41 protein-coding genes, 2 tRNA genes and 1 pseudogene (1 of these 44 running past the window's edge) are annotated in these 57,671 nt (G+C 52.1%); 16 read left to right on the plus strand and 28 right to left on the minus strand.

Annotation, left to right across the window (positions count from 1 at the left end; translation table 11 throughout):
• The first annotated feature begins 248 nt into the window (after positions 1–248).
• Together AB1611_15870 and AB1611_15875 are read left to right on the plus strand one after the other, a co-directional pair.
• On the plus strand, positions 249–671 hold the full coding sequence (locus tag AB1611_15870; GenBank protein MEW6381068.1) for a hypothetical protein: 423 nt from the start codon (positions 249–251) through the stop codon (positions 669–671).
• A 57-nt stretch (positions 672–728) separates the two neighbouring features.
• Positions 729–1,436, plus strand: a complete 708-nt coding sequence (locus AB1611_15875) for an IS1595 family transposase (GenBank protein ID MEW6381069.1) — start codon at positions 729–731, stop codon at positions 1,434–1,436.
• A gap of 146 nt (positions 1,437–1,582) precedes the next feature.
• On the opposite strand, the gene rodA is transcribed toward AB1611_15875, so the two are convergent.
• From rodA to AB1611_15900, 5 genes are all read right to left on the minus strand, one after another.
• The gene (rodA, locus tag AB1611_15880; protein ID MEW6381070.1) at positions 1,583–2,680 is read right to left on the minus strand and encodes a rod shape-determining protein RodA; all 1,098 of its coding nucleotides are present in this window, start codon (positions 2,678–2,680) and stop codon (positions 1,583–1,585) included.
• Entirely contained in the window at positions 2,673–4,679 is a 2,007-nt protein-coding gene (gene mrdA, locus AB1611_15885) for a penicillin-binding protein 2 (protein ID MEW6381071.1), read from the minus strand. The genes rodA and mrdA overlap by 8 nt, the downstream gene beginning before the upstream one ends.
• Positions 4,657–5,175 (minus strand): rod shape-determining protein MreD, encoded by a 519-nt coding sequence (gene mreD / locus AB1611_15890; protein MEW6381072.1) that lies wholly within the window; start codon positions 5,173–5,175, stop codon positions 4,657–4,659. Before mreD ends, mrdA begins: the two co-directional genes overlap by 23 nt.
• Positions 5,176–5,257: 82 nt before the next feature.
• The gene (gene mreC / locus AB1611_15895; GenBank protein ID MEW6381073.1) at positions 5,258–6,082 is read right to left on the minus strand and encodes a rod shape-determining protein MreC; all 825 of its coding nucleotides are present in this window, start codon (positions 6,080–6,082) and stop codon (positions 5,258–5,260) included.
• Between the two features lie 107 nt (positions 6,083–6,189).
• On the minus strand, positions 6,190–7,212 hold the full coding sequence (locus AB1611_15900; protein ID MEW6381074.1) for a rod shape-determining protein: 1,023 nt from the start codon (positions 7,210–7,212) through the stop codon (positions 6,190–6,192).
• 406 nt (positions 7,213–7,618) lie between these two features.
• On the opposite strand from AB1611_15900, the gene AB1611_15905 reads away from it, so the two are divergent.
• The 3 genes from AB1611_15905 (at position 7,619) to AB1611_15915 (ending at position 12,558) form a co-directional block, all read left to right on the plus strand.
• Positions 7,619–9,532 (plus strand): peptidylprolyl isomerase, encoded by a 1,914-nt coding sequence (locus tag AB1611_15905; protein MEW6381075.1) that lies wholly within the window; start codon positions 7,619–7,621, stop codon positions 9,530–9,532.
• 130 nt (positions 9,533–9,662) lie between these two features.
• Complete coding sequence (gene gltA / locus AB1611_15910; protein ID MEW6381076.1) at positions 9,663–11,918, plus strand: NADPH-dependent glutamate synthase; 2,256 nt, start codon at positions 9,663–9,665, stop codon at positions 11,916–11,918.
• Positions 11,919–12,357: 439 nt separating this feature from the next.
• On the plus strand, positions 12,358–12,558 hold the full coding sequence (locus tag AB1611_15915; protein ID MEW6381077.1) for a hypothetical protein: 201 nt from the start codon (positions 12,358–12,360) through the stop codon (positions 12,556–12,558).
• A 41-nt stretch (positions 12,559–12,599) separates the two neighbouring features.
• Here AB1611_15915 and AB1611_15920 read toward each other — a convergent pair whose 3' ends face one another.
• Positions 12,600–15,557, minus strand: coding sequence for a hypothetical protein (locus tag AB1611_15920; protein MEW6381078.1), 2,958 nt, complete (start codon positions 15,555–15,557; stop codon positions 12,600–12,602).
• Between the two features lie 1,411 nt (positions 15,558–16,968).
• On the opposite strand from AB1611_15920, the gene AB1611_15925 reads away from it, so the two are divergent.
• Positions 16,969–17,589, plus strand: a complete 621-nt coding sequence (locus AB1611_15925) for a hypothetical protein (protein ID MEW6381079.1) — start codon at positions 16,969–16,971, stop codon at positions 17,587–17,589.
• A 19-nt stretch (positions 17,590–17,608) separates the two neighbouring features.
• Here AB1611_15925 and AB1611_15930 read toward each other — a convergent pair.
• The 3 genes from AB1611_15930 to AB1611_15940 form a co-directional block, all read right to left on the minus strand.
• Positions 17,609–17,681 (minus strand) — tRNA-Phe (locus tag AB1611_15930).
• Positions 17,682–17,841: 160 nt separating this feature from the next.
• Complete coding sequence (locus tag AB1611_15935) at positions 17,842–19,515, minus strand: capsule assembly Wzi family protein (GenBank protein MEW6381080.1); 1,674 nt, start codon at positions 19,513–19,515, stop codon at positions 17,842–17,844.
• A 38-nt stretch (positions 19,516–19,553) separates the two neighbouring features.
• Complete coding sequence (locus AB1611_15940; GenBank protein MEW6381081.1) at positions 19,554–21,509, minus strand: SLBB domain-containing protein; 1,956 nt, start codon at positions 21,507–21,509, stop codon at positions 19,554–19,556.
• 100 nt (positions 21,510–21,609) lie between these two features.
• Here AB1611_15940 and cutA point away from each other — a divergent pair, with 100 nt between their 5' ends.
• Positions 21,610–21,930 carry a divalent-cation tolerance protein CutA gene (cutA, locus tag AB1611_15945; GenBank protein ID MEW6381082.1) on the plus strand — a complete coding sequence of 107 codons (321 nt, stop codon included), beginning with the start codon at positions 21,610–21,612 and terminating at the stop codon, positions 21,928–21,930.
• A gap of 83 nt (positions 21,931–22,013) precedes the next feature.
• On the opposite strand, the gene AB1611_15950 is transcribed toward cutA, so the two are convergent.
• From AB1611_15950 to AB1611_16035, 18 genes and pseudogenes are all read right to left on the minus strand, one after another.
• Positions 22,014–23,771 carry a DUF255 domain-containing protein gene (locus AB1611_15950; protein ID MEW6381083.1) on the minus strand — a complete coding sequence of 586 codons (1,758 nt, stop codon included), beginning with the start codon at positions 23,769–23,771 and terminating at the stop codon, positions 22,014–22,016.
• 11 nt (positions 23,772–23,782) lie between these two features.
• A complete protein-coding gene (gene hemB / locus AB1611_15955) occupies positions 23,783–24,769 on the minus strand; it encodes a porphobilinogen synthase (protein ID MEW6381084.1) in 987 nt (328 codons plus the stop codon).
• A 231-nt stretch (positions 24,770–25,000) separates the two neighbouring features.
• Positions 25,001–26,539, minus strand: a complete 1,539-nt coding sequence (gene cobA / locus AB1611_15960) for a uroporphyrinogen-III C-methyltransferase (protein ID MEW6381085.1) — start codon at positions 26,537–26,539, stop codon at positions 25,001–25,003.
• 33 nt (positions 26,540–26,572) lie between these two features.
• Entirely contained in the window at positions 26,573–27,034 is a 462-nt protein-coding gene (locus tag AB1611_15965; protein MEW6381086.1) for a carboxypeptidase-like regulatory domain-containing protein, read from the minus strand.
• A gap of 54 nt (positions 27,035–27,088) precedes the next feature.
• Entirely contained in the window at positions 27,089–28,027 is a 939-nt protein-coding gene (gene hemC, locus AB1611_15970) for a hydroxymethylbilane synthase (GenBank protein ID MEW6381087.1), read from the minus strand.
• 35 nt (positions 28,028–28,062) lie between these two features.
• Positions 28,063–29,340 (minus strand): glutamyl-tRNA reductase, encoded by a 1,278-nt coding sequence (hemA, locus tag AB1611_15975; GenBank protein MEW6381088.1) that lies wholly within the window; start codon positions 29,338–29,340, stop codon positions 28,063–28,065.
• A 53-nt stretch (positions 29,341–29,393) separates the two neighbouring features.
• Positions 29,394–30,209: a c-type cytochrome biogenesis protein CcsB gene (gene ccsB, locus AB1611_15980; GenBank protein MEW6381089.1), complete on the minus strand. Its 816-nt coding sequence runs from the start codon at positions 30,207–30,209 to the stop codon at positions 29,394–29,396.
• Complete coding sequence (locus AB1611_15985; protein ID MEW6381090.1) at positions 30,206–30,835, minus strand: bifunctional precorrin-2 dehydrogenase/sirohydrochlorin ferrochelatase; 630 nt, start codon at positions 30,833–30,835, stop codon at positions 30,206–30,208. The genes ccsB and AB1611_15985 overlap by 4 nt, the downstream gene beginning before the upstream one ends.
• Positions 30,836–30,872: 37 nt before the next feature.
• Positions 30,873–31,691: an RnfABCDGE type electron transport complex subunit B gene (rnfB, locus tag AB1611_15990; protein MEW6381091.1), complete on the minus strand. Its 819-nt coding sequence runs from the start codon at positions 31,689–31,691 to the stop codon at positions 30,873–30,875.
• A gap of 46 nt (positions 31,692–31,737) precedes the next feature.
• On the minus strand, positions 31,738–32,316 hold the full coding sequence (gene rsxA, locus AB1611_15995; GenBank protein MEW6381092.1) for an electron transport complex subunit RsxA: 579 nt from the start codon (positions 32,314–32,316) through the stop codon (positions 31,738–31,740).
• 16 nt (positions 32,317–32,332) lie between these two features.
• Positions 32,333–32,929 carry an electron transport complex subunit E gene (locus AB1611_16000; protein ID MEW6381093.1) on the minus strand — a complete coding sequence of 199 codons (597 nt, stop codon included), beginning with the start codon at positions 32,927–32,929 and terminating at the stop codon, positions 32,333–32,335.
• 37 nt (positions 32,930–32,966) lie between these two features.
• Positions 32,967–33,551, minus strand: a complete 585-nt coding sequence (locus tag AB1611_16005; protein MEW6381094.1) for an RnfABCDGE type electron transport complex subunit G — start codon at positions 33,549–33,551, stop codon at positions 32,967–32,969.
• Positions 33,544–34,572, minus strand: a complete 1,029-nt coding sequence (locus AB1611_16010; protein MEW6381095.1) for an RnfABCDGE type electron transport complex subunit D — start codon at positions 34,570–34,572, stop codon at positions 33,544–33,546. Before AB1611_16010 ends, AB1611_16005 begins: the two co-directional genes overlap by 8 nt.
• Before the next feature lie 15 nt (positions 34,573–34,587).
• Positions 34,588–35,937: an electron transport complex subunit RsxC gene (gene rsxC / locus AB1611_16015; protein MEW6381096.1), complete on the minus strand. Its 1,350-nt coding sequence runs from the start codon at positions 35,935–35,937 to the stop codon at positions 34,588–34,590.
• A complete protein-coding gene (locus AB1611_16020) occupies positions 35,934–36,380 on the minus strand; it encodes a cytidine/deoxycytidylate deaminase family protein (protein MEW6381097.1) in 447 nt (148 codons plus the stop codon). Before AB1611_16020 ends, rsxC begins: the two co-directional genes overlap by 4 nt.
• Positions 36,381–36,391: 11 nt before the next feature.
• Positions 36,392–37,672 carry a serine hydroxymethyltransferase gene (gene glyA, locus AB1611_16025; GenBank protein MEW6381098.1) on the minus strand — a complete coding sequence of 427 codons (1,281 nt, stop codon included), beginning with the start codon at positions 37,670–37,672 and terminating at the stop codon, positions 36,392–36,394.
• Positions 37,673–37,723: 51 nt separating this feature from the next.
• Positions 37,724–38,143, minus strand: a pseudogene (gene rpiB / locus AB1611_16030) (ribose 5-phosphate isomerase B).
• 161 nt (positions 38,144–38,304) lie between these two features.
• Positions 38,305–38,823: a cytochrome c3 family protein gene (locus AB1611_16035; protein MEW6381099.1), complete on the minus strand. Its 519-nt coding sequence runs from the start codon at positions 38,821–38,823 to the stop codon at positions 38,305–38,307.
• A 255-nt stretch (positions 38,824–39,078) separates the two neighbouring features.
• On the opposite strand from AB1611_16035, the gene AB1611_16040 reads away from it, so the two are divergent.
• The 9 genes from AB1611_16040 (at position 39,079) to AB1611_16080 (ending at position 57,355) form a co-directional block, all read left to right on the plus strand.
• Positions 39,079–40,818 (plus strand): peptidyl-prolyl cis-trans isomerase, encoded by a 1,740-nt coding sequence (locus AB1611_16040; protein ID MEW6381100.1) that lies wholly within the window; start codon positions 39,079–39,081, stop codon positions 40,816–40,818.
• On the plus strand, positions 40,808–45,124 hold the full coding sequence (locus AB1611_16045) for a cytochrome c3 family protein (protein ID MEW6381101.1): 4,317 nt from the start codon (positions 40,808–40,810) through the stop codon (positions 45,122–45,124). Before AB1611_16040 ends, AB1611_16045 begins: the two co-directional genes overlap by 11 nt.
• Before the next feature lie 330 nt (positions 45,125–45,454).
• Entirely contained in the window at positions 45,455–49,000 is a 3,546-nt protein-coding gene (locus tag AB1611_16050) for a cytochrome c3 family protein (GenBank protein MEW6381102.1), read from the plus strand.
• Positions 49,001–49,090: 90 nt separating this feature from the next.
• On the plus strand, positions 49,091–50,644 hold the full coding sequence (locus tag AB1611_16055) for a cytochrome c3 family protein (protein MEW6381103.1): 1,554 nt from the start codon (positions 49,091–49,093) through the stop codon (positions 50,642–50,644).
• A 186-nt stretch (positions 50,645–50,830) separates the two neighbouring features.
• Complete coding sequence (locus tag AB1611_16060) at positions 50,831–54,280, plus strand: biotin/lipoyl-containing protein (GenBank protein ID MEW6381104.1); 3,450 nt, start codon at positions 50,831–50,833, stop codon at positions 54,278–54,280.
• 195 nt (positions 54,281–54,475) lie between these two features.
• Entirely contained in the window at positions 54,476–55,000 is a 525-nt protein-coding gene (locus AB1611_16065) for a hypothetical protein (protein ID MEW6381105.1), read from the plus strand.
• Positions 55,001–55,068: 68 nt separating this feature from the next.
• Entirely contained in the window at positions 55,069–56,346 is a 1,278-nt protein-coding gene (locus AB1611_16070) for a radical SAM protein (GenBank protein MEW6381106.1), read from the plus strand.
• A gap of 166 nt (positions 56,347–56,512) precedes the next feature.
• Positions 56,513–56,598 (plus strand) — tRNA-Leu (locus AB1611_16075).
• A gap of 463 nt (positions 56,599–57,061) precedes the next feature.
• Positions 57,062–57,355 carry an integration host factor subunit alpha gene (locus AB1611_16080; protein MEW6381107.1) on the plus strand — a complete coding sequence of 98 codons (294 nt, stop codon included), beginning with the start codon at positions 57,062–57,064 and terminating at the stop codon, positions 57,353–57,355.
• A gap of 216 nt (positions 57,356–57,571) precedes the next feature.
• Here AB1611_16080 and AB1611_16085 read toward each other — a convergent pair whose 3' ends face one another.
• Positions 57,572–57,671, minus strand: partial view of a hypothetical protein gene (locus AB1611_16085; GenBank protein MEW6381108.1) — the 3' portion only. Its footprint extends 398 nt past the window's final position; 100 of the gene's 498 nt are visible here — the last part of the coding sequence; its start codon lies beyond the right edge, outside the window; its stop codon occupies positions 57,572–57,574.

Consider the following 57,671-nt stretch of genomic DNA (forward strand, 5'->3'; position numbering starts at 1 on the left):
CTGCTGATCCGTTACCATCCAAGCCCCCCTTTCTTAGCTATTGGCTTGGATAGTTTAACTCTTTTCTGCCCTCCCCGTGGGGAATTTTAATTGTCGCCGGTGGGGAATTTTAATTGTCGTCCATCAGCCCTCAATGGTAAAATAATTTCCATAGCCAGCGGTAAAGAAAATTCCACAGGTGGGAGATGAATCTGGTACAATTTCTCCTTGAATTTTTTAGCAAAGTATCAAGGAGGAATAGAAGAATAATGGTAGGAGTGGCTATGTACACAACCATTAAGACACTATGGGAATTGAGGAAGAGTAAGAGTGAAATTGCCCGGATAACCGGACATGATAGGAAGACAGTAAGTAAAGTAATCAAGAATATAGAAAGTGGGCATGAGGAACCGGCAAGGAAGGAGCAGCAGAGCATCATAGACCCTTATAAAGAGAAGATAGTACAGATGCTGGAGGAGGGGTTAAGTGGAGTAAGGGTACACGAGGAGATATCAGCCCGAGGGTTTAGCGGCAGCTATGAGGCAGTGAAGAAGTATATTTCAAAGCTCAAGAGGAGCGAGGATATTTTTGTACGGGTTCACACACCGGCGGGGCAGGAGGCGCAGGTAGATTTCGGCTACGTGGGCAAGATCAATGCGTTGGCCAGAAGGAGTTTGTTGTCCACGGTGTAAAATCGACACGATTTTGGATAGATTGGGAGGAGTATCCCAAATTGCAGTATCGTTGCCGTGAGTGTAAGCACTGGTGGACCGATTTGTCAGAGACGATATTTTGAGGGCACTCGCCTTCCTCTCTCACATTGGCTTGTAGCTTTGGATTTGTTCCGGCAGGGCAAGAGTGCTCTGGCAGTGGCCCAAGAGCTTGCTGTCAATCGCCATACAGCAGAGAGAATGCACCGGCTCTTGCAGGATGAGTTGTGGATAAATCGTCCTGGAGAGAAGCTTTCAGGGATAAGCGAATCGGATGAAGTATATATCATCTGCGGTGCTAAGGGAATCAAACAAAAAGATCGTGCTCCCCGTAAGAGAGGGCTCAAAAAGCGTGGACGAGGCACAGCGCAAACTGATAAGCCCCCTGTGATTGGGGTGGTGGAGCGAGACAGTGGGGAAATTCGCTTGGAGGTCTGCCCTAATGCAAATAAAGAGACTTGCCATGAAGTGATAGAAAAACATGGAGAGCCCGGCTCTACCCTGAACCCAGATGATTGGGGAGGGTACAATGGGCTTGAAGACAAAGGTATTAAGCACAAGACTGTTTGCCACAGCCAAGGGGAATATGCCAGAGATGATGATGGCGACGGAATCAACGAAGTACATGAAAACACTATGGAAGCTATCTGGTCACTCCTCCGCCAGTGTGGCTCCGATCATACCGAGGAGTCAGAAAGATGTACCTGTACTTGTATGTCAACTCCTTTGAATTCTTCCACAACATGAAACGACGAGTCTCCGATGTCCTTTATTCATTACTCCAAACTCTCTTGGCTCCTCACGGTATCTAGGCATGAGCGTTAATTTTCACAATTATGCAAACTTTTTCTTCCCTGCCAGCCACTTTTTCTTCCTGTGAAACGCAAGCCCAGCTAGCTGAACCGTCGCATGCGGATATTCAGCAGGAGTCCGACGGCTGCCATATTGGTAACCAGGGATGTTCCTCCATAGCTTAAAAATGGGAGTGGTATTCCGGTGACCGGCATAAGGCCGACGACCATACCGACATTGGTGATTACGTGGAAGGCGAACATGCTGATAACGCCCATGGCCATGATTGTGCCGAGCTGGTCCTTGGCATGGAGAGCGCAATCGATCCCTTTGAGGATGAGGAACAAAAAGAGTCCGATTACCACGATACAGCCGAGAAATCCCCATTCTTCCGCCAGCACGGAAAAAATGAAGTCTGTATGGTGCTGGGGAATGAACCGCAACTGGCTCTGGGTTCCGGCCAGGAACCCCCGCCCCAGCCCGCCTCCGGAGCCCACGGCAATTTTGGATTGCAGCACCTGATAGCCGATTCCCAGGGGATCGAGATTCGGTTTGGCGAAGCTCAGGATACGATTGACCTGGTAAGGTTTCAGATGTCGCCAGACAATCGGTATGGCCCCCAGACCGGAGCCCACCAGCAGGAACATCCACCGTAAGGGGACTTCGGCGACCAGAAGCATGATCATGAAAATCGGTAAAAGCATCAGGGCAGAGCCCAGGTCCGGCTGCTTGACAACCAGCACGAGGGGGATGCCGAGCAGGACAAGAAGGATGATCATCTCCCGCAGTCTGATGTCTTCGCTGTGATGACGGGACAGATAGCCGGACAGGATCAGAATCAGAATGATTTTGCTGAACTCCGAAGGCTGGATTGAAATACCCATAACGCTGATCCAGCGGTTGACACCAGCCCGGCTTCCTGCCCCTCCCGCCAGAAGATAGATTAAAAGGATGTTATCCACAATATAGAAAAATATCCCGTAGCGGATGATCTGGTGATAATCGATGCTGATGATTACCAAAAGGCCGGCCAGGGCAAGTATCGCCTGATAGATCTGCCGCTGGTACAGGCCCCGTAAGGCAGGATTGGGAGCGCTATGGGTGGCGCTGAAGATCAGGACTATCCCGCAGGTGACCAAAAGACAAACCGCTGTCAGCAAAGACCAGTCAAAATTAGTCAGCAACCGGCGATCAAACATTTCCCGAAACTCCCGCTTTCTTCTGTCCCGGAGCTCCTGCTTTTTCTTGTTCTGAAGCTCCTGGTTTTTCCCGTCTCGCAGCTCCTGCTTTTCCCTGTTCCGGAGCTTCCGCTTTTTCCTGCACTGAAGATTCTGCCTTATCCTGTCCCGGAATTCCTGCCTTTTCCTGTTGTATTCCGGACCGTTCCTGCTTCAATTGAAAGTACTTGAGAAAGACCTCTTTCGCCAGAGGCGCACAGGCAGCCCCCCCCTTGCCCCCATGTTCGACGAAGACAGCCAGGGCAATTTCAGGCTGTTCGAATGGAGCAAAGCCGCAAAACCAGGCATGATCTTTAAGCTCGTCCGGCACATCATCATCTTTTGCGGAGTTATCCCGCAGACTGATCATCTGGGCAGTCCCCGTCTTTCCAGCCACCTTGATGTCAGGGAGCGCGGCCCTGGCACCGGTGCCATACTCGTTAACCACGCCAAACAATCCCAACCGGACCACATCCAGCGATTTTTGGGAAATATTCAATTTCCGTATGACCAGCGGTGGAACTTTCTGGATAACTTCTCCCTGGGTGTTGAGGACCGAGAGTACCAGTTGAGGACAGTACAGGGTCCCTCCATTGGCTACGGTAGCCATAAGATTGGCTGCCTGGAGAGGAGTAACCGAGATGAACCCCTGGCCAATGGCCATGGACAGGGTATCCCCCGGATACCATTTCGTCTTGAGGGCTTTGAGCTTCCAGGCCGGGGTGGGAATAAACCCGGATTCTTCATTCTCAAGGAGAATGCCGCTCGTCTGCCCAAGGCCGAAGAGCTGGGCATAGTGGGCAATATTTTCCGCACCGATCTTGGCTCCTGCCTGGTAAAAAAAGACATTGCACGATCGGACTATTGCCTGGTGCAGGGAAATCCGGCCATGCCCTTCTTTTTTCCAGCACTTCCAGTTCCACCGCCCGATGCTTACACTTCCGCCGCAATAGAAGGCCGATGATTCATTCAGCGCCCCTGTTTCCAGACCGGCAAGGGATACGATAACCTTGAAAACGGAGCCGGGTGGATATTGGCTTTGAATGGCCCTGTTCTGCAAGGGATACAAAGGGTTATGAATGAGGTCGGACCACTCCTTCTGGCTGATGCCGGAGGCAAAGGAGTTGGGATTGAACGAGGGGCGACTGGCCATGACCAGGACCTCACCCGTTCGCGTGTCCAGGGCTACGATTGCTCCGGCTTTATCCGCCAGAAGCTCCTCGGCCAGCTTTTGCAGCTCAAGATCAATGGTCAGCACCAGGTTATCTCCCGCCTTCGGGGCCTCGTATCCGAGAACCTGCATCTCTCTTCCCCAGGCATCCACTTCGATCTGTTTTCCCCCATCCTGCCCGATAAGGAAGCGGTTACAGACTTTCTCCAAACCGAACTGGCCGATTTGATCCCCTGCATGGATATCTTTATAGATCTCCTGATGCAACTGGCGTTCGGATATCTCACCTACATAGCCAAGTACGTGGGCGGCCAGCTCATTTTCCGGGTAACTTCGGACCGTACCAACAGTCACGTTTACTCCGGGAAGGTTGAGCTTGTATTCCTCTATGGCGGCCAGTTCGAAAAAGGTAAGATCTTTTTTCAGGATGATCTCCTTATATGGCCCCCACCGGGGAGCGGCCTGAATTTTTTCCCGCAGTTTGGCCACAGGCATATTCAGTATCCGGCTCAGGGAATCGATTTCCTTATCCAGGTCCCCGGTATCTTCCAGAGTGATCGTGGCCTGATAGGATGGCCGGGTTGCACTTAAGATCCGCCGGTTCCGGTCATAGATAATGCCGCGGGGAGCAGTGATTCTGACCAGACGGATCCGGTTATTCTGGGAAAGCGCCAGGTACTTCTCTCCCTGGATGATCTGCATAAACAGGATACGGATGGTAATGGTGAAAAAGGCTACCAGAATGAATCCTGTCACCAGTATGACTCTCCGGAAAAGGTGCTCGTTCTTATCCTGGGTTAATTCGGTCATCCTCGAAAATCCACCTTTTATGAAGCAGGTTTATCGTCCAGAAAAGGATCGGGGCAAGGATCATATTATAAACAGCCTCCGGGAGAACCAGCTCCAGAATAGTCTCATGGATACCCCGGCTCAGATGAAAGACCTGCAGGACCACAAGAAAAAAGATACCCTCTAGCAGGGAGAAAAAAAAGACCATCAGCATCTGAACCACCGGGTTCTTGGTATTCAGCCTTCTTTCCGCTTTTTTGCAGAGATATCCGAACAGGGTCTTCGTCAGAGCGTTGCTTCCCAGGATACCGGCGGAAAGAACATCCTGCAGGAATCCCAGTAAAAAACCCAGGCAGGTGCCCACTTCCTCCTCCCATCGCAGGCTGATGTAACAGACAACAATCAGGACCAGGTCTGGTTTGATGCCGGAAATGACCAGAATATTGAGGGCGGTACTCTGGAAAAATACCGAAGCCAGGATAAGGACGAAGAAAAACAGGAAATTTTTCAGTGTCATACTTTCAAATCTCTGAGACCGCCTTATAATTCAGGAAAGGGCCGCTCTCCCCCTCGAAACGGCGGGGTGAGCATTCAGGGAGCTAGAATTTAGGGGTCCTCTTGATAATCAAGACCTCTTCGAGTCTTGAAATCTTTGCCTCCGGAATCACCTCAACATACTGGAAGAGGTCATAATTATTTTTTTGAACCTTGCTGACTACGCCGACCACCACTCCTTTCGGGAAAACACCTCCGATGCCGGAAGTAATGACCCGGTCTCCCCGCCTGATATCCAGATCCTTGCCGACATATTTGAGGATGCAGTAGTCCTTGCCACTGCCGGCAGCGATCCCTTCGGCGCGGTTTCTTTGAATCAGAACCGCCACGCTGCTATGGATATCGTTAATCAGTAATACTTTCGCGGTATGGTTGGTAACTTCCTGAACCTTGCCGACGATTCCGCCATAGGTGACAACCGGCATGTTTACCGCCACTCCATCCATACTGCCCTTATCCAGCAAAACGCTTTTGCACCAGTTGGTGGAGTCCTTACCGATAATCTGGGCGGAGAAGGTAGGCTCCTCGATTTCTTTGCGAAAATCGAGGAGCCGCCGCAGGCGCTGATTGGCCTGTACGGCTTCGATATATTGATTATTCAAACTTTTCAGGAACTCGATCTGCTGCCTGAGCTCCTTGTTTTCCTGCCGGACGCCTATCAGGGCAATATAGTCATACCAGATATATTTTACCCCCCGGACCATGGACACGGATACTTTATGGATTGAGGAAAACAGGGTGATGGTTGACCGGAGCAGAGAATTGGCTCTCTTGCCCTGAAAGCCCTGAAAGGTGATTAGGAAAAATGAAATCAAGAGGAAAAAAATCAGGAGAGAAAAGGAACGATGCTTATCCAGATTTAAATCCATGACCCAAAGATTCTCTTCTTTCCCGGACCCTTTAAGCGCCGGATCAATTTTCAAGATGATGATGCAGTCTCTTCAAGACGATTATGGACTTTTTCAGTTTACGAGCATTATAGGGAAATCTTCTTCAGCAGATCGAATTCGTCAAGGATTTTTCCAGCCCCCAGTACCACACAGGAGAGGGGATCTTCTGAATAAATTATCGGTAATTTTGTTTCTTCCCGCAGCAGGCAATCAAGCCCGGTCAACAGGGATCCTCCGCCAGCCAGAACGATTCCCCGATCAACGATATCAGCCGCCAATTCCGGAGGTGTGCGCTCCAGGGCCATTTTAACAATATCCACGATCGCTGAAATCGGCTCAGCCAGACAACTGCGGATTTCATCATCATTGATAACCAGCGTCTTGGGAACCCCCACCACCAGATCACGGCCCTTGACCTCCGTAGTCTTGGGCTCCGGCAGGGGATAAGCGGAACCGATGGCAATTTTTATCTGCTCGGCCGTGCTTTCACCTATCATAAGATTATATCGTCTTTTAATATGCTGAGCAATACACTCATCCATCTCATCCCCGCCGACCCGCACCGATCCCGTGTAAACAATGCCGGAAAGCGAGATCACCGCAACCTCGGTAGTCCCCCCTCCGATGTCGACCACCATATTGCCCGATGGCTCCTGAATCGGCAGACCTGCACCAATGGCCGCAGCCATGGGCTCCTCGATAATATAAATTTCCCTGGCGCCAGCCTGGAGAGCGGAGTCCCGGACAGCCCGCTTTTCCACCTGGGTGATGCCCGATGGAACACAAATGATCACTCGTGGACGGACGAGCGTTTTCCGATTATGCACTTTCCGAATGAAGTAGCGCAGCATGGCCTCGGCCATTTCGAAACTGGCGATAACTCCGTCTTTCATGGGGCGAATGGCTTCGATCCCTCCTGGTGTCCGGCCCAGCATCCTTTTGGCTTCCTTGCCGACAGCGATGACATTCTTGGTGTTCTTTTGAATAGCCACGACCGAGGGTTCGCTTAAAACCACACCTTTGCCCTTTACATACACACAGGTGTTTGCCGTACCAAGATCAACCGCCAGATCATTCGAAAACAGCCCAAACAGCGAGTCAAATATCATAATCTCTAGCTCCTCTTTATAGGACTCCTCTTACTACGAATGGCTGAAACATTTCATATTCTCTCCTACAGTCGCTTAAGCGATTAACCCCATTGATTAGAGAACTACTCCGGATAACATCAGGTGTGATATACATGGACATGAAAGCTAATTTTAGACGCCCCCCTGCTGATAAAAGGAATGTTTGTTTCAGTATATAAAAGTTCCCGATTTAAAAACAGTTACTAAGTTATTGTTTTGAGCTATCAAAAAATTTTTCTCATTCTAACAAAAACATTTCACCGAAGCAAGAGAAAAGAATGCCCCTTGAAAATATGCAGGACATGAGATATAATTAATTTATTTAATTTTTGGAAGAACTTAGATGACCTCTCAAGGCTCATGATCTGGAAGGAGAAAAAATTAAATGCTTAGTCTCATGCGAAAGAATGTAAAATCCTTTATGGTAAAAGCAATCATTATGCTCATAGTGCTGGCTTTCATCGGGACCATCTTCCTTGTCTGGGGGGTAGGCAGTGATAAGGCCAAAGATAAGGGAAGGGTCATTACGACTATTTTCGGCGAAGATGTCACCCATCTTGAGTACGTCACCGAATACCGCCAGCTCTATGAATATTATCAAAACCAGTTCAAAGATCACTGGTCACCGGAAATGGCTGAGCGGATGCAGCTCAAAAAAGCTGCCCTGGACAATGTGGTCAACCGCCGGCTCTTGACGCATGAGGCCATCAAGCAGGGAATCACGGTTCACGAGAAAGATGTTCTGGACAAGATTCAAAGCATGCCGATATTTCAGCAGAACGGGCATTTTGACCCACGGGTCTACGCGCAGGTTCTGGAATACGGAATGCACATGGATGCTGCCTCCTTCGAGGCTCAAATGAAAAAAAGCCTGCTGATCGACCGCCTGAGGGAGAGAGTCAGAGGCGGTATCAAGGTATCGCGGGCGGAGCTTCTGGATGCCTATACCCAGCAGAATGAAAAAGTACAGGCTGATTATGTCCTCTTCACTCCAGCCGCATTTATCCCTCAGATTACGGTTTCCACTGATGAGATCATCAGCTATTTCGAAAAAAACAAGCAGAAGTTCGAGCTTCCCCCGCAGCGGAAAATCCGCTACATTTATGTTGATTGTCAGAAGCTGAAGAATTCGTTAACCATTGACGAGGAATCGATCAAAAGGTATTATGAAAGCCACGAAACCCAATACCAACTGCCCAAACAGGTCCGGGCCCGGCACATTCTGATAAAGACCGATCCCACCGCTGACGCGGCCAAAAAAGAGGAAGCTAAAAAGCAGGCCGATGCCCTGTTGCAGAGAATCAGGGCTGGAGAAGACTTCGCCAAACTGGCTACGGAATTTTCCCAGGATCCGGGCAGTGCACAACAGGGTGGAGACCTTGGGTTCTTTGGCCAGGGCCGCATGACTCCCACCTTTGAAAAAGCGGCCTTTGCCCTGGAAAAAGGAGCAGTAAGCGAGGTTGTGGAATCTCCCTTTGGCTACCACATAATCAAGGTAGAAGACGTGCAGGAAGCGCGCACCAAGTCGGTCGAGGAAGTCAGAGGGCAGATCACTAACCAGTTGCTTGATGAAAAAGCCTGGGAAGCGGCTGAAAGTGAAGCCTATAATCTCGTCCGCAACTTCTATAAGGCTGGTAAATTGGAAGATGTAGCCGTCAAAGCGGGATATGCGATCGCTGATACCGAATTTAGCGAGGATGCGAAAATAGTACCGGGTATCGGGCACTCCGAAGATATAGTAAAAAGTGCTTTTGCCCTGAAAAAGGAAGATATCAGCATGCCGGTTCGAGCGAACGCAGGATATTATATCCTCCGGCTGGTCGAAGAGACCCCGGCGAGGGTCCCCGAATTGAACAAGGTCATGGATAAGGTGAGCCAGGCACTCCAGAAAGAAAAAGCCGAAGCCAGAGCCAAGGAAGCGGCTGAAGAACTGCGCACCAAGCTGCTGGCCACAAAAACTGACCTTGCCTCCCTGTCCCAGGGTTATCAGGTACCTGTTGTCGATAGCGGCGAGGTATCTCACAATGGATACATCAAGGGATTAGGACAGGATCAGGATCTTGCCAATGCCCTGTTCAGTCTGAAAGAGGGAGAACCAACTCCCGTACTGCAAACTAAAAAGGGAGTCTGTGTAGCGGTCCTGAAGAAACGGGTCGGAGTTGACCTCAACAAATTCGCTGAGGAAGAAAAAACACTTCGCGAGCAGGCGCTGCGGGCCAAAGAGCACCAAATGTTCCAGACCTGGCTTGAGCGGTTGAAAAAAGAGAATAATATTGTTATTGATTATAATCAGGTATGATACATTCTTTCTGCCGATAAGAATTACGTAGAGAAAAGCACAACACACAAGATTGTTTCCCCGCCCCTCTGGTCAATCAGAGCCATTGACCAGAGGGGTTTTTTGTATTACCCGCCGGAAGGAGAAACGAATGAGCTATAGAATCACGAGCAAGAGGATACTGACTCCCTCGATCGTTTTGCTGGAGCTTGAGCATCCACAACTGGCCAGAGCGGCCCGTCCCGGAAACTTCGTGGTAGTCAAGGTGGATGAATATGGAGAGAGAATCCCCCTGACCATAGTCGATCGCAATGAGAAGCAGGGCACGATTACGGTCATTTACCAGATTGTGGGGGCATCCACCCGCAAACTCGCTGCCTGTAACCAGGGCGACACAATCATGGACCTGGTGGGGCCTCTGGGGAAGCCTGCCCATATCTTCAAGGCCGGGACAGTAGTCTGTATCGGCGGCGGAGTCGGCGCAGCACCCGTTTTGCCAATCGCCAGGGCCATGCAGGCGATTGGAAACAGAGTTATCTCCATTATCGGGGCCAAGAGCAAAGATACCCTCATCCTGGAGGATGAAATGCGGGCTGTCTCTGACCGGCTCCTCGTGGCTACGGATGACGGATCGTATGGAGTCAAAGGTTTTGTGACCGATCTTCTGGCAGAGCTGATCAGCAGGGAAGAAAAAATCGACCTTGTGGTAGCCATCGGTCCGGTAGTGATGATGCGGGCTGTAGCGAACATGACCAAACAAGCCCATATTCCAACCGTGGTCAGCCTGAACTCCATCATGGTCGATGCTACCGGCATGTGCGGTGCCTGCCGGGTCAGCGTTGGCGACAAGACCCTGTTTGCCTGTGTCGAGGGGCCGGAATTCGATGGCCATCAGGTGGACTTCGACGAATTACTGAAACGGCAGGCCATGTATCGGCGGGAAGAAAACCGGGCGGAGTTTACCTATTCCTGTAAATGCAGGGAGCAGGAAGAGAAGGAAAAGGAGCGGGCGGCAAACCCCAGACCCAAGACCCGCGTCCCCATGCCGATGCAAAACCCGGCTGTACGGATCCACAATTTCGATTCCGTTGCTCTGGGCTACAGCCGGGAAGATGCCCTGCTGGAAGCCTCCCGCTGCCTGGAATGCAAAAAGAAGCCCTGCATCGAGGGCTGTCCGGTGGATGTCGATATTCCAGCCTTTATTCACTTCATCAAGGAAGGGGATTTTGCTGGTGCAATCAGAAAAATCAAGGAGAGAAACAGCCTTCCGGCTGTCTGTGGCCGGGTTTGCCCCCAGGAAAGCCAGTGTGAGGCCCACTGTACCCTGAACAAGAAAGGACAGCCGATAGCCATCGGCAGGCTGGAACGGTTTGTGGCAGATTACGAGTATGCGCACAGCAGCCCACAGCCTCATGTGCCTGTCGTCCGCACCGGCAAAAAAATAGCCATCATCGGATCCGGCCCCGCCGGTCTGACCGCCGCTTCTGAACTGGCCAGAATGGGTCATGAAGTCACGGTCTTTGAGGCACTCCACAAGGCCGGAGGGGTATTGATCTATGGCATCCCGGAATTTCGCCTTCCGAAAAGCATTGTCCAGCGGGAAATCGATTATGTCAAAGAACTGGGGGTAACGATCAAGACCAACCACGTCGTCGGCAAGCTGGTTACGGTCGATGAATTACGGCAGCAGGGATTTGAGGCGGTCTTTATCGGCACCGGAGCAGGGCTGCCATCCTTTATGAACATCCCCGGTGAGAACCTGAACGGTGTCTACACAGCCAACGAGTTTCTGACCCGCGCCAACCTGATGAAAGCCTATCTCTTCCCCGACTACGATACTCCGATCAGAATCGGGCAGGAGGTGGCCGTAATCGGAGGGGGAAACGTGGCTATGGATTCGGCTCGGGTCGCCCTCAGACTGGGAGCGGAAAAGGTCTTCATCGTCTACCGAAGATCGATGGAGGAGTTGCCAGCCCGGCGTGAAGAAGTCGAAAATGCCCTCGAAGAGGGAATCGAATTTATGCTCCTGGCCGCTCCTACCCGAATTCTGGCCAATGGCTGCGGCTGGGTGAAAGGGATGGAGTGCATCAGGATGGAGCTTGGTGAGGCTGACCAGTCAGGCCGAAAAAGGCCAGTCCCCGTTTCCGGCTCGGAATTTATCCTGAACGTCCAGACAGTTGTCGTGGCTATCGGCCAGGGACCAAACCTTCTTCTGACTGCAACTATGCCTGATCTGGCCCTGAACAAAAAAAGAAACATCATGGCCGATGAACAGACCGGAGCCACGAACCTGCCCGGCATCTATGCCGGTGGCGACATCGTGACCGGAGCAGCCACCGTGATCAAGGCCATGGGCGCAGGGAAAAAGGCTGCCCAGGCTATCGACAGGTATTTACAGGGCAGATGAGGAAGCATGGCAGCATGTCAGCAAAGGCAGGTTCATTTATCTTGACAATGTTAAGTTAGAAAAGCCGCCTTGATGATACTGAATTGCCTTGGTAATAATTGTATTTATCCCCATGATTGTGGGAAATACTAATCGTGAGAGCATACCCGTAGAGGAACCTCTCCGACTGAGGGATAGCTGAAATCAAAGGTATCTTCAAGGAAAAATTCACCATCTTAAAAGGTCAATTTGTAATGTAACATTGTCAAGATAATAAAGAGTATTTTTACCGTGAAAATATTGGGGGACCAAGGGCAAACTCTTCCCTTCCCGTCAACCTGCCGGTTTACAGGCTGGATTGCAGCCTACGGAGAGTGGGGTTAACTCATTAATTTACCTGTGCTTGTACAGGCCAATAGCCATACTTCTTCAGTGCGTTCTGGGGACCCCAACGACAGTTATGGCAAGTGTAGATGACATCTTAAGTAAGGTTGATGAAACAGCAGAGCTTGAAATCCTTAGATATGCTGCCCAATATCGGAAGTCTGGGTATTATCTTGACAAGCGAATGAGGGGATATTCTCATGATTCGGAGAATATCGAAAGCGGTAGAAAAATAAGGGGATGGACCTTGATGATCCATCCCCTTGCGGGTTATTAGTATAGCGAGTAAAAGCTCCTCGTCCAGACGGGATTGCTGAATTACCTGAAGTGCCGCATTAAGGTATTAATGAAGCAGCCTCCGTTATCGCTGTCATTATCGACATTGATTAACGCAATCTCTTTTTCAGCAAGCCCGCTGTAGTTTACATCTTGCGATGTTACTGCTAAGGTAATCTTATAAGCTATGTTGCCATCATCCCGGTCATCATTGACACCGGTTACGGTAACGGTCTTGGGAGTGTTCCAGTCAACTCCAGAAAAGTCAATGCTGTCAGGCGATACGGTGCCTTCTGTGGTATCGGAGCTGGTAATTCTTACCGTTACCGTAGTCGTTGGCTGTGTGCTCAAGGAAACGGTAAAAGTTGCCTTCCCCTTATCCTCGGTCGTGTTCCCGCTTATTGCACTCACCAATAAACCATAATCATTATCATTGTTGATTACCGTTACATCGGCAGGATTGATGCCGTTGTAGGCTGTATCATTGGACTGTGCTGCCGCGGTGATTATCGTATAAGTAATGGGGCCATCAATAATACCATCATCGACTCCGGTTATGGTCACTGCTTGTGGAATATTCCAGTTATCAGGAGTAAAGGTAAGGGTAGCAGCAGATATGATCCCTTCTGTGGTATCGGAACTGGTCAGCGCAATAGTAACATCCTCAGTCGGCTGAGTATTGAGAACAACGTTAAATGTAGCCTCGGCCCCTGCCTCTGAGGTTGTTGGTCCGCTGGTGGGGCTGACTGTTATGCCCGGCGTGTCATTGTCAGTGTTGGTGATTGATACCGTAGACGTGACAGTATCGTAGCCCCCTCCTGATGCTGTTGCGGTAACCGTATAGGTTATTGCACCATCAATAATGCTATCATCGGCTCCAGTTACAGTTACGGTCTGGGCCTGATCCCAGTTGGCAGGAGTGAAGGTAAGGCTGGTAGCCGATAATGACCCCTCTGTCGCATCGACACCGGTGAAAGCCACTGTAACATCAGCCGTCGGTTCGGCAGCCAATTGCACTGTAAAGGTAGCCGTGTTCCCTGCACCCGCTGCCTCTGTTGTGGTTACATTGGTGGGATTGATCGTTATGGCTGGGGTTTCATTGTCGTTATTGGTCACTGATACTGTGGCCGTAAGCCCCTCGTAGTCTCCTCCGGCCGCTGTTGCCGTAATCGTGTAAGCTACAGCACCATCAGTAACACTATCATCGGCTCCAGTTACAGTTACGGTCTGAGCCTGATCCCAGTTGGCAGGAGTGAAGGTAAGGCTGGTAGCCGATAATGATCCCTCGGTTGCATCGACACCGCTGAAATTCACGGTAACCTCAGCCGTTGGCACGGTAGTTAAGCGCACGGTGAAAGTATCCGTGTTATCCTCGCCCGCTGCTTCACTTGTAGTAACACTGGTGGGATTGACCGTTATGGCTGGCGTGTCATCATCGGTGTTGGTGACTGATACTGTGGCCGTAAGCCCCGTGTAGTCGCCGCCGGATGCTGTCGCCGTAATCGTGTAAGATGCATTGCCGTCATCGTCATTATCATCCACTCCAGTTATGATTACCTCCTGCGTCTGGCTCCAGTTGGCAGGAGTAAAGGTAAGGCTGGCAGTCGATAATGACCCTTCAGTCGCGTCGAGTCCGGTGAGAGCTACCGTAACATCAGCCGTTGGCTCACTTGCTAAACGCATGGTGAAGGTAGCCGTGTGATTTGCGCCAGTTGCCTCCGTAGTTGACACCCCGGTGGGATCGACCGTTATCCCTTTCGTATCATCATCGGTATTGGTGACAGATACTGTAGCCGTAAGACCCTGATAGTCGCCACCGGCTGCTGTCGCTGTAATCGTGTAAGTTTGATCATCATCATCAACAGATTCATCGACTCCGGTAATAGTTACATCCTGAGTCTGGCTCCAGGTGGCAGGAGTGAAGGTAAGGCTGGCGGTCGATAACGACCCTTCAGTCGCATCGAGTCCGGTGAGAGCTACCGTGACTTCATCCGTAGGCTGGGTGGCCAGACGCACGGTAAAGGTAGCCGTGTGATTTCCCCCTGCTGCTTCTGTTGTGGTCACACCGGTAGAACTGACTATTAAGGCTGGTACTTCATTATCAGTATTGGTTATTGACAACGTGGCCGTAACACCATTGTAGACTCCTGCGGCTGCCGCTGTTGCCGTGACCGGGTAAGTTATATCACCATCATCATCAGTATCATCTAATCCGGTTACGGTTATGGTCTGAGGAGTGCTCCAGTCGGCAGGAGTGAAGGTAAGGCTGGCATCAGATAATGACCCCTCTGTCGTGTCGACCCCGCTAAAAGTAACGGTAATATCCTCTGCTGGCTCGGTAGATAACCGTACGGTGAAAGTGGCCGCGCCTCCTGCTTCCGTTGTGGTCACACTGGGTGGATTTATCGTTATACCGGGTGTTTCATCATCGGTATTGGCTACTGACACAGCCGTAGTAACACCATTGTAGCCACCTCCGGATGCCTGTGCCGTGATCGTGTAAGGTTGACTGCCATCAGCAATATCATCATTCAATCCGGTTATGGTTACAGTCTGAGTCTGGTTCCAGTTACCGGTGGTAAAGGTAAGGCTGGCAGATGATAATGATCCCTCTGTTGCATCAACATTAACGAACGTAACAGTGACATTGTCCGTTGGCGCAGTAGCCAAGCGTACCGTGAAATCAGCCGTGCCTCCTGCCTCTGTTGTGGTCACACTAGTTGGATTTACTATTAAACCTGCATCGTCATTCGTATTGGTTACTGACATCGTGGCAATTATGCCATCATAGCCTCCACCGGCTGCCGTAGCAGTAATTGTGTAGGTTATATCACCATCAGCAACGTCATCATTAACTCCGGTTACGGTTATCTCCTGGTTCTGGTCCCAATTATCCGTAGTAAAGGTAAGACTGGCAGTCGATAATGAACCTTCTGTTGCATCGACACCGCTGAGAGTTACCGTAACATCAGCCGTGGGCGCGGTCTCTAAGTGTACCAAGAAAGTACCTGTCCCCCCTGCCTCTGTTGTAGTCACACTTGCAGGATTAATTATTATACTCTGGGCTATTGCATAGCTTTGAAAACCTAAAAACAGAGCAAAAAACAATACAACTCCAATTATTGACTTTAGCGACTTCATTCTAACCTAACCTCCTGTACAACTTACTTTACTGTCCAAATTTTAGGATCAATTGTTTTCCCAGGAAATTTACCCTCGATTCTCTTAATCTCACAGCGAAAAGGAACACTGATAATGAAGACTGCGGAGTGCCTTTACCTTTCTCAGGAGGGTTTGTTTCCGTCTGAGGTTACCGCTTCTCATTCGTCGGTCATAATCAATGACCGGATGGCGGAGATAGACACAGTGGAAAAGGATAAAATTCCAGGCGAACGGTTTCCAGGATTAAAAATAAAGTATATACCATGTTCTTCGGCTGAAAATCAGAAGGTCTTTTAAGACCTTGAGTAATGAGTCAGCACAATGGCGTTGGGCACCATGAGCGCTACTCACCGTGTGATAAATTACTACAGTTCTGATGGCCTGTCGTAAGGTGGGAAATCAAAGATGTTAAGCAGGCGCTCTTATTCATTTTTATCCGACAAAAATCACCGATTTTATTAAGATCTTATTTAATTCATAATATGGATATAAAGTCAATATATATTAATAAGCATGAATCATGCCAGCTTTAGCCTTTGACTTTATAAAATAATTATTCAACATTTTCAATAGGATAATCTCAGAGAAACAAACGCTCAGAGAGATGGTCGGATAAAAAAGTCACATGGTTATGAATTTGATTTCACAAATTTGTTTTCCATAAGTCAACTCTTTACTTGGTAAATACCGGTGTATTGTAATATAATGTGGAATAAAATTCAACACATAAATAGTATGAACTAATCAAATTTCAACTTATCAACTCATCATTCTTCAATCCCGCCTGGAAGCAGCGGTCATTGCTGACATCTCTTCGTGCTGCAGGCTACCCTCGGCAGTGCAGACAGGTGTTGTCGTCAGATGCATTTCACTCTCTGGAGACAAGGTCATGAACTGAATACTCCCTGCCAGCCCCTCGCTCGATCTCTCTTCCCCGAAGTGGGCGAGGGAGAAGCTGACAGCGTAGCCCTTTATGGAGGGTGTTCCCCGTTATGACCTGTCCCTCATCAATGATAATAGGTACTCACACATCGAATATGTGTATGCGAATCCAACAAAATTGTCGAATCTCGCTATCCTTCTTCCTCCACTTTTGTCGCTTTTGGCACCATTCTAACCAGATTCACCGTTGCCGGAAACTCCTGTGCAACGGTGCCCACCAATAATTTTTGTTCCTGCCACGCGGTATAACCTGGGGTCGTGGGGTCGGGCAATCCAGAAAGTTGTATTAATATCCGGACAAAAGGCATTGCTCAAAGTTGGCATGCAGTATGCAATTACTAGAGGCAGATTCACTGATGAGCATCAGGAGCAGGAAAAAATCCCTGCTCCAGGGACCAGTCTCAGGAACTATTTAAGGTATGGAACCGTAGAGAACGACATGGAACAGTCAAGTAAGAGCATGGTAAGAAGGAAAGCAAAGCAACAACTCATTCCTAAAAACAAAAAGAAAGGAGATTTGCCTATGAGAGTAAAAAAAGCTTTTTGGTACCCGCTGCTTATCTTTTTCGTATCTTTCACCTTGGGAACTGCCGTTACAAGTTACGCCTCTTTGCAAGAGAATAACCGCCGTGAAAGTACTGTGTCTGAGTCTGACCGTGGAAAAGCAAATGAGGTTGACCATCCTCAATCATATATTAGAAGTCTGGACGGGCATCCTGATTTGCTGCGATGGAGTATCGAAGTCGATGATAAACCCTTTCAGGTTACAATCAACAGAGATAAGGAAACCATTACCATTGAGGGGGAGGCGGAAGACCGGGATCAGAAAGATAAAGTTGAGCACGTCATCAGGTTGCGGGCACCCAATGGTTTCAGGATTATTAATGAGATTAAAATAACTCGGAATTTCGAGAGAGAGAGGGGGTGAGGAGCGTGAAATAAAAAAATGCCGGGGGGCGGAATCGAACCGTCGACACAGGGATTTTCAGTCCCTTGCTCTACCGACTGAGCTACCCCGGCATTTTTATTCGAGGATCATTGATATTCGGTATTGTAATGCTCAACGCTTGCAGCGTCAATGACATCTAAGTTTAAGCAATATATCATGGAGGCCGCAGGCTGTCAACAAAATTGAAACATCCCTGGGAAATTTTTACCTTTCTCGTGCTTCTTCCACCTCTTAGAACATGAGCTGCAGCGATAGGGAGATAGTAGTGTTGCTGTCCCCATCGGCCAGCCGCAAGCCGTGTATCTCTTCCCTCACCAGTTCTTGAAATTGGGCAGATTCTTGCAATATCCAGAATTCCCGGCAAAAATTTACCGCTATCAGCCAGGATGAAGACCATGCATATTCCAGACCCATGAGGAATTGACGTTGTTTTTTTATTACCTCTCCCCTTGACCATCCGCGTTCATAGTCGATCGCGGGCCGGATCCGGAGCCCAGCCAGCGGCTCCCACTCAAGGGACAGGGAGGTGTCGTCGGCATCGGTGCCCATATGGTGTCCCATGATTCTGTCGTGAGATGAATAGGCCAGCCCTTCACGGCTGGCAGCATGGGTATACCAGGCTGCGGGGTTGCTGCCTGCATGCGTGCTGGCATATTCGGCGCGAAAGCGAAGCTGCCGGAGGGGTCCCAGGCTGGGCAGGAATATCCCGGCAAGGTGTGCCCAGTTTGAGGGGCAAAGGTGCGCTTCATCCTCGCCTGCATGCTCACCGTAGAGGGTCAGGGCTTGAAAATCCAGGGGAAGGGTAATCCTCCAGTTGACTCCCATCTGCTGATTGCCTGGTCCGCCGGCGCGATTTTCGTGTCTGGCCAGAAGAGCATCAGGAAAATCATTCCCACGCCGAAAAAGGAAGGTGCGGATGAGGCCGCATTCAAAGCGGGGGTTAATCTTCAAAGATATGGCCAGGCCGGAGAATTTCGGTTTGTGGATATCCGGATGGGAGAGCTTCTCTTCATCCTGGGCAGAGTTATTATCTTCATCATATGGCCGGTCTTTTTCCAGTTCGGCATAGAAAAAGGAAAACCGTGCCAGCCCAAGAGGCTGCAAAATCGAGGGAAGCACGAAGGGTGCTCTGCTGCTCAGGCAAATGAGTTTGAAGGGCCTGGCATTATTGGTCAATTGGAGAGTCCCGTGTGTCCCCTGGCCCCACCAGAGTGACTCCTTGCCGATGGTTATACGGAAATGACTCACCGTGGACTGCATATAACCCCGGGTGAATTCAAACCTGCTGGAGCAGACATGATGGCTCTGAATGCCGCTCTCACCCTGATCATCGTCATGGTCGCTATGATGCCCGATCGACCAGAAAGGCTGCACAAAAAATCCCAGACGGTTCCAGATCTGCCCCCGGAATTCCCAGTCGAGCAGCACCTGCCTCCCTCCGCTGCCCGGTCCCTGCATATCGAAGCTGCTGCCCCGATCCCGCCCGTAATCGTTTTCTGCTGCTGTAAAAATATCCTGATGGCGACAGGTAATCCTGATGCTTTCGATCGGCTTCAGGAAACTTTGCCCCGGAGAGAGACCCTCGTGGAAGGCAATCTCCTGCCGGAAGGCATGTCTGAGGCCGGCCAGAGTCGAAATGACGAGTGGTCCTGGTATGAGGCCGTGCATCCTGGCATTTTTCTCTCCCTCCAGAACGAGAATGGCTGCCTCATCACGGGATATCGGTCTGATCCCGGCTGAGAAAGAAGGCAGATAACCAAGTGCGGCCAGCCATTCAAGATCTGCAAAGGTCCCAGAACCGAGGGGAACATTGGTCTGGGCTGAGAGGGGGCCCGAAAGGGCAGCGGACAGCAGGATAAAAAATACCGGCACCAGCCGGATCCTTGCCAGGACTTTCCTTTTCATGACTCTCCTTGAGAATCAACAGGCAGCATCGGCCTTTTTCAATAAGCGCCCATAATTACCCCAGCCCCAAGCGCGGTCTGATAGAAAACCTGGCTCCAGTCAAGCACATTCTTTTTCAGGGCCAGGCTCTTCAGCCGGGGAGGGACAACAACGGTGTCTCCCGGCTCAAGGCAGGCAGCGGCGGTTTTGGGCGAAATAAAAGACTTTTCCTCAGCGCTCCAGTGCAGGTTGATGAACCGGGAGGTACAGTCTTTACCCACGATGGATCCATCCGCCTTAATGATATAAATATTGTCCTCTTCAGCATTGGCCGTCAGCCCGCCTGCCTTTTGCAGGTAGTATTCTGCCCGGCGATTGGGTACGTAGACGATGGTCGTAGGGTTATAAACCTCACCAAGAACGGTGACGGTCGAAGGTTTCCGGGGAACGTAGAGGGTATCGCCGTCTTCCAGTTCGATGTCAGCCGCAGAACCCCGGAATTTTTCGATCGGGGAAAGCTCGATAATGACCCGGCCGGTGGCCTGAGATTCCCTCAGCTTGCTGAGGAGCTGGTTTTCAATGCTCAGGGATTTTTCGATTCTCTGGCCGTCATCCTTGGGAGAGAGAGACTCTTCGGCAGCCCTGGAAGAAGAAAAGAGCGTTTCTCTCTGAAGATCGAGGATATAGCGGCCAAGCCGCTCCTGTTGCATTTTCTGAATCGACTGGCGGGTAAAGAAAGCGCCGCGCAGGTAAGCGAATTCCGTGTAGCCTCCGGCCTTGCTCAGGATGGAAGAGAGGCGCTCTCCCCGCTGAATGATGAACCTGCCGGGGTGGCGGACCTCCCCGCTCAGAGTGACCATATTGAGGTTAAGCCTGATGAGATCGCCATCCTCGAGAGGATCGTCCGGAGCAACTGGTTTTGGCACGGGCATTTTCCCGTCAGCCAGTCTGATGCGCTCAACTCCGGGCACACCCCACCTCCCGCCCAAAAAAGTTCCCCCTGCCAGGTCCATGAGCTGAGCAACGGTCGATGAAGCGGTCTGCTCATAAATCCCCGGCCTTTTCACCGGCCCGGTAATAGCCACCACCGGCCCCAGGGGAGGAACGAAAATGGTATCCCCATCTTCCAGGGGCTTGTCTTGACTTCGATCCCCATTCAGGAGAAAATGATAGAGATCGACCACCTCGGGGGTGGCTGCATTTTGCCTGATTCGTCTGATCGCCCGCAGCGTCCCGGTTTTGGTGGGGCCTCCGCACTGGAAGAGGGCATGGTAAATGGTTGCCAGGGGAGAGAGGAGGTAAGTGCCGGGCTTTTTGACCTCACCGGCTATGATCACCTGGATCGAGCGCAGCCTGCCGAGCGAGGCATCGAGCTTGAATTGGGTATAAACCCGTGAGAACTGCTGAACGAGAAATTCTTTCAACTCGCCCAGTCTCAATCCGGACACGGAAAGTACACCGAGCTTGGGAATAATGATCTGGCCATTCTGGTCAACCGTTACCTGAAAGGAATTCTCCACCAGCCCCCACAGGTAGATGGACAGCTCATCTCCCGGGCCGATGATATAGTTTAAGCCTACCGGCGCTCTGGCAGGCGGGGCAAAACCGGAAGCAGCAGAGCGAAAGATGGAATAGCCGAATTGCTCCAATTGTTCATGGGCCTGGGAGGAGAAGAACCGTTCGATGCAGGACTGCTCTTTCGGAGCATGGTCCTGAAGGCGGTCCAGCACCTCGGTGCGGGTCCGGTCTTCGGCCATTTGCCGCTGCATCTGCGAAATGTCCTGGATAGTCATTTCCCAGCCATTCACACCGCCGCCTGCCGGGTTCTGGGAAGGTGACAGTTGCCAGGAGGGGCTGTTAGAAGGCCCCGGCGTGGAGGGGGAAGCAGGAGAAGCGGTCGATGCTGCCTGCTGAGCCGCAGCCTGCACCGGCAAAAGCAGGAGGAGAAGGGTAACCCCCGTAACCAGGAGAAGGATAAGCGAGTATCTTCCAACGTCTCGTAAGTTTGCGCTCATGATTGCCAGACAAAAAAGGACAGTGAATTTTACTCGTAAGAATACCGAATAAACCCGAAATACTGTATCATATACTTTCGGCAGAAATAAGGAGAACCCTATGACTGATTTCATTCAGGTTTTCATTACGGCTTCAAGCCGCGAAGAAGGACAGCGCATCGTGGATGCTCTGGTGAAGAGCCGTCTTATTGCCTGCGGTCAGGTTGCGGGTCCGATCCAGAGCACCTACTGGTGGCAGGGCAGCATCGAGAGCAGCACAGAGTGGCTGTGCCTGGCAAAATCCCGGGAAGATAAATTTGCCGGGATCGTCAGCCTGGTAAAGGAACTGCACTCGTATCAGGTTCCGGAGATCATCGCCATGCCTCTTGCTGGCGTCAGCGATGACTATGCGCAGTGGATGAGGGAAGAGTTGAGGAATTGAGGAACTGTCCATAAGTTCCCCAAATATTCCCTATTTTCCTTATAACTACAGCATGCTCTGTAAAAAGAACACAAGACCTGCTTTCACTTCCCCGCCAGGCCACGAACCGTATCGACCAGATGCTCGATGTCATCGGTTTCGAGCAGGCAATCCTGGCCGAGGTAGAGATACCCCCGCGGGGCTTTATATCCCTGCTGCTGCAGCATCTGGAGCATCTGGGGATGCTGGTCCAGCTCAAGCAGTTTGATGATTTTGCGCGGCTCGGAAAGGGCGAATGCCTTCCCGAGAAAGTGCCGGGTTGTCTGATCTGTCTGTCTGCCAAGAATAATGACCAGCACGGCGGGTTGCAGCAGCAGGTAGCAGGCCAGGGCATAGTGGGAAGCAAAGATTCCGTAGCGGGGGAAATCCTGACTGAAAAAAGCCAGGGTGTGGCGGGCTATGGCCAGATATTCCGGGTTCTGATCCAGAATGCCGAGCTTGAGGAAGAACTCCGCAGCCAGGGCATTATCCAGGATGGGTTTAATCCGCTCCCGCAACCGGCCGCAGGGTTTATCGGTATCCGTCCGGTCCCAGAAACCTCCCTGCTCATCGGAGAAATTGCGGTGGATGAGCTGTGCCAGCAGGGATGCGGAAGAAAGATATGCTTCCTCGCCGAGAATCTGATAGGTGTCCAGCAGCGCTCTGGCCATGTATATCTGGTCCGCCAGAAGCCGGAAGGAGGTATCGGGAGGGAATCCGGCTGCATGCAGCATCCCGGCGTCTTGAGTGAAGCAGTGCTGCCAGAGAAAAGCCAGCGTTTTTCTGGCCCGCTCAAGATAGCTCTCTTCCTCAAAGACTGCCGAAGCTTTCAGGAAGGCGGAAACAGCCAGAGCGTTCCAATCGGTATAAATAGTTTTCTGAGGGGAAGGCGGGGGGAAAAACTTTCGTTCCGCACGGCTGAGGCGGTAGTATTCCTCATCCGCCCGCTGACTTGGGAAAAAAACGGACCGGCCCGGATCGTACAGATGGGTATCGAGGTAGCGGGCGACAGACCGGGCAATGTCCCGATATTTCTCCTGACCGCACACCAGCCAGCCATCAAGGTAATTGTGCAGCAGCCAGGCATTATCGACCAGCATCTTCTCGGTCTGAGGTGCGCTCCAGTCCCGCTTTTGCGCCAGGCGGAAAAACCCTCCTTCTTCCCGGTCAAAAAGCTCTCCTTCGGCCATTCCGTCAAGGGTCCTGGTGGCAATTTCCTCCATCGTGGAGTCAGAAAAAAGCCGGGCAGCACAAAGAGCAAGCTCTATGGCTTCATAGTGGGGGAATTTCGGCTCCCGGCCAAAGCCGCCGTAAATCGGATCGAAATCCGCTGACAGGAATTCCAGTACCTTGTGGACAATATCGAGTGAGAGCCCGGTTTCCTCTGTCGTCCTGTCGCCGACATGGTGACTTGCCCGTTTCTTTGCCTGCCTGAGGCGGCTGCGCAGCTCCTTCCTGTGCTCTCGGTAGAGAAGAAGACAATGGGTCAGCAGTTTTTTGAGATCTTCCCGGTTGAGAAACGTGCCTCCGGTAATTATCTCTCCATCAGGAGTGAGGATGGCGATACTTGGCCAGCCGCCCATAGTATAGCGCAGATTGATATCCGGCCGCTCATCGGAATCGACCCGAAGAGGGATGAAGTATCGGTTGATCAGAAGGCAAATCTGCGGATCGGTGAGGCTTTCACTCTCAAGCCTGCGGCACCATTGACACCAGGGGGCCTGAAGATACAAAAAAACGGGTTTGTCCTCGGACTTGGCCTGAGCAAAAAGGTCATTGGACCATGCCTGCCAGGAAATGCTGTCGGCGGCTCGCTTCTCCATGTCTTTTCGCTTTACGGGAGCAGGGATTGCCGCAGAACGAGAGCCGCTTCCTTGGCAAAATAGGTGAGGATGATATCCGCTCCGGCGCGCTTCAGTGAGGTCAGAACCTCCATCATGGTTTTCGTCCCGTCGATCCATCCATTCCGGGCGGCAGCCTTGATCATGGAATACTCCCCGCTGACGTTATAGGCTGCAACGGGTACGGAAAACCGGGTCTTGACCCGATAGATGATATCCAGGTAGCTTAACCCTGGCTTAACCATGATAATATCCGCTCCCTCCTCAATGTCGAGAGCGCATTCCCGCAATGCTTCCTGAGCGTTGGCCACGTCCATCTGGTAAGCGCGCCGGTCGCCGAACTGGGGTGTTGACTCCGCTGCCTCACGAAACGGGCCATAGAAGGATGATGCATATTTGGCCGCATAGGACATAATCGGCACCTGGCTGTATCCCCGCTCATCCAGTGCCCTGCGGATAGCGCCGATCCTCCCGTCCATCATATCGGAAGGGGCCACCATGTCAGCTCCGGCATCCACATGGGATGCGGCAATCTGGGCCAGGAATTCCAGGGTCCGGTCGTTGTCAACCTGGCCGTTCTTGATGATGCCGCAATGCCCGTGACTGGTGTATTCACACATGCAGATATCGGTAATGACCACAAGCTCGGGGAAACGGCCCTTGATGGCCCGCACAGCTCGCTGAACGACTCCTTCCGGGTCATAGCTTTCAGTCCCGAAGTCATCCTTTCTCTGCGGAAGGCCAAAGAGGAGAATGCCGGGAATCTGCAAGTCGCGTACCTCCGTGAGCTCTTCAAGAAGAAGGTCGATAGAGAAATGATCGATGCCGGGCATGGATTGGATCGGACGTTTGATTCCTTCACCGGGAACCACAAACATGGGGTAGATAAGATTATCCACCGAAAGATGCGTCTCCCGCACCATTCGCCTGAAATTCTCGCCAAGGCGCATTCTTCTCGGTCGATGCACTGGAAAAGGCATGGTCGTTTTCCTCCTGACTTCCCTGATTGCCTCTGGTTGTTGCTGAAAGCTTATCGCTCATATTGGTAAGACAACACAGTAATATTTCTCCCGCAGAGACGCAGAGAAAATAATTTGTCTTTTTTACCTCTGTGCCTCTGCGTCTCTGCGGGAAATCCCCTCTATAGGATTTTCACTTCGCTAAAGGCATCAGATCCAAACAGTGTGATGGCTACCATATATGAGCGAAGCTTATTCCGGGTTTTGGTAGTACCGGACAATAGCCTCCGTCATGGCGGCAATAGTATATTCCTGCGGTACAATGCTGACCGCAAGCCCCCGGGATTCCGCTTCCTGAGCGCATACCGGGCCGATACAGGCAATCTGCACTCCTTTGAGCAGCGTGGGCAGCGGAGTATCGTTCTTCTGGAAAGCGGTACAGAAATTTTTTACTGTCGAGCTGCTGGTAAAGGTAACCATATTCACGGCATTTTTTTGCAGAAGATCCGCAAGATACGACACATCCGAGCTATCCGGCAGGGTTTCATAGACCGGAATAACCGAAACCGATGCCCCCTGTTCGGCAAGTTTTTCAGGCAGAATATCACGGGCTTCCCGTGCTCTGGGGATCAGGATGCTGGTCCCTCGCACTCCCGATTCGAGAAGACCGTCGATGATGGATTCCGCCCGGTATTCCGGGGGAACATAATCGGGGATAATCCCCTGCTGTCGCAGGGAAGCCGCGGTCTCCGGACCAATGGCGCAGACCCGTGAATGACTGAACGCCCGGCTGTCTTTGTTCAGCTCATGCAGCCTCTGGAAAAAAAAGTCAACTCCATTGACGCTGGTAAAGATGACCCACTGATAACTGGAAAGCGCGGCAATGGCCTCATCGAGCAGCCGGTGATCCTGTAAACCTGATACGCGAATGGTCGGAAATTCAATGGCCAACGCCCCAAGCTCGGTAAGGTTGTGGCTGAAGCTGCTCGATTGTGCCCGCGCCCGGGTGACTACAATAGTTTTGCCAAACAGCGGCCGGCGCTCGAACCATTGCAGCTTTTCCCGCAGATGCACAACCTGGCCGACGACAATGATGGAGGGAGAGCCCAGACCTTCTTCGGCCACCCGCCGGGTCACGGACTCAAGATCAGCCACCAGGGTCCGCTGCCTGGGGCTGGTACCCCACTGAATGACCGCTACCGGAGTTGTGGCCGCAAGGCCGTGCTGTTGCAGCCGCTCGGCAATAGTGGACAAGCGGGACATGCTCATCAGAAAAACGAGCGTTCCCGCTCCGGTGCTGATTCTGTCCCAGTCGATGCTGGATTCTTCCTTGGTCGGGTCCTCATGGCCGGTAATAAAAGCCACGGTCGAGGTAAACTGCCGATGGGTCAGGGGGATTCCAGCATAAGCAGGCACCGAGATGGCTGAAGTTACACCCGGAACGATCTCGAACGGGATGCCCTGATCAGCCAGTATTTCCGCCTCTTCTCCTCCACGGCCAAACACGAAGGGGTCACCGCCTTTCAGGCGGGCTACTTTTTTCCCTTCGAGAACCTTGCGCAGGATCAGTTCATTGATTTCTTCCTGCAGAATGTGCCGGGTCCCGCCCTTCTTGCCGACATAGAGTATTTCGGCATCCGGCCTGGCCCAGGAGAGAAAGACGGGATTAGCCAGGTAATCGTAAATCAGGACCTCGGCTGTCTGAATGCATTCCTTCCCCCGCAGGGTGATCAGTTGAGGATCCCCGGGACCTGCACCGATCAAGTATACAATCCCTTTTTTATTTTCCACCTTCGGTAACCTTTCTCCGCTCCCCGACGGCTGTCAGTTGGTAGGCCACCAGGAAGCGCCTTCTTCTTTGTCCTTGTCCTTTTTGTCGCTGTTTTCCTTCCCCTGAGTCTGAGGGAGCAACTTATCCTGCTCTCCGGCTGGAGACACTGCTCTTTTGATCATCTGGATATCCGTGTGAAAGGGCCCGATCCCCTTGATGGCGATCACTGCGGAATTGATGGCAAACCCCTGCTTGATGACCTGAATGGTATAGATTCCCTCGGGCAGGCTGGTAATGAGAAATTTTCCCAGCTCATCGGTCATGATGGTGGATGTGGGGGGATCGGTGGTTACCGTAGCCTGTTTGACAGGCTGCCCGCTGGTATCCACGACCAGACCGGTGAGGGTCCTGAACGGTATCGTACGAAGCTGGCTGGCGGGTGTCATGCAGGCACAGAAAAAGAGCCATGTGGTACAGAGAAAGAAAGCTAAAAAAGAGCTTATTGCCCTTTTCATTCAGTCTACCTCCTCGATTCTTCGATCATAGCGGCTAACCTTGTTTCCAGATGCTTAAACCGCCTGATTGGTTTCAAAAATTTCTTTCAGGATTTCATCCGCTCCCTGGTCAATAAGCTTCTGCGCAAGCGTAAGGCCGATTTCTTCAGGATTATCGATGGGTCCCTGAAGTACATCCCGAATGATTATGTCACCCTGGAGGGAGCCTACCATAGCCTGAAGAAATACCTGATCCCCCGTGACTTCGGCAAAAGCTGCAAGTGGAACCTGACATCCTCCTTCCAGTTTTTTCAGCAAAGCACGCTCTGCCAGGACCGCAATGCGGGTTTCCTGATGGTCAAGAGCCATGACAAACTGCGCGATCGCCGGACGGTCCTGACGGACCTCAATTCCCAATGCTCCCTGAGCAATGGCGGGCAGGAACATGTCCATAGGCAGATATTCTACGATTTTGCTCTGCCAGCCCATCCGGTGAATCCCGGCGGCGGCCAGAATAACCGCATCCAGCCCGTTTCCTTCAACCCGGCGAAGCCGTGTCTCCAGATTTCCCCGCAGCTGCACAATCTGAAAGGTGGGAGAATAGTGAAGCAACTGGGTCTGCCGACGCAAACTGCTGGTACCGACCACTGCATCTTTCGGCAAATGCTTGAGGATCAGGTTATTACGGGAAATCAGTACATCACGGGGGTCCTCCCTGACGGTAATAGCCGCAATCTGTAATTCAGGGTGCAATTCAATGGGGACATCCTTCATGCTGTGCACCACAAAATCCACCTGGCCATTCAGAAGGGCTTCCTCAAGTTCTTTAATAAATAACCCCTTGCCACCGATTTTAGCCAGAGGGACATCGAGAATCTTATCCCCTGTAGTCTTGACTTCCACGATTTCAAACTGCAAATCTGGGTTGATGTCTTCCAGTTGAGATATGACCCATCGTGTTTGTTGCAGGGCAAGTTTACTAGCCCGGGTACCGACTTTTAAAAGTTCTTGCATGAATTTTCGTCTTTCCTCCATCTTTTATCGATGCTCTATGACCTCTTGAAGCCATCCAAATTAAAGAGTTCTTTAGCTGTTTGAATGTAATGGGATGTATTGCTGGAGCTGGACTTTTTTCGTAACATACAAATAGGATCATGAAGTACCTTTTTGGTTATCGCCAAAGCCAAACAGTTAATAACCTCGCGATCAGCATCAGAAAGATTCGGCAATTTAGAGAATGCTTTTTTTAATTCCTGCTGGCGGATAGCCTCAACTTTTTGGGTTAATTCCACGATTGTCGGCACGACATTTTCGGAGCTCATTTTATCCCAGAACCGCTCCACGGAGCGCTCGACGATCGCTTCGGCGTACTTGGCTTCCTTTTGCCTTTCCAGAAGATTTGAGTTGACCACCATTTGCAGGTCATCAATATCATAAACATAGACGTCGGCGCATTTGCTGACCGACGGATCCACATTTCGGGGAACTGCAATATCTATAAAAAAAAGAGGTCTGTTTTTTCTCCGGTGAAGTGTTTTTTGAATCTCTTCCTTGTGGAAAACAAAATGCGGGGCACTGGTCGAGGTAATAATAATGTCCATCAGTTCGAGGTTTTCTTTCAACGAAGCAAAGGGGATTACCTGGCCATTGAACTGGAGCGCCAGCTCCTCTGCCCGGCTATGAGTACGGTTGGCAACGTATATATCCTTTACCCCATTCGATAAAAGATGCCGGGCGGCCAGCTCGCTCATCTCCCCGGCACCTACAAGTAATACTGATTTCCCTTCAATTTTGTCAAAGATCTTCTTGGCCAGCTCCACTGCGGCAAAGCTGATGGAAACGGCATTTTTACAGATTCCGGTCTCGGTTCGGATCTTTTTGGCCACATGAAAGGATTTTTCCACCAGATCTACCAGCCAGCTGCCGACCGACTGATCCTCAAGCGCCTGGTTATAAGCCTCCTTGAGCTGTCCGAGAATCTGCGGTTCGCCGACGACCATGGAATCCAGACTGCAAGCCACCCGAAACAAATGACGGACTGCATCCTTCTGGGTATAACAGTAACTGACGTTATCGAGTATCTCCAGCGAAATGTGGTGAAACCTGGCCAGAAATTCCTTCAGCGCCCGGACCCCTTTTTCCACCGATGTCACTACCGTAAACAATTCGACGCGGTTACAGGTGGACAGCAGCATAACTTCCTGAATAGTCTCATCCCTGGTAAGTTCCTTATGAGCGTAGCTGATCTGCGACTTGGAAAACGATAGTTTTTCCCTGATCTCTATCGGAGCTGTCTTATGATTTAATCCAAGAACAATAACTTCCATGCTGTATATGAATCCAAAAGTATAGAGACTGACCAACAGCCTGAGGAATTTCCTCAGGCATATGAGTGTAACCCTTTGAGCAGCAAGTTCACTCCCAAAAAGGTAAAGAGTACAAAGCAAAAGCCGAGAATCGCCAGGTAAGCGGACCGCCTTCCCCTCCAGCCAACCGTAAATCTGGCATGAACGAGGGCCGCATAAATAAACCAGGTAATTAACGCCCAGGTCTCCTTTGGATCCCAGCTCCAGTACGACCCCCAGGCTGTGTTTGCCCACAGGGATCCGGTGATGATCCCGATGGTCAGCAAGGGGAATCCGAAGATCAGGCTTTTATGAATCAGGTCATCCAGAACTTCCAGGGAAGGGAGGCGGTAGTAAAAAAGCCCGATTTTTTTTGACCGAAGTTGGTTTTCCTGAATCAAATACATGATTCCCGCCACAAAAGCAAAGGCAAAAGTGGCATATCCGCCAAAGGATGTTGTAGTATGAATCCCCAGCCATATACTCTGCAGGGCAGGTATCAGTGGCTGAATCTCCTTCGGCAGCATAGAAGCGGAGAATACAAAAACCAAAGCCAGGGGAAGAACAAATGCTCCCAGAGACGGAATCTTACATCTGTATTCGAGCAGGAGATACAAGAGAATAATTGCCCAGCCAAAGAACGAGAGCGATTCATGGAGATTGGCAATCGGAACATGCCCGGACTGCCAGAGCCGGACAGTGAGAGCAAGAGTATGGAGGATGAATCCTGAAAGCGTCAGCAGATTTCCCCACTGCCGGGCCCATGCTCTCTGATTGATCAGACTGATCAGATGGAAGGATACTGCCCCGAAATAACAGCCGAGAGAGATCAAAAAAAAGGCGACATTCATAGAAGTTCCCTAACCCGTCCTTCAGCCGCTTCTCTACCGCTTTCCCGGATTATTTCCAGGAGATCGGTGTATTCCGCAAGCCGCTGGAAAATTTCTTTTCGCTTTGAAATATCCGGCTCCCGCTGAAGAATATTTTTCCGGAGATTGCCGAGAATGTCAACCAAAACCTCGTATTCAGGCCCATACCGGGCTTCCATATCCTCTCTCATTTTCCGGGCTAAAGCAGGGCTTTTCCCTCCCGTGGAAATGCTGATGGTCAGGTCTCCCCGTCGAACCAGCGCAGGGAGAATAAAGGTGGAATCATCCGGAGCATCAACCACATTGACCAGGATATTCTCATCCTGTGCCTCCCGGCTGATTATCCTGTTGATTTGATCGTTATTGGTAGCGGCGATGATCAGGAAATAGCCCCTCACATCACCCTGCTCGAACTCCCTGGCCGTATAGATCAATCTGCCCTCATGCGACATTTGGACAATCAGCGAAGTAGCGCGGGGGCTGATAACGGAAACTGCGGCCTCATACTCCAATAAGGTGAGAACCTTTCGCTCGGCAACGGTACCTCCCCCGATTACCAGGCAATGCTTCCCGTGCAGGTCTAAACAAACTGGATAATATCTAGGCATTTTCCACCGGTCTCTCTTTGCTGGATATGGTAAATGGTTATCCTTTGGACAAGGCGACAACTTCCCGGTCTTCGCTCCGGGAGTGGATAACCTTTTGGGGACATTTTTCAGCGCATATCCCACACCCTGAGCATTTTTCCGGATCGATGACCGCCCGGTTGTTGTCCAGGGTAATAGCCTGCTCCGGACAATTCCTGACGCATAATCCACAGGCAATACAGCCGACTTCACAGACTTGCCGGACCGCTTTTCCCTTATGATGCGAATTACAGGAAATATACCACATCTGCCGGGCAGGGATCAACTCTATTACTCCCTTTGGGCACTTGCGGGCGCATGCCCCGCATCCGGTGCAGGAACTTTCATCGATCCGGGGCAATCCTTCCGGACCCATGCTGATGGCTCCGAAAGGACATGCCTTGACACAGGAGCCCATGCCAAGGCAGCCGTACACACATGCCTTGGCCCCTCCGCCAAGAAGCATGGCTGCGTTGCAATCTTCAATGCCCTGATAACGATATCTGACTTTGGCCTTATCGAGACTCCCCTGGCAAAAGACCCTGGCAATCGTTTTCTCCTTCGGCACGTAAACCACACCCAGAACCTTGGATATTTCCTGGATGGCATCCGCGCCTGAGGCTTTGCATTCCAGAGGAGCAGCCTCACCGGCCACCAGGGCGGTCGCAAATCCGGAACAGCCTGCATAGCCGCAGCCGCCGCAGTTTGCACCGGGAAGGAGTCCGGTAATTGTGGTAATCTTTGGATCCGTTTCAACGGCAAAAATACGGGAGGCTATGCCCAGCCCGACGGCCAGAATAAACGCCATGCCTCCCAGGGTAGCTATCGCAGCAATCATAAATTCTCTTCCTTCATATGAAAAATTTACCGGCAATTGTTCTTATTTATTTTACCAGCCCCGTAAAACCCATAAAGGCCAGAGCCAAAAGGCCAGTCGTCACCAGGGCGATGGCCGTTCCCTGCAGGCATTCGGGAACCTCGGCCAGAGCCAGCCGCTCGCGGATGCCGGCAAACAGGAGCAGGGCCAGAGCAAATCCTGCTGAAGCCCCGAAACTGTAGATCAGCGACTCGATAAAGGTATATTCGAGCTGCACGGCCAGGACCGCCACCCCCAGAACCACACAGTTCGTAGTGATCAGGGGAAGATAGATTCCCAGCGCCTGGTGCAGGGCAGGGCTTGTTTTCTGGAGCACCATTTCGACAAATTGAACCAGCCCGGCAATGACCAGGATAAAGACAATCGTCTGCATGTATTCGATGTTGAACCGGTTTAAGACCAGCATCTGCACCAGCCAGGTCAGGGCCGTTGACAGGGTAACTACAAAGATCACCGCCAGCCCCATGCCGACAGCGGTTTCGGTCTTGCGGGAGACTCCCAGAAAAGGACAGATCCCCAGAAACTTTGCCAGTACAAAGTTATTTACTAAAACCGTACTGATGACCATCAGAAGAATTTTTACCATGGTGGATAAGTCCTCATTAATGCGCTAACTTGTTATTAACCTTGTTCATCAAGCCAAGCAAAAGACCCAGGGCAATAAACGCTCCCGGCGGCAGAATCGCCACCAGAAAGGGAATGTAGCGGGGACCAAACACCGATACTCCAAACAGCGATCCGTTGCCCAAAAGTTCCCTGATACTTCCGACAACCAGGAGAGCCAGAGTGTACCCGATTCCCATGCCGATTCCATCCATCAGGGAATTCAGAATCGGATTTTTCGAGGCAAAAGCCTCAGCCCTTCCCAGAATGATGCAGTTGACCACGATCAGGGGGATGAAAATCCCCATGGCCTTGTGAAGCTCGAAAAAGAATCCGGCCATAACCAGGTCAACGATGGTCACAAAGGTGGCCACAATCACGATAAAAGCGGCCAGCCTGACTTTATCCGGAATCACCTTGCGCAGACCTGAGATGAGGACATTCGAGCAGACCAGAACAAAGGTCACGGCCACACCCATGCCGATCGCGTTTTGCGCCTGAGTGGTGATGGCCAGGGTCGAGCACATGCCCAGAACTATCCGAAAGATCGGATTTTCTTTCCATATTCCATTAATAAGATCATGAATCAGGTTCAATTTTTTCTCCTTGACGCGAAGCTCATGCACCGCATACCTATCGGGTAATGGTGTCTTTATGCTTGCGGTATAATTCCAGTCCATCCCTGACAGCCTGAACCACAGCCCGGGGTGAGATAGTCGCTCCCGCTATCTGATCGAAGTCTCCGCCATCCTTTTTCACGTTGAAACGGGCGCTTTCCAGTGACTTGCCCTGAAACTGCTGCTTGAACTGGGGAGTGGTTATTTTTGCTCCAAGGCCCGGCGTTTCACTCATGGAGGTAATCTCAACCCCCCGGATGGTTCCGTCAGGGGCAAGACCCACCATGACCCCGATCTCTCCGCCATAGCCCATGGCGGTCATTTCAAGAGCTACGCCGGTCAGTCGTCCGTTTTGCAGCCCCTTATAAATCAGTATGGGTTTATTTTTTTTCCCCTTGACCGGCTCAGGAGGAATCTGAACCGTATTCTGATCAGGCTCGTTATCATGGGGCGGAAGGACCGCATTGACAGTTTGCAGCCTGGCCAGACGCTTCTGAAGGGCGATCGGATCTTTGGTTATATCATACACCTTGGCCAGGGATATGGCGGCCACGACGCAGATGATACTCAATACCACGACAAGTTCCAGAATATCACGCATTTTTTACTTTTGCCCTCCCGAACCCCCGAGGCAGGGTGCATTTATCAATCAGCGGACAGACAGCGTTCATAATGAGGATGGCAAACGACATGCCTTCCGGATACCCTCCGAACATACGGATAATGATGGTCACTATCCCGATTCCGGTACCATAAATCAGCATCCCTTTGCCCGTAATCGGACTGGTAACCATATCGGTGGCCATAAAGAACGCTCCCAGCACCAGACCTCCGGTCAGGACATGAAACAGCGGATCTGCGTACCGGTGGGGGTTGACAACCCAGAACAGGCCGCTGGTCACAAAGGCGGCAGCCATGCAACTGAGCGGGATGTGCCAGGTTATATATCCTTTCCAGATCAGAAAACCGGCCCCCAGGAGAAGGGCCAGGATCGATACCTCGCCGATACATCCACCCCGGTAGCCGAAGAACAGGTCGAGGAGCCGGATGTGACCGATACTGGCCAGCCCTTCGGTTTTTAACATTCCGAGGGGAGTAGCCGTGGTGACGGTATCGACCGATTTGGCAAACAGATAACCGGGCTTCTGCCAGCGGGTAAGATGCACCGGCCAGGAAACCAGCATCACCACCCGGGCAATCAGAGCGGGGTTGAACGGGTTATTTCCCAATCCGCCGTAAATGGCTTTGCCGAGAATAATGGCTATGACCGAGCCGGTCAGCACCATCCACCAGGGGAGCGCAGGAGGAAGGGTCAGCGCCAGAAGAAGGCCGGTTACGGCTGCACTCCCATCCAGAACGGTTGACATCTTTTTCCCCAGAAGCGGCTGGACCAAGGCCTCGGCGGCCACCGCTCCGAAGATGCCGATCAGGATGACCTTCAGGGCACCAAAGCCGAACAGGTAAATCCCGGCCAGGCTTGTCGGCAGGAGAGCCAAGAGAACGCTGTACATGATTTTTGAAACAGTGACTTCACTGCGCATATGCGGTGAAGCGGAAACAGTCAGGAGAGCATCCCGCGTTCCCGGTATGCTCTCTACTGCGGCAATATCTTGTGTTGGCATAGGCAGATCCTTAATTCATCCTTTTTCCGGTTTCCCTTGTCTTCGCTTTTTGGCCAGAATGGCACTTTTGCCATATTTTACCAGATGGACAAGATGCCGTTTGGCCGGACATACGTAAGCGCACGAACCACATTCGATACAATCGAGCACATGATGTGCCTCTGCCTCATCGAGAAGGTCTTTTTCGCAGTAGGTACCGATCAGGCTCGGCACCAGCCGCATGGGACAGGCGCGGACACACATGCCGCAGTTGATGCAATGACTGGCCTCCTGCGACTGACATTCTTCTGCGGTCAGAACCAGTATTCCCGATGTCCCTTTAATAACGGGAACATCCGTCGTATATTGGGCCAGCCCCATCATGGGCCCGCCCATAAGGATTTTTCCCACCTCCCCCTGAAACCCGCCGCAGTGGCTGATGGCCTCGGAAAAGAGGGTGCCAAGCCGAAGGCGCAGGTTTTTCGGCTCCCTTATCCCTTTGCCGGTAACGGTGACGATCCGCTCGATCAGGGGTTTGCCCCAGGCTGCCGCCTCATAAATGGCATAGGCGGTCCCGACGTTCTGAACCACTACCCCCACATCCAGGGGCAGCCCCGGCGGCGGAGGGACCTCACGGTTCAGGATGGTTTTTATCAACTGCTTTTCCGCACCCTGGGGATATCGTACCTTGAGGCCGACCACTTCGATCTGAGGGACCCTGGCAGCCGCCTTGCCCATGGCCGCAATCGCCTCGGGCTTATTGGCCTCGATACCAATAAAGCCCCGCTCTACGCCCAGGATGCGCAGTAATATCTGCAATCCCTTGACGATGGATTCAGCTTTTTCCAGCATGAGCCGGTAGTCAGCGGTCAGGTAGGGCTCACATTCCGCTCCGTTCAGGATGACGGCATCGATCGGTTTTCCCTTCGGCACAGACAGCTTCACCTGCGTAGGGAATGCAGCCCCGCCCAGGCCGACGATACCAGCCTCGCGGATTTTTTTTCGGATTTCTTCCGGCTCAAGGTCCAGGGGATCCTGCCCATTGTGCGGCTCCCTGAACCAGCCATCCTTTCCGTCCGACTCGATTATAATCGTGGTCACTTCACTTCCGCCGGGATGGGGATGATTTTTGATATCCACTACCGTACCGGAAATACTGGCATGGACCGGAGCGGAGACAAAAGCCTCGCTGTCGGCGATTTTCTCTCCTTTTTTTACGTTTTGCCCCACCTGGACCAGGGGCGCGGCAGGCGCTCCGATGTGCTGCACAACGGGCAGATAAACCCTCTTGGGCAGGGGGACATCCTGAATTCTGCAAGCCGCGCTGAATTCTTTACAGTCCGGCTGATGAATGCCACCTAAAAATGTTTTTAGTTTTGTATTCATATACTTACCTTTTGTACACTCATCCCTGCCTCGTCCATAAGCTGGGAGGACAACTCGTCAGGATATCCGTCCGCATAGTAAATCTCCCGAACTCCGGCATTTATGAGCATTTTGGCGCACAGACTGCAAGGCAGGTGAGTAGAATAAATACAACCCCCCTCGATGCTGACTCCATACAGGGCAGCCTGAATAATGGCATTTTGCTCTCCATGAAGCCCGCGACAGAGCTCGTGCCGCTCGCCGGAAGGAACCTGCAATTGATCTCTCAGACAGCCGAGGTCAAGGCAATGTCGCAATCCGGTGGGCGCACCATTATAACCCGTGGATAATACACGTTTATCTTTGACAATAATAACACCAACTTGACGTCGAATGCAAGTAGAACGTTGAGAAACCAAGTGTGCAATCTGCATAAAATATTCGTTCCAAGAGGGCCTTGACATGGCAGCCCCCTTTATCCGAGTCGAGACTGATAGATGGGAAAACGGAGGCAAAGGTCCCTGACAGCATCTCTGGTTCTGGCATAGGTGGCCTGATCGCCGATATGGTTCAATACCTCTCTCATGAGCTGAGTGATGTATTTCATTTCAGGCTCTTTCATGCCGCGGGTAGTAATGGCCGGGCTTCCGATCCGGATGCCGCTGGTGACCCGGGATCCTCTGGTGTCAAAGGGGATTTCGTTTTTGTTGATGGTGATGCCCGAAGCGTCCAGGGCTGCCTCGGCATCCTTGCCGGTGATTCCTTTGGGTGAAAGGTCCAGCAGGACCAGGTGGTTGTCGGTTCCGCCGGAAACCACGCGGAATCCCGCCTGCTGCATTTCCTCGGCAATTACCCTGGCGTTGTTCACCACCTGCTGCTGGTAAGCACGAAAATCCTCGCTCAGGGCTTCTTTGAAACAGACCGCTTTGGCAGCTATGGTGTGCATCATCGGCCCCCCTTGAGTTCCGGGAAAAACCGCTTTATCGATTTTGGCCGCAAATTCCTTTGTGCACATGATCATTCCGCCCCGCGGGCCGCGCATTGTCTTGTGAGTGGTGGTGGTGACAAATTCACAGTAAGGGATTGGTGAGGGGTGAAGGCCGGCAGCTACCAGTCCGGCAATATGAGCGATATCGGCCATCAGGAAGGCCCCGCACTCATCGGCGATCTGTCTGAATACCTTCCAGTCCAGTTGCCGGGGATAGGCGCTTGCTCCGACAACGATCAGTTTTGGCCGGTGGGTCCTGGCGAGGTTTCTCAGGGCTTCGAAATCCACGGTTTCGGTTTTCCGGTCCACTCCATAGGAAAGGCAGCGGAAGTATTTGCCGGAGAGATTGGCCGGACTTCCATGCGTGAGGTGACCGCCATGAGACAGCTCCATGCCGAGGATGGTATCGCCGGGGCCGAGAATGGAGAAATAGACTGCCAGATTGGCCTGGGAGCCGGAGTGGGGCTGGACATTGACATGCTCTGCCGCGAACAGCTTTTTGGCTCTTTCTATGGCCAGGGTCTCGACGGTATCCACATGCTCACAGCCGCCATAGTATCTTCCCGACGGGTACCCTTCAGCGTATTTATTGGTGAGAATTGACCCCTGAGCTTCCAAAACCGCCTCACTGGCGTAGTTTTCCGAAGCGATCATCTGCAGGTTATGAAAAGTACGTGCGGTTTCCTGCTGAATAGCGGCTTTGATTTCCGGATCAACTGCGGCCAGCTCTTTGGGGTTCACGTTTTTTATTTTTTCTTCTTTGGTCATCGTCCGATCAGCTTGTCTCTCTTTATCCTGAACATCCTTTTCCCCAGGATCGATTTTGGCTATCCTGCCGGCATGTCTTCCTCCGGAAAACCCGGTCGTCAGCCATACCCGGGTAATTTCGGCAGCCATTTCCCTGCCGATGACCCGGCCTCCGAGAACCAGGACATTGGCATCGTTATGCTCACGGCTCAACCGGGCAGACATCGGCTCGCTGCACAGTGCAGCTCTGATTCCGGGATAGCGGTTGGCCACGATGGACATGCCGATCCCTGTACCACAGATAAGAATACCTTTTTCTGATTTTTTGTCAATAATATTCTCAACCAGGCGTTTTCCGATATCCGGATAGTCCACTGATGCCGGACTGTAAGTTCCGACATCTTCGACCTGGTAATTTTGACTCTCGAGATAGGACTTTAAAAACTCTTTCAATTCCCATCCGCCATGATCACTGCCAATTAGAATCACCACAGCTCACTTCCCTTATATTTTACTATATCGATGGTTTTGGTTGATAACCTCAGGAACGGTTGTTCAAAATCTGTGACATGATCCCAAAATAAATAAAAGGAGCTTAGCCGGGAATAGCTAAGCTCCTTTGTCGTTAACCCACCTTGGAAAATTGCTGTCAGCTAGTTCGACTTAGGCGCCGGGGCCTTCGGTGCCGGAGCACCCTGAGATGCCGTGCCTGCCTGTGCCGGATGACACCAGATGCAGAAAGCCTGCGTATTTCCCGCCGATACCTGAGGACCTCTCAGATACATATAATTAGCATTTGACGGGTGAGGATCGTGACATCCCATACAAGTCAACTGATCTTCCTGCCCCTTGAAACCCTTGGCACTTTCCGGTAAAATAACCTTCTTCGGTTTTATGCCGCTTGGGTGAGTGCTTTCCATTTTGACGGGCCGATAACCGAGGCCATCAGGCTCCGCCGCATGGCAGGCCATGCAGATCTGTTCCATTCTTTCCAGCGGCTTTCCGGTAGCAGGATTGATGGTCGTGGTATTCGGTTTTTCAGTCAAAAGACCGGGACCTACTGCCGTATGAGCACCGTGGCAAAGAGAACATTCCTCATGACCTTCACCGGCTAATGCAATTGCTGGGGTAAGCAGAACCACGAGAAGTAGAAGGGGTAAGCTCTTTTTCATTTTCTGAACCACCTCCTTTCCTGTATGGTTTGGAGTAACACGCGCTTACGTTACGTTAATATTACTAGAGTGGAGTTTTCCTTGTCAAGGAATTAGTAAGAACACGAAAAAGGAAATCCATTTTTTTGGGAAAACTCCTGTGGGGAGAGGTGCAGCAGGATAAAACGATGTCCTGGATCAAAGGAAACGATAAAACCAAGAGAGCCTCCCGCCCTTTTTCCGCACGAATCATTATCGACCCAAAGGAGGAGTTTTATGGAGTGTTATGATAAGAAAAGATGTTTTTCCCGTATCTTTTTTTATGCAGGTTTGATCATCCCGGTTTGGGTCGTGGTCATCACCTGTTCATTTTCGTCCGCCTTGTCCGCCCCGCTGAGCGCCAAGACAGCGGACAGGACTCTGGCTACGGTTGGCAAGAGAAAAATTACCGTTGGCGATTTTATCGATTTTTATAAAACCCGGCCCCGGATTGCACGATGGAACTCTGCGAACAGCAATCAGAATGATCCCAAAGAGGCCCTGGACGCTCTGATCGGCAAGGTCCTGATGGCTGAAGAGGCACGACGGTTATACCCCGATACCCTGAAAAACAGCCAAAAAGAGCTGGCCGATTTTGAGCAGACCCTTCTGATCAATATGCTGACTGAAGAGCAGATCGACAAGGGCATCAGGATCGATGAGCGGGAAGTCGAGCGGCGGATCCCGGAGAATCAGAAGGTCGAGGTGCGCCTTCGCAGGATTGTGACCGCCACGCGGCAAGAGGCTCTTAGCCTGCGCAGGAAATTGGAGAACGGAGCCGACTTCAGCAGCCTGGCCAAAAAGCATTCCCTGGCCGAGGATGCCCATAAGGGGGGAGATATCGGTTATATGTCCTTCGATCAGGGCATTTTCCCCAAAAAAGTGGTAGAGGAAATCTTTCACCTGAAAAAGGGAGAAATCAGCGGTCCGGCTGCCATCCGGGAGGGATTCGCTCTGTTTCAGGTAACCGGACGAAGAAAGACCTCAGCCGAGGCCCTCGATCGGATTAAACAGTACATCCGCCAGCAGGTCAGGCTGGAGCGCAAACGGGAGCGGTGGGACCAGCTCCTGCGGCAATTGTCCGAAGAGTCCCGGCTGGTGATCAACGAAGCTTTGTGGAAAGAAATTGAGCAGGCCATTGTTTCAGGCACCCAGGGTGCCCCCGGCCAGGGTGCGGCCTCAGTCCTGGCCAGGATGGGCGGCCTGGAAATAGCCAGGGTGGGGGACCGATCCATCCTGCTGGCGGAAATTATTCCCGATCGCGCGGACCCTTCGTTCGGAGGAGGAAGACCCTGGGAAAAAGACCCGGCCATGCTGAGAAGGCTCCTTGATCGAAAGACCAAGACCATTCTGGTAGCTGACTATGCCCGGCAACTGCACTATGACCAGTCTCCGGAGGTAAAAAAAAATATGGCCCGGTTTAAAGATGACCTGATGACAAGGCGACTGGTTGCCGAAGGAATATATAAAGCTCTTACGGTGAGCAGTGAAGAGTGTCAAAAGTATTATCAGGATCATCTGACCGAATACCAGGTTCCGGAAAGAGTCAGAATAAGCCAGATCATCGTTCCGGATGAGAAAACCGCTGCCGATATTATCCACCAGCTTAATACGGGAGCTCAGTTTACTGAACTGTCAAAGAAATATCCGCCACCAGATTCATTGACACCAGAGGGCTTTTGGGCGAGAGGGGGAAGCGCTATGGGAAAGGAATTCGAGGACCGGGTCTTTAGTTTGCGGGCAGGCGAGGTGAGTAAACCCATCAAGACAACCAGAGGATTTCACGTGGTAAAGCTCCTTGATCGGCAAGGCAAGGGCTTTGCCAGGCTGGACGAGGTGAAATCCGGAATCAGGGACAGGCTGTTATCAGCCAAAAAAGAAAAAGCCTTACATGACCATATAACTGTTCTGCGGCGAAAAAGCCGGGTGGTGGTGAATGAATCTCTTTTTCAGGAAGTGGTTAAAAATGCGCTCTAAAGAAAGCGGTCAGCGGTCAGTGGTCAGTGAAGAGAAGTCAGGAGTCAGGAGCCATGATCCAGGAGAGAGAGTGGTCAGCGGTCAGTGGTCAGTGGTCAGTAAGATACTGAAAACTGATAACTTGAAACTGATAACTTCCCTTGTGCTGGCAGCCCTTACCTGCATATGCTCCCAGGCTCTGGCCGTGGATGGAGGAGTCGGACACGATATGGGCGCTCATAATCAAAAAGCAGCCGGAATCAGAGGGCCGGTGTGTGCCTCCTGTCATTTCACCAAAGCCGGTAAGAAGGAAAACGTAAAGATATGGGCTGACCTGCCCCAAGGGGCTCAAACCCTGCCGGGGGCAAAGGGCGTCCAGACCATATGCAGCAGTTGCCATTATCCGGGCAATGCGGTCAATGCCCGGTCCGGCTTCACCCTGGGCAATCATGAACCGGAAGGCCATGATTTTATCTACGGAAATGTCCTGATGGATACTTCACTCCTGGGGGTTGGTGAAAGCCACGTCATGGCCGAACGGGTGGAGACTGACCCGAACCGGGGGAAATTGCCTGCTGCCCTGGATGAAAATTTTTTCCCTCTCACGACAGCCAGCGGCAAGGACAGCGGCTTTACCTGCACGACCTGCCATGATCCTCATATCCAGCCAAACCAGGATATCACCGGCAATGGAGACTATCTGCGAACAAAAGAGGAAAAAACGGTCGGACAATCGGGGCAAAGAACCCCTCTCTGCCTTCAGTGCCACGAGGACAGCTCAAAGGGCCGCCAGCATGGAGGATCGTCAAGCTGCAACCAGTGCCATCACCCCCATGACGGATACTATCAGCTCAGCCGTGAGGCGCAGCTTGGCCGGTCTATTTTAACCCGGAAGGTGAGTCCGGTAAATTTCCAGGCCCTGCCGAATGTGGCTGCCTTTGGCCCTTCGGACGGACATGAATCTTCGCCGGATGTCTCCAGCCTCTGCTATAGCTGTCACGGGCCGGATGCCCCGCAGGAGATGCGGGAAGCCGGGGCTACACCCATTTTTGGCGATGGCAGCAAGACCAAAAAGGCGCACCACCCTATGGGCAGCCAGGCCCAGCTCGGAAAGGCTCTCCGGGCTCCGGGGCTTCGCAGGGCGGTCCTGAACAGCTCCGGTCAGGTAACCTGCACTTCGTGCCACAACGGGTTTCACCGGGGAAAGAATCTGCATTTTCTCAGGACAGATTTCACCGCTGACTCCGCTTCCCTGTGTACATTCTGCCATTCCGACAAGACGGCAAAAGATCTTGGAGTGGCGGGAGCGGCTCACCGCCAGGTCTGTGGCAAAAGCCCGAACCAGCGGGGAGAGTGCATGTTCTGCCACTTCATTCATGACGGTCCCGACCGGGGAGAGCACAACAGACCTGCAACCAGGGCGCTTCTGCGGATCGAGCCGGTCAACCTGGCATGGTCGGATCAGGCCAATGATACTGACACCGAAGACTTTGAAGACCTGTGTTTCGGCTGTCACAGCTCCAGTCTCTACATGAAGGGCACCGAAAAAGAGGGAGCCCGGTTGCAGCCCCAAAAGTATTTCAGCCACCGGTTTTCTTCCGTCCCCTCGGATAAGGTTCACCCGACCCTGCCGGTTTCGGACGGGGACCTTTCCGGCAAAGTCCCGGATGATTACGGAGCAGGGCAGGGGAAGATTTACTGCGGCAGTTGCCACGATGTCCACAAGAGCGCCAATGCTCCGTATCTGCGGGGCAAAGATTCTCCGTACCGGGGAAGCGGCTTTTGCGCCCGCTGCCATACCGACCTTCCAGGGAACGGGCAATCCAGCCACCCGGTTGCCGTCTGTCCGCGGCCGGGCGTTACTGACGAGAAATTCCCCCGGTTTGCGTATGGGGGAAAGAGCGGCCTTCCGCAGGGGATTACTTCTGACGAGAGCCCTGAAGGGCAGATACTCTGTCTGACCTGCCACAGCATGCATGCGGCCAAAACCAGTTTTAACGGCCGGATCGATAGAGCCATGGCCGCTGGATCCCACGGGAAGCTGCTGGTGGCGGATAATTTTTCATCAGATGAAGGAAGCGATCTCTGCCGGTCCTGCCACACTTCCTACCAGGGAATAATTCACTCACGGCATGATTTTTCCGGCCTGAATCTGGGCTCTCCGCAATCAGGCGGCGGTGTCTGCTCCGCCTGTCATATACCCCACGGATCGCGGGAGAAGAGCCTGCTGTGGGCGCGAAGCCTGGCCGAGGAGCGCAAAATCTTCAGGCAGGATAAAAGGCCGGATTACCAGAGAGGGGTAACGCTTTTCTGTTATGACTGCCATGATGATCATTCCGTGGCGGATGATGATCCGCCAATCAATTCCTTCCTCTATCCTCCTCAGGATATTGCCTTCAGCGACGGTCCCGGGAAAACCTCGAAGGTAGGTTTTTATGAAACCATCCCGCCGGGAAGCGTCGGGGAATACGGTCTGAAGGATCTTCCGATCACCGATTTCGAGGCAGTGGAAACAGGGGGGCATTATATCAAGACAGCCGGACTTACCGAGATTACCAATGGGATCAGCAGCGGAGACAAGCTTTCCTGCAATATCTGCCACGATCCGCACAACAGGGGCAGCGGTAATGAGGTCTTTCTCCGGAATCCCCTGGGAACCAGCTCCACAGGCCAGCTTCGGGCCAGCAGGAATACCCGGAACGGAACTGGAACAGGCCGGGACATCTGTGTCTCCTGCCATGGCTATTCGGAATACAACCTGCCGATGAATACCCCGGTCCGTCTTTTCGGAATCGAAATCGTGAAAACCCCCTCTCAGGATAAACTCAAACTGGCCGAGCACACATCGGATGAACATCAGGTGCCCTGCACCAAGTGCCATCTCCATAACCGTATGGCTGTCCCCCAATCTCCCCGCACCGGGCCAGGCACCCATGAATTTCACTTCAGGAGCCTTCTGACCACCGGGGAAGATACTATAATGCTCCATCAGGAAGCTCTGGGAACCAGCCCTTCAGACAATAAGTGCGATATCTGTCACCCTGCGGAGCTTTCTTTCCGGGCTGGAAATCTGATCTTCAACGATGGCCAGATTCTGGCCGATACCACGGTCTGTGATGTCTGCCACAGCCGGTGGGGACAATTCGACGGAGTGAATGACCCTGACAGTGCCAAGGCTTCCTGGAAAGAGGGCGTCTATGAAAACGATGAATTGAAGAAAGGAAAGGATAATTGGTGTCTCGGATGCCACGATGACCAGCCCTCCCGCATTCAGAATCCTGACCTGCCGGAACAGCTCTGGATTCAGGCACCAAATATTGCCGGTACGGACAACGAAAGCGGATATCTCATCAGCGGGCATGGGTTACCCAAAGGGAAAAATTATCGATCCACCCAGCGGGGAGTAGCAGGCCGGGGAGGGGCAGGGCTGTTATGCACTGCGTGCCATTCACCGGAGGCCAGGCATATCGTTAACAGCCAGCGGGAGAAGAAGAAGAATTTCAAAAACTGGCAGGCCAATAAATTCCGGCTGAAACAGGAGCTTGAGCTGCCCCGCAGATCCGAAGAATATCGCGGCTCCGATTTTACGCTGTGCTTCAGTTGTCATAAGGAAAGCAAAATCGTTCATTCGGAGCCCACCATCATCGGGCTCCCGCCAGGGTATTGGGATTATACCGACAATCATAATCCGTATGTAAATCTGGAAGTTAAGAATAAGAATAGCGACAGCGGATACACCATGACCGGGTTCAGAAATGCGGACGAGCATGGCATCTACCCCTTGAGAAAAATGGGACAGGGCATAACTATCGATTTCAGCAGGGTCTTCCCCCTGCGCAGGTATAATCTCCACTGGAATCATCTCTCCCTGCCGGATGCGGCTATTGATCCGAACGCGATCATTACTGCACGACCTCAAAGCCAGAGCAGCACCAGCAGTAATAACCGCAGGACCCAGACCTGCTATTCGAGCCGATGTCATGCCGGGACCAGTGTGGTCAAGGAGCGTCCTGCCGCCTTCTGGGATTCGGACAAGGATGGAATACTGGATTCACGGCCCTCCTGTACGGCCTGCCATAATCCGCACGGGACCCATTATATCTCCATGACCAGAGATGACCTCGCCATTGAGCATGATATCGATGACGCAGGTGAAGAATTTGGATTCATCGGCAGCAAGGAATATGGGGCTTATGCGGACAGCATGGATAACTACAACGACTTATATTGCTGGGAATGCCATGCCAAGCTGCAGCGGTTCCGCGGTAATTATGTCTACTATCCATGCTCCTCGAAAGACCTCGTGGCGCCAGAGTCACCGAAGTAAGGGAGTGGTCAGTGGTCACTGATCACTGACCACTTTTTCCCCTTCCGGCCGGGTCAGGATCAAAATTTCCAAAAATAACTGTAAAGCATATTGTAGTTTTCGCTGGAGTAGGTTAAAATAGTAAAGACTCCATCTCCCCAGAATCAGGAATCAAACTTGCAAGTATAACCTAACGCTGTACCAGACAAAACTTTAACTGAAAATGCTCTTACCTGAACGGCTGCCTGAAGTTGCAGCTCAGTGGATGGTTATTGGCTGCTTCCTGCTGGTGAAAGGTTAGAGTGAGACGAGCTTATTAGAGCTTATTAGTGTGAAAATAACAGACTGAATATGAAAATTTTTTCCCATGCCTTTCTCCAATTGGTCATCGCCGGTAGTCTGGCCGTATGCCTTTACCTTATTTTTCCTTCGGCAGTCATGGCCGTGAACGGGCCCCATTTCTTTGATCCGAATATGGAAGGTGTAGATAGGGGGACATACCGGGGGGCCTGTGCGGTCTGCCATACACCGCATGGAGGAAAGGGACCGAAGATATGGGCCAAAGATATTCCTGATCCGGAGAATGCCACCTTCGGTGGAGTCCGCGGGCTTTGCTATTCCTGTCATGACGGTTCAGGAGGCGCTTACAGCGGGCTGCGGGATGTCTTCTCCCGGAAAAACTTTGAAGACCATGTCATGCACACGGCAGCGACCGTCAAACCGGGTGATTATCCCCTGGCTGCCAGCCTGAAGATGGTTGGCAGTATCAATAAGAAGGTCTTTCCGCTGAATCCCGAGGACTGGGATACGGTCCCCTCTGTCAAGGCGGGGACTGCTCACGGACGCCAGAACCTTAATTATTATCGGGGAGGGAGCGGCTTTTACTGCGGGAGCTGCCATAACCCCCACGGAGATCCTTCGGGAGTCTATCAGCAGGGCAGTGATTACCTTCGCAGTAAGGATAAAAATGTCGGTACTCCCGGCAGAAGGAAGGAATTCTGCAACGAGTGTCACGGCAATATCCATGCGCCGGACAGTGATTGCCTGGACTGCCATCATCCTCACCAGGGGGCAACCCTGATTTCCGATAATGAGGTCATTGGCCGCAAGATTTTTATCCATGAGGTGGTTCCCGTGCCGTTTGCAGCCAAACCCAATGTCCCGCGAATTACGGATGGTCCGGGAAACGACTTTCCGTCTTCTCTCTGCTACGGCTGTCACGGTCCGCAGGGCGCGGCCCAATGGGGTCCGGCAGGTGCAACCACCATTTATGGCGATGACAGTGCCACTCCCCGGGAACATCATCCGATGGGCACGCAGGCGGTTCTGGGAAAGATTCCCCGGGCCAGGGGGTGTGGAGAATCCCTGATGAATAAAGCGGGTGAATTGACCTGCACCTCCTGTCATGATGGATTTCATCAGGGCGATCGGGCCAACAATTTTCTGCGCTGGGATTTTTCCCAGGATTCGGCGCTCTTTTGCTGTGTGTGTCATCCGGACAAAAGCGCCTATAATCTGGGAGATGAAAAGTACGGTCATCACCAGATGTGCGAAACTTCTCCGCTCAAGCGTCTGGTGACGGTAAAGGATGCGGAAACCAAAGCCAATATACAGAAGCAGGCAGGCTGCGGCAACTGCATGCTCTGCCATTTTATTCATGACGGACAGAATGAGGATGGGACTCAGCGGGGAGAGCTTTTAACCCCTGACCTGGATGCCCTGATGCGGGTTCCCCCGCTGAATCTGGCCTGGGCGGACAAATGGAACGATGCTGATCTTTTTGATTATGAAGACATGTGTTTTGGCTGTCATGGCCGCTCCAGCATCGTCAAGGGACCGGGCCTTTCCGGTTCCAAGCTGCTTCCTCCCCGCAGCCTCGATCCGGCGGAGCGGACCATACCGGGAAGCATCCGGTTCAGCCACCGGTTCGCCACCGCGCCAAAGAGTGAGACGACGGCTCTCAATATCAGGCCGGGAGGCAAGTTTCCGCTGTCGGACGGTCCTGGTCCCGTTACCCTGGACGATTACGGAGTGAGTGCCGGGCTGATTTACTGCGGGACCTGTCACGATGTCCACAATAATCGCAGTAACCCCCGCTCTCCCTACCTCCACGGCACGCAATCCCCCTATGCGGCCATGGGATTCTGTGAAGAATGCCATACCGCTCCCGGCAGCACCATGTTCGTCGATCCTCTGCTCAACCACCCGCTGGGTAGGGGGCCAAACCTTGCTTCCGGTACGACCAGCATAAGCTGGCTGCCGGAATTTACGACCGGCCTGAGCGGAGAAAAAGGCGGGGTCACATTCACCCCTGCCGGAGAGGCCCCGGCCGCAGGACGGGTTATCTGTCTGACCTGCCACAGCGTTCACGCAGCCTCCACCACCTTTGACGGATGGGCGGACTTTCCCCATTCCCTCGATGGAGTATCCGCTCCGGGAAATCATGGCAACCTGCTGGTGATGGATAATTATTTCGATCCTTCGGGCAGTGACATGTGCATCCGCTGTCATCCCGGTGTTTCCGGAATTGTCAATTCTCCCCATGATTTTTCACCCGGCTACCGGCCCGGGTGCAAGATCGGTCAAAAGGGCCTGTGCTCCGCCTGTCATGTGCCGCATAATGCCGCCGCAGGAATAACCTGGAACAATAAGCCGATCATGTGGGCCAGAAGTCTGACTGCCGAAGAGTCCTGCTTCCAGCAGAAAATCAACCCTGCCTATACACTCGGCGATACCATTTTGTGCTATGACTGTCATTCCCGCTGCAACGACGATCCTCCTCTGGCTGCCTACGGGGAGTTTATTCCACAGGATGTGGCTTTCGTGGATATGCCCGGAGGAGAGCTGATCGGTTATTATGAAATCGCTCCCCTCTGGCTGCAAAATGTGCCTCCTTACGGGTTTAAAACAGGCGGCCATTATATCAAGTCACCCATGACCGGCGGGATTATGAAAGGTGATAAACTGGCCTGCAGCGACTGCCATGACCCCCATCGGGGCTGGACCAAGGCCAAAACCCAGAACCAGGCGTTTATCAAGGAAGTTTTAGGGGGGAAGGTCAATGGCGGATTCTATGCCAGCCGCAATATGGCTTACCACAAGGAACAGCGCAACAGTACCGAAAGCCGCCTGATCTGCGTCAACTGCCACGGCTGGTCATATCAGCCCTCAAGCGGTCTTGGACCGGCATCGGTGCCCTTTGTGGCCGTCAACCCCTCCTGGGGGAGCCCGCAGCCGATTACTCCGCCGACTCCGACCGTGTATGAGCATTCCAGCCTGGGGGCTTATGCCTGTACCGACTGTCATCAGCATAACCGGATTACGGTCTTTTGCATCGACTGCCACAGCTTCCCGCCGACAACCACCGGCAACGGCTGGTCAAAACCCGGGGATACGGATGAGAATTACCCTGGCGGGGCCGGTGCCCATTCGGTGCATGTTTTCAACTGCAAGTACGATTGCCTGACCTGCCATGTCGGCTGCCTGCATAACGCTGGTGGGGCGACTGTGGCTAATCCGATTTTTATCCGCTCGAAAGTCAGTGTCGATTTTAATCCCCTCTTCGGCTTTCCCCGGGTAGTGGGGGAGTATCCGACCAAAATGAGCTATCCGGGATTGCCTGCTTTATACAATCCGATTGAGCAGACCTGCTTCGTAGGATGTCATAACCCTCTGGTGGGAGACCCGGATGAGGCCCCGAATCTGATAAATCCAACCCCCAGTTGGTCCCTGGCCATCAAGCGGCCGACACCGCCGACTACCCCGTCACCCTCGCTGCCTGCCTGGATGCCGAACCCGCTGCTTGATCCGGAGTATCAGAAACTGCTGACCGCGCCGCAGGCGCTGCCACCTGAAGTTTTACCCGGAGTGCCCTGGCCTTTACCGGCGATCCCTTAGAAGGGGAGGCTTTTTACCGATAAAAAAATTAACTGAGGAGATGAGGTTGCTTTGAAGGTATACGGGCAAATAAAAAATCGCAGATTCAAAATGGTAATCAAAATCGTGGGCTGGAGCGCTCTATTCATCGCCATGGGCATTTCAGGATACAACATACTGCATACTCTTTTTGCAGAGGCTCAGGTTCCTTTGCCACCGCCAACAAGTCCGCCGTTGAGCTGTACCGGCTGCCATGATTTTCAGGCCAGTCTGTTTACCAGCTTCCCCGACCATCACCCCAATGCCGTTGCCTCCTCGGTTTCAACCGATATGGTGACCAAGGTAAATGCCATCCGCCAGGACTGCTGCGCCTGCCATAATTACCTGATCAACCATACGCGGGGTGTGGTCATGCTCCGTGACCCTGATCCCCTGGATGCCTACCCCTATAATGGGGACCCGATTCTGACCAACAATTTTTGCCTCAGCTGCCATGACCTCCCCAACGACCCGGCAAATCCGCCGGTCTGGTTCAGTGTCAACGGCGTGGTCTCGCCAAGCAGGATCATCGCTCCCCTGTGGAGCGTGCCCTGTGGCCATGCGGTCAACCGGAGGCGAAACCTGCGCTGCCTCGACTGCCACAAGTATCATGGATCAAACTTCAAGAGCATGCTCCAGCTTGAGCAGCCGCGGCTGTGTTACATGAATGGCTGTCATCCGGAAAAAGCTGTTGAATTCGATCCCCTGAATCCCTCCCATCATCATGTCGAGGGTGTGCTGCTCGGCGGAGTGCCAAGCAATGTAATTGCCTGCTGTGACTGCCATAACCCGCATCACGATACCACGATGGAAGCCGGGCATCCGATTTCCGATCCCTATTCGAAAGCCGATTTATATCCGGTTACGCCGGTTCCGGAGGCAACGTTGCCCATCATCGGCATAGCCGGATTTCCGATCTCAGGGACACCCTTTTATGTCGGCAATGTCAATGCAGCCGGAGTTCCGGCTGTGGACCTGTTCTGCCTGGAATGCCATGCACCGGATATCTTCACCCCTCCGAACCCGCCCTGGCCGGGGGCACCGAATATTTCCTTTGAGCTGAATAATAAATATTACGATCCGCTGCTGACAGCCTCCAATTTCTTTTACCCCCATCAGCATGCCCCGGCTTCGGGGAGTTGCAGTACCTGCCATCTGGTCAAAACAGGGACCCGGCCGTTTAATGTCATCAATGGCCATTATACCCATTTAAAAAATGGCTCCTGCACCTATTGCCATGATCCCCACGGAACCCTGGGAACTTTTGTCGGCGGGACGGTCGCAGGCACTATCGGTGTTCAGCGGGGACACATTTTAAAAGACTGGCTGCTGGCCGATGCAGCCGTAGTCAGCCCCCTTCCCGCCGGAGGGGGATATCAGGCCGTGGGTTCCCCCGCTACTGCAACAGCGGTTATTACCTCGGTTAACGGGGCTTCAAGCTGCTATATCAATGATCCCCTGGGGGGATGTCACAGCATCACCCACATCCATAACCCGGTTAAGATCAAAACAAATATCACCTGTAATACGACTTCCTGTCATCTGAAATTCGTTCCTCTCCTGCTGCGCCAGGGAGCGACGACGTCGGGGAAAAAGGATGATGTGGCTCCCGAGCCACCGAAATGACTTACCAAGCTGCCAGGAAACAATGATGAGGAGCAATTGACCATGTTGATCACGAATCTGCAAGAGAGGTTGAGAGTGAGAGGGAATAAGCCGCCTTTATCAGAGTCTGGTTGTGCTCATGGGTTTTGCCGGAGTGCTTTATGGAGTTCAGGTATTTTCACGCTGATCTTAAGCCTTTGGCTGATAATGCTTTTTTCTTCCTCTGCCTGGGCCATTCGGGCCATAGCGGGAGATGGACAGATTCAGATATCCTGGATTTCTCCCACCAAAAACGTGGATGGGACTCCTCTTCTGGACCTGGCCGGATATGATATCTACCGGGGAACCACGCGGGAAGAACAGAAAGAGAAAATAAACAGGGAGCTTATCTCTGAATGCTCGTATATCGACAGCGGGCTCAAAAACGGCCAGACATACTATTATGTCGTCAGAGCGGTGGATTTCAGCGGTAATCCGAGCGCTCCATCCGAATATGTCTTTGCCACTCCCACCATCCTTCCCCCGCCAGGATTTGCCGCCATCGGCGATGACAACCGGGTCAAGCTGTTCTGGGAGGAAAGCGCGAATCGCTCGATCCGGGGATACCATCTGTACCGGACCGGCAGGCAGGGACAGGAATATCGAAAAATCACCGAGGTGCCCATCGAATGCACCTATTTTGAAGACCATGAGGTAAAAAATGGTCTTACCTATTACTATACTATTACCTCCGTCAGCGAGGATGGACTGGAAAGCCCCCAGTCCGAGGAAAAGGAGGCGACTCCCAGTGCCAATCCGGTCGAGCCTTCCGATTTGAAAGCTGCCTATGTGCTGGGCAAGGTTAAACTGGAATGGCCGGCAAGCACTGACCCTCAACTTGCAGGCTATCACGTTTACCGGCGAAACTCCATTGAAGAAAAGCAATTTCAAAAACTCACCGAAAAATTGCTTGTCGCTACCTCCTACCTGGACGAAACCGCTGAAGAAAATAAACGATACCTCTATTCGGTGGTCAGCGTGAACAAGCAGGGAAAAGAGAGCAAGTTCCCGCTGGAGGTCCACTGCTATACGCAGAGCCTGTACATTGCCTCCATCACCGAAGATACGGAAGGGAAAGCCCGGAAGGCCGGTGATATAGTCACGCTCGTTATGCGGGGTGAGCCTGGCTGCCATGCCTCTTTTACTATCGAAGGCCTGACCGAGAATCAGGCCATGAAAGAGACCAGCCCCGGTGTATACCATCGGGAATTCATCATACCCAAGGGTGCCAATTTGAGCAATGCGCCGGTTTGGGGATGCCTTGCCGATACCCGGGACAACAGGAGCATGAAAAAGGCTGCGGGCACAATTTCCATTAAAAACGATCCGCCGCCGCCGGTCCAGGCTGTCACCGGCAAGATCAATGCTTACGGTCAGCCTGAAATATCCTGGACACCACCCCCTCCGGAGAGTTTCTCGGCGGTGGAAGTTATCCGCTCGCCTTCGGCCATTGATCCGGACTTCCCGCCGCCATCGGCTGATATTCTCGTCAAGAAAGAGCTTTCCACCTATACCGATGAAAAGGCTGATGCCGGTGCGCTTTACTATTACGTAGTCCGGACCGTGGATGAGGCCGGGAACCGGTCGAAGATTTCCGAGGCAGTGCCGATTGATCTGTCGCAGCACGCTTCGTCTCCGGCCATTTATTCCGTTATCGACGATACCCTGGGAGTTCCGGTTAAAACAGGCCGGATCATCAAAGTAACCGTGGAAGGGGACCGGGGATGCGAAGCCTCCTTTTCCATAGAGGGAGTGGTTCAGTGGAGTCCTCTGGAAGAGCTGCGTCCGGGAATCTATCAGGGTGAATACGAAGTCAAGGCGACGGATGAAGCAAAGGAGGCAGTCCTGGTGGCCAGATTGGTTGACCAGGCTAAAAGAGAAAAGCTTGGCAAGGGTGAAAAGCCCCTGCGGATCAACGTCCAGGCGGATGACCGGGAGCCGCCCGCTATTGCCAGAGTCGAGCATAATGGCACCCGGGTAGCCGGAATTTCGGGAAAGCTGGTGGCCGGAGACCTGCTCTGCGTTACCCTTTCCGGGGAGCCTGGGGGAATCGCCTTTTTCAGCCTCGGCCCCGAAGGGAAGAAGGTCTCAATGGAGGAATCCCGGTTCACTCAGGGAGAATATCAGGGCACCTATGCCATTCAGCCGGGAGATGATGCAGAGGAAATCACGGTCTGGGGGCATTTGTCCGATCCGGCTGGCAATATAACCAGCAAGAGCAGCGAAAATCGCCTGACGATCGACACCCGGGCCATCATTACCGTGAAACCGGAAAAGGGTGATGATTCGCTGCATGCCGATGAAAAATCTCAAAAAGAGATCACCATAGAGGTCAAGGATGTCAATGAAAAGCCCTTAAGCAACCATCATATTGCCTTGACCCTGTCCACAACCGATGAATATACGGATGTTGTTGGCGGAGGTGACTTTGGCCAGAAAATCGACAATGGGAAACTGGCCATTGACTTCGAGGATGTCACCGACAGTTTCGGGCGGATCAAGGCCAAATATACAGCCGGTAATGCTGCCAAAACAGCCCTGATTATCGCCAAAGACCTGGATACCGGCCATGCTGGAGCAGGCTATATAACCACCTATATTGAAAGCAGCCTGGACCTTTGGCTGGTACAGCCGATGCAGCAAAGCAGAGCCCTGGCAGAAGCCGAAGATGGAGATGCAGTCAGTATGATCCTGACGGCAGACCCGGAAAACATCACGGCAGATGGCCGCAGCCGGTCGAGGATCACCGTCCGGCTGCTGGATAAATACGGGAAACCGGCTGCCAGGAAATACCGGGTTTCATTCTCTCAGGTGTTTCCAGATAAGCCTGAGGGGAGGCTGAGTCCCCAGACAATCGAAACTCATGCAGGAAGCGGGTATGTCTATTATCAGGCAGGAAAAAATTACGGTCCGGTAACCATACAAGCGGTAGCCACGCGGGTGGAAAACCCTGAGAGTGCTCCTCCAGTCGCCCCGGTAGAAGTCAGCATCTACCAAATGAGCGATGCCCCGGCCAGGCTTATTATGGAGACTGATCCGGAGAAGAAGAACACTCTTGAAACGGACATCGGAGATTCTGTCAATATCAAGCTCACCGTTACCGATATCAATAAAAACCCCAATCAGGATGCTGTTATCCAGCTCTGGTTACAGGATGAGCGAGGGAATATTTCCCGAAATGGCAGGCTGTCAGCATCTGCCCTGGAAACCGATAAAAATGGCGGGGCCTCCTGCACCTACTGGGCAGGTCAAACTCCTGGCCTTGTGCGAATCATGGCCAGATATACTTCTGAGATACCGAGGAAGGAGAAGGAGCTTCTTCGCGCCCGCGGGAGCCTCTTTGTTCCGCTCTGGAAGCAGGAAGAAGACAGCATCCTCGATAGCCATCGATGGATGGACATGGTCAGGGATGTTCAGGGGACTATCAAGGAATGGTTCAAAGCCGAGGGTGACGAGGTCCATAAAGGAGAGCCGCTGGCCCTCATCGAAATCGAACGGCACGGCGAAATCGTGCTCAGGGCTCCGGGTGATGGAAGACTGATCGATATCAAAGTACTGCGGGGAGAAGATATCCTGGTCGGCCAGACAGTTGGATTTATGGAACTTGAGGAGAAGTAAAAGCTTCAATGTCAATCCCAAAACTTTACGATATTTAATAGGCGGGGTTAATAACCCCGCCTATCTATTTGAAATCCCCCCTCCTTTCTTTAAAGGAGATGGAAGGGAGGATTTTGATTTTTCTCATGGGAAACGAAAGATTGATTGGAGATTTTGCCTTGACAGTATCCCGTATCAGGGAGTAAATTAAAATATATGAAAAAGATTATTATTAATACATTGGTTCCATTGCTGATTATTTCCTGTTATATCTCTCCAGTTTCTGCTGTGGAGGTTGCTCCCCGTATTTCGGACAGGGAGATTGTGGAGAGGCTTTCCAGGCTTGAGGAGGGGCAGAAGGATCTGCGCTCAGAAATGATCGCTCGATTCGAATCGGTGGATAAACAGTTCGAATCGGTGGATAGACAGTTCGAATCGGTGGATAAGCGATTCGAATCGGTGGATAAGCGATTCGATGCAATGGATAAGCGATTCGATGCAATGGATAAGCGAATCGATGACCTGCGTGCAGAGATGAATAGTAAATTTGACCTCATCATCTGGATGATGGGGCTTTTTATTACTATTGCCCTCGCCATGTCAGGGTTTGTGATCAGGATGCAATGGCAGATGCAGAAGAACCAGGCAAGTATGAAAACTTCTCTGGAAACCCAAAAAGATGAGATAGCCTTCCTGAAGAGCCTGATCGAAAAGCTTCTTCCTCCGAAAGGAGCCTTGTAACCGGACCTCGCTTCACTGGATATACCAATCCATTTATATGATCAACCCATCTGTTTGCAGGAATCCTGATGCTCGACGACTATACTATCCGCTTTTTCGATAATCGCCTGACAGGTACCCTTACTGCTGCCCATACGGAGGGCAGGCTGATCCTCTGTACCTTGTGCCCTTCCGGCCGGGAGTACCGGCTTGCCTTTGATTATGGCCGCCTGCGCTCGATTCGCTCTGCAACACCTGAAATGCGGGAGCGTCGGGTGTCCCGATTACTTCTTGAGCGGGACTTCTGGGGGAGGTGGTATCCGGCAGGGGAAATGGAAAGTATTCCGTGGGAGACGGATTTTCCTTTTCTTTCCTGGGCGGATATATCGATCAGGACCGTGACAGGCTTTGCCTATGCCATACTTCAACGGGCTTACCAGGCAATACCGGACCGCGAAATCTCCAGCAGGCCGGAGCTCAAGGCACTCGTTTTGGATGCTCTTGCCTTCGATTTCCCGACCCTCGAAGCGGAACGAAAGGACTCTCAGGAGATGGAGGGTGATTTGTCATTGATCCTTCCGCCGTTTACCGATCCCCGGCTCTGCTTTCCGGTAATGCAGGGGTGCAGAAAGCGGTTTTTGTATGGGCCGTGCAGCTTTTGTGATACTTTTCTCGCGCGTCCCTTTCGTCTTCTCTCCCCTTCTGAAACACTGCTCTGTGCACACAAGAAAATGAGGTGGCTCGACGGCAGGGTGAGAAGCGGGTATGAGCTTTTTTTAACCGAGGGGGATGCGCTGGCTGCATCCCTGCAATCGCTTGAGACAATCATTCAGTTTCTGCGCCGGGAGTTTCCTGATATCCCCCGCATTTCCGCTTTTTCCAGTGTGCTCAGTATCATGGGAGATGGTGGAAAGGTCGAGGGAAAATCCAGTATCGAATTGCAGCGGTTGAGGCAGGCCGGACTGAGCAGAATATATCTGGGGATAGAGTCAGGAAGCGATCGGGTATTGGAGGACATGAATAAACAGACCACCCGGAAAGAGCAGTTGATAGCTGCCCGCAAGATTCGGGAAGCAGGTCTTGAGCTGGCCTGTATGATCATCACCGGGTATGGCGGCAGGGAATTATTTCGGGAGCACTTGGCGGGTACAGTGGAGTTTCTCAATCAAAGCTGCCCGGACCGGGTCTTTTTTTCCCGGATGACCCCTAAACCCGACACTCTGTACTGCTCGCGGTGCTATACTCCCTTGAGTCGTGCGGAAATGGAAGCGTGGGAGCGGGAAGTGCAGGCAAGGGTATCGAACAAAGTGGTTTTTCGGCAGTATACTCCATTAGATACCAGCCATTCGAGAAGTCGTCGATGGTGAAAACCGCGGCAAACATCAGCCGTCTCTTCTATCGATATGCGAACGGCGAATCTTCGGGCTGATAGAGTCCTGATAATATCCTAACCTCATTGCGGCCAAAATATCTTGACAACGACCGCAAGCGTATGGTAGATATTTAACGAGACTGAAATTATCGAATGTCATTGCCGGAGTGGTGGAATTGGCATACGCACGGGACTCAAAATCCCGCGGGCCTCAGCGCCCATGAGGGTTCGACCCCCTCCTCCGGCATGAATCCCTGCCCTTATCCCTTTAGATATAGTGCTTTAGGACGGCTTACCCCTCATAGGGGGACATATTTTTATCTTGACAACGGGCTCGAGGTTGAGCTAGTATTTTAGTAATAAATAACCAGGTGTTTGATGTGTTTCTGAGAAAGTAGTCAATATTTCCAGAGAGTTTGCAGTCAGGTATTTTAACTTGTTGAAAGGCTCGCTGCTCCTTAAAATCCAAGAGATATATGAACTGAACCTCTATAATTCTTAAACCCGGTGGTCGATTGTGGCCAAGAGGGAGAACGACCGTGCAGGTCGTTTTTATTTTTACTATCTTACTGTAACCCTTCCCAGTCTCAGAAGTGTAGGTACTCTCCTTTGCTGGAAGATCATCTGAAGATGTTTCAAGCGAGAGTTTTTAATAAAATAAGACAATAAGTTAATGGTCCTGAACATTACCAATTACGCAGGAGTTCTCTATGACTAAAGAAGAAATTATTAGAGCCATCTGGGATCAATTTCCCAATATTACGGTTAATGAGGCACGACGGATATATGAGACTACCATTAACCTCCTGAAGGAAACCCTGGTGAAGGGCGAATCTATCGAGATCAGAGGTTTTGGTAAGTTTACTGTCCGGGAGAAAAACAAGAGAATGGGCAGAAATCCGAGAACTGGTGAAGAAGCGGTAATTGTTGAGCGAAAGGTGGTCACGTTTAAACCATCGAAGATATTCCGGGGTATGGTCTGCGATAATAACGGAGATGAGTAAGCTCGCCTACCCTGCCGGGGTGACTGAATAAGCCCACTGTCCTGATCGGGAAATCCCGCCCACTAGCGACATGGCAGGCACCATTGTCCGGAAGCAGGTTCATGTACAACAGGACGAGCGGGAGGATCATCTATCCCTGTGCTGAGGTCCAGGATAGTTATCCTCTGCAACAGGTTATCCAGATGTATTGAGGTCTGATAAGGCTTATTATTGCTTTCAAGGGTGATCGGACTTTTCCCTGCCTGGTTGCGGAGGCGAAGGGAAAGAGTATCTGGTTTTTACTTCCCCCTGACCCTGGAGCAGTTTTACATCAAGG

The organism is bacterium (assembly GCA_040755755.1).
Taxonomy (GTDB): Bacteria; SZUA-182; SZUA-182; order DTGQ01; family DTGQ01; genus DTGQ01.

Coding starts and splice junctions, on each gene's coding strand:
- AB1611_16065 (MEW6381105.1), top strand. CDS start 54,476: ATGAAAAAGATTATTATTAATACATTGGTTCCATTGCTGATTATTTCC.
- AB1611_16040 (MEW6381100.1), top strand. CDS start 39,079: ATGGAGTGTTATGATAAGAAAAGATGTTTTTCCCGTATCTTTTTTTAT.
- AB1611_16020 (MEW6381097.1), bottom strand. CDS start 36,380: ATGTCAAGGCCCTCTTGGAACGAATATTTTATGCAGATTGCACACTTG.
- rsxC (MEW6381096.1), bottom strand. CDS start 35,937: ATGAATACAAAACTAAAAACATTTTTAGGTGGCATTCATCAGCCGGAC.
- rsxA (MEW6381092.1), bottom strand. CDS start 32,316: ATGGTAAAAATTCTTCTGATGGTCATCAGTACGGTTTTAGTAAATAAC.
- AB1611_15915 (MEW6381077.1), top strand. CDS start 12,358: ATGGCAAGTGTAGATGACATCTTAAGTAAGGTTGATGAAACAGCAGAG.
- AB1611_16060 (MEW6381104.1), top strand. CDS start 50,831: ATGCTTTTTTCTTCCTCTGCCTGGGCCATTCGGGCCATAGCGGGAGAT.
- AB1611_16045 (MEW6381101.1), top strand. CDS start 40,808: ATGCGCTCTAAAGAAAGCGGTCAGCGGTCAGTGGTCAGTGAAGAGAAG.
- rnfB (MEW6381091.1), bottom strand. CDS start 31,691: ATGATTGCTGCGATAGCTACCCTGGGAGGCATGGCGTTTATTCTGGCC.
- mrdA (MEW6381071.1), bottom strand. CDS start 4,679: ATGACCGAATTAACCCAGGATAAGAACGAGCACCTTTTCCGGAGAGTC.
- glyA (MEW6381098.1), bottom strand. CDS start 37,672: ATGACCAAAGAAGAAAAAATAAAAAACGTGAACCCCAAAGAGCTGGCC.
- AB1611_15940 (MEW6381081.1), bottom strand. CDS start 21,509: ATGAGCGCAAACTTACGAGACGTTGGAAGATACTCGCTTATCCTTCTC.
- AB1611_16035 (MEW6381099.1), bottom strand. CDS start 38,823: ATGAAAAAGAGCTTACCCCTTCTACTTCTCGTGGTTCTGCTTACCCCA.
- AB1611_16010 (MEW6381095.1), bottom strand. CDS start 34,572: ATGCCAACACAAGATATTGCCGCAGTAGAGAGCATACCGGGAACGCGG.
- AB1611_16080 (MEW6381107.1), top strand. CDS start 57,062: ATGACTAAAGAAGAAATTATTAGAGCCATCTGGGATCAATTTCCCAAT.
- AB1611_15900 (MEW6381074.1), bottom strand. CDS start 7,212: ATGATATTTGACTCGCTGTTTGGGCTGTTTTCGAATGATCTGGCGGTT.
- AB1611_15935 (MEW6381080.1), bottom strand. CDS start 19,515: ATGAAAAGGAAAGTCCTGGCAAGGATCCGGCTGGTGCCGGTATTTTTT.
- AB1611_16070 (MEW6381106.1), top strand. CDS start 55,069: ATGCTCGACGACTATACTATCCGCTTTTTCGATAATCGCCTGACAGGT.
- cutA (MEW6381082.1), top strand. CDS start 21,610: ATGACTGATTTCATTCAGGTTTTCATTACGGCTTCAAGCCGCGAAGAA.
- AB1611_16005 (MEW6381094.1), bottom strand. CDS start 33,551: ATGCGTGATATTCTGGAACTTGTCGTGGTATTGAGTATCATCTGCGTC.
- AB1611_16055 (MEW6381103.1), top strand. CDS start 49,091: ATGGTAATCAAAATCGTGGGCTGGAGCGCTCTATTCATCGCCATGGGC.
- ccsB (MEW6381089.1), bottom strand. CDS start 30,209: ATGAATGTCGCCTTTTTTTTGATCTCTCTCGGCTGTTATTTCGGGGCA.
- gltA (MEW6381076.1), top strand. CDS start 9,663: ATGAGCTATAGAATCACGAGCAAGAGGATACTGACTCCCTCGATCGTT.
- rodA (MEW6381070.1), bottom strand. CDS start 2,680: ATGTTTGATCGCCGGTTGCTGACTAATTTTGACTGGTCTTTGCTGACA.
- hemC (MEW6381087.1), bottom strand. CDS start 28,027: ATGCAAGAACTTTTAAAAGTCGGTACCCGGGCTAGTAAACTTGCCCTG.
- AB1611_15985 (MEW6381090.1), bottom strand. CDS start 30,835: ATGCCTAGATATTATCCAGTTTGTTTAGACCTGCACGGGAAGCATTGC.
- AB1611_15870 (MEW6381068.1), top strand. CDS start 249: ATGGTAGGAGTGGCTATGTACACAACCATTAAGACACTATGGGAATTG.
- hemB (MEW6381084.1), bottom strand. CDS start 24,769: ATGCCTTTTCCAGTGCATCGACCGAGAAGAATGCGCCTTGGCGAGAAT.
- mreD (MEW6381072.1), bottom strand. CDS start 5,175: ATGACACTGAAAAATTTCCTGTTTTTCTTCGTCCTTATCCTGGCTTCG.
- AB1611_15905 (MEW6381075.1), top strand. CDS start 7,619: ATGCTTAGTCTCATGCGAAAGAATGTAAAATCCTTTATGGTAAAAGCA.
- AB1611_15950 (MEW6381083.1), bottom strand. CDS start 23,771: ATGGAGAAGCGAGCCGCCGACAGCATTTCCTGGCAGGCATGGTCCAAT.
- hemA (MEW6381088.1), bottom strand. CDS start 29,340: ATGGAAGTTATTGTTCTTGGATTAAATCATAAGACAGCTCCGATAGAG.
- AB1611_15965 (MEW6381086.1), bottom strand. CDS start 27,034: ATGAAAAGGGCAATAAGCTCTTTTTTAGCTTTCTTTCTCTGTACCACA.
- AB1611_16050 (MEW6381102.1), top strand. CDS start 45,455: ATGAAAATTTTTTCCCATGCCTTTCTCCAATTGGTCATCGCCGGTAGT.
- mreC (MEW6381073.1), bottom strand. CDS start 6,082: ATGGATTTAAATCTGGATAAGCATCGTTCCTTTTCTCTCCTGATTTTT.